We start from the raw sequence: 57,315 nt of genomic DNA, 5'->3' as shown, positions 1-57,315 counted from the left end.
GATTTTAGCTTTTTCTTCGGAACCTAGGGAATCTTTGATCATGATTTCACGAATGGATTTAACTCCTTTTTCTGGAAGCATCGTGTCCAAAGATTCTAAAAATTCGTAAAAGTTTCTTTTTCCAAAAAGGATATCTACTGGATTTTTTTCCATTGAGTGGAACCGTCCTTCACATCAATCAACTGTATTCCTCTTTCTGTAAGAGTTTTTCTGATTTCATCCGCCTTGGCGAAATCTTTATTCGCTTTCGCTTCCTTTCTCTGTCGAATGAAATCTTCGATTTCGGCTTCCTCTGCGGCGCTGAAAGTGGATTCAGGTTTTTCGAATTCTAAAAGACCTAACACTGAGTCAACGATCTGAAAATAATAAACAAGAGAAACACATTCTTTCGCGGACCAATTTCCCGAATCCAAGTTCTGATTGATTTCTCTTAAAAACTCGAAAACGGAACCCAAAGATTTAGGAAGGTTCAAATCGTCACAAAGCCCCGACTCAAATTCAGAAACTGCATTCGATACGGAAGAGTGGCTTATTTTTTCTCGAAGTTTTTGGAAATCGGAACCATCCAATTTTTCCCAATCGTAATTTAAAATCTCCAAAATACGAGTGAGAGTGGTTTGGATTCTATCTAATGCTTGTTTGGATTCTTCCAGTTTGGCAAAAGAAAAATTCAACTTGGATCTGTAATGAGAAGAAATCAAATGATAACGAATTTGTTTGGAATCGTATCCCTTGGAAAAAACGTCCCGCAGGGTATAAAAATTTCCCTTGCTCTTGGACATTTTTTCTCCGTCAACTAACAAGTGCTCACAATGAAGCCAGGTAGTTACGAATTCCTCTTCAGGATAGGCACCTTGAGACTGAGCTTCCTCGTTTTCATGATGAGGGAAAAGTAAATCGATCCCTCCCGTATGGATGTCCACACCGGAACCGTACACTTTGCGGATCATCGCTGAACACTCCAAATGCCATCCAGGTCGTCCGCTACCCAAATCGGTATCCCAAGATTTTTCGTCCTCAGACTTTTTGTTTTTCCAAAGAACAAAATCCCTTACATCGTCTTTTTCATATTCGTCTGCATCGTAACGAGCACCCGATTTCATTCCGCTCACATCGATATGGGAGAGTTTGCCGTAGTTTCCGAATTTTTGAATGGAGAAATAAAGACTTCCTTCCTTTTCATAAACGAGACCTTGGTGCTGCAATTTATGTACAAGATCCACCATATCGGAAATGGATTCCGTAGCCTTTGGATAATGTTCCAATGTCTGTACGTTTAAAGAGTTCAAGTCCTCAAAAAAAGCTGCCGTCCAAGGTTTCGTAAATTCTTCCACAGAAATCCCTTTCGCAATGGATTCACGGATGATTTTATCGTCGATGTCGGTGATATTCATGGATTGATCCGGAACGAAACCGCCTAACTTTAGGGCTCTTCTGAGAATATCGACGAACAAAAAAGAACGGATGTTTCCTATATGTGCGAAATTATAAACAGTGGGTCCGCAAGAATATACTTTTACCCTTCCAGGATCCTTAGGATGAAAAGGTTCTTTTTTATGGGTTTTCGTATTATAAAATTGAAATAACATAAAAACCTAAAACTAAACCTGAAAGATTTCTTTCACAAATTCAAGATTCGCCTGAGCCTGTTTTTCTTTTCCTGCGTCATTTCCTTCGTTAGGATAAATCTGCATTCTTTTGTCGCAGTTCATATGATTGAACAAAGCGAAGATGGATTTAGGATGACTGAGGTTGTCTTCCATACCGCAGGAGAATAATGCAGGAATTTTGATTTTCTTCGCAAAATGAACGGAATCGAAATAGGCTAAGGATTTTTTATAATCCACTTTTTTAGTGGCACGTTTTTCCAAAGAAGGAAGCATTTCCCGAACCCAAGGATTGGCTCTGAGAGAAAGTTGATCCTTATCAATATAACAGAAAGAAGGTGTTTCCAGAATCAAACCTTTGATTCTATCCGTATAAGCGGCGCCGAAAACGGATAGGGCGCTTCCTAAAGATTTTCCATGCAGTATGATTTGGTCTCCGTCGATTCCGTCACTCAAACGAAGGAACTCGATGGTTCTATAAACGTCCAAATAGAGTTTACGCATGTAAAAATCTTCTTTCAGATCCAAACCGTCGGCAAAATAATTCGGCGACCAGTTAGGAAGATTTTTTCCCGTATTTGGATCGATGGGAGCCTGGATCATTTCCTCGCCATGACCTCGTAAGGTGATGTGAAGCTGCGCAATTCCTAAATCGGAATATCCTTTTTGGATCTCTTCTTCGGGAGCCAAGTAGTCATGAAAAAAAACGACTACAGGACGATTTCCTCTTTTCCTAGGAATGGATAATTTTCCATGGATGGTATAATTCCCGATCCCTTGAAAAGAAATTTCATTCAAGGATTCCCAGATAAAACTTCCTTTCAAAATCGTTTTGTAAGTCGCCTTAACGGGAACTTTTTTTAGGGCGGCAATTCCTTCTTTCCAAAACGCATCCAGATCCTCGGGAGGATCCAGTTTAGGAAAGGTCTGAAAACATTCATCGAAACTAATAGGAGCTGGCATCGTCTTTATTTAAGAGGAGGAGAAAACTTCCCCTGGTAAGAGTAAAGTGTTTGAAGCAGTAAGACCGCTATGGTCATAGGTCCGACTCCTCCGGGAACTGGAGTGAAGTAGGAGGATTTATCTTTCGCTTTGGATATTTCGATATCTCCCACATTACCTACGTTATAACCTGCATCCAAAAGAACGGCACCTTCTTTGATCCATTCCGACTTGATGAACTCAGGTTTGCCTACAGCCCCGACGACTATATCCGCTTGTTTGACAAGTTCGGGAAGGTCTTTCGTTTTGGAATGGCAAAGAGTGACTGTTGCGTCCAAGTTGGTGAGCATAATCGCCATCGGTTTTCCCAAAATAGGAGAACGTCCCACAACCACAGCATGTTTACCGGCAACTTCGATTCCGTATTCTTTCAAAAGCAGAATCATTCCGTAAGGTGTGCAGGGGAAGTAAGCTTCCGAACCCATCGAAAGTTTTCCGAAAGAGTGAGTGGTCACTCCGTCCACATCCTTTTCAGGAAGGATCGCATCGAAGCATCGCCTTTCATCGATTTGGTGAGGAACCGGATGTTGGAGTAGAATTCCATGAACGGATTTATCCGCATTCAATTTATTGATTTCAGAAAGAAGTTCTTCCGTAGTGGTTTCTTCCGGAAGACGGACATATTTGGAAAGCATTCCTACGGAAGCGCATGCTTTCACTTTCATATTCACATAAGTTTCCGAAGCAGGATTATTACCTACCAAGATCGTTGCAAGCGTAGGAGGATTGTTTCCATCCGCATTGGTTTTCTTCAATTCAGAAGCGATTCCGTTTCTTATCTTTTCGGAAATCGCTTTACCGTCTAATAGGGTGGGAGATTTCATTCAGTAAGTTCAAAATTTCAAAGAAAAACGAACTGGCAAACAGAAAAACCATCTATGTCTCAGACTTCTTCATCCTCATCGTCTTTTTCCGACACAGTTTCCCACATTCAAGAGCTCTCCGGTTGGGTTCAAGGAATCCGGGGGAACAATCATGTTCAATTTTTACAATTCCGTACAAACGGTAAAATCCTTCAGGTGGTCCTGGAAAAGGAAAAACTGGGAGAAGAGGAGTTTCGATTTCTCAAAAATATCCCCCAGGAAACCTCACTGAAAATCAGAGGGTATTTTTCCGAAAACCCCAAAGCTCCCGAAGGAAAAGAACTGCTTCTGGAATCTTGTGAAATCGTTGGAAAATCGGGAGAGTATCCCATCACTCCCAAAGAGCACGGTCCGGATTTTCTCCACAACAACCGTCATCTTTGGCTTCGTTCCAAAAGACAAATCGCCATCTTAAAGATCCGTTCGGAACTTTCCTTTGCCATCAGGGAGTTTTTCAGAAATCAAAATTACACTCTGATCGATACTCCTATTTTAACCGGTTCCGTAGGAGAATCCTCAGGGACTCTTTTTTCTACAGAATATTTTGATCTGGGAAATGCCTATTTGGCACAAACGGGACAATTGTATTTGGAAACGGCAGTATTTGCCCATTCTAAAGTTTATTGTTTCGGTCCCACTTTTCGGGCGGAAAAAAGCAAAACAAGACGCCACCTAACAGAGTTTTGGATGTTGGAAGCGGAAACCGCATTTTTCGGCAACGAATCCAATATCGAATTTCAGGACGAATTCATACGGTATCTCCTAAAAACGGTCATAGAAAGATGCCCTTCCGAATTGAAAATGTTGGAGAGGAATCCGGAAACCATTCTGACGCAAATTCAAAATAAATTCCCTGTGATCAGTTATTCCGAGGCGATTGAAATCCTACAGTCCAAAGGGGAAAAAATTCCCTGGGGAGAAGACATCAATGCGGAAAGAGAAAACATCCTAACGGAACACTTCGGAACAGCAGTTTTCGTAAAAAACTACCCTCGTTCCATCAAAGCGTTCTATATGAAACAAAATCCGGATGATCCCAGAACCGTTTTATGTGCCGATTTATTGGCACCGGACGGAGTCGGGGAAATCATCGGGGGATCGGAAAGGGAAGAAGACTATCAAAAAATTATTGATCGCCTTATGGAAGAGGGTCTTCCCCCAAAAGATTACGAATGGTATCTGGATCTGAGAAAATACGGCTCGGTTCCCCATTCCGGTTTCGGTATGGGATTGGAAAGAATCCTGGCCTGGATCTGCGGACTTTCCCACGTTCGGGAATGCATTCCGTATCCTAGGATGATTTATCGCCTCCATCCTTAATTTTTTATTCAAGGAAAATTGCCACAGATTGCCGATCTTTTCCTTAAGAGAGGTAATCTATGGCACAGCAAGCAACTCAGGCAATCAATCCATCTTTGGAAACGGAAGCTTGGGATCTCTTTGAAGTGGGAGCGAACGAAGAAGTTCTTCTTTTAGCGAAAAAAAATCCGAATCATTATTATCTACAGCATTTAAGTTATTTAGCCTCTTTTGAATTGAACGGAAGAGGTTATCTACCTAGCCCGAAAGGAATTTCTTCCCTTTCTCCCGTTGTGGAAGCACTTGCCAACTTCGAAATGGGCAAAGACAAAGAAGCAGCGAAACAAATTTCCTTGTATTTCAACCAAACCAACAATCCTATTTGTTATGCGATCATCAATCTGGCGATGAAGGTTTACTTCAGATCCGAAAATTTCGCAGAAGCTAAGACGATTCTTTCTCTTTATAAAAAGAAACACAATGATGTTTCCTTTATCAAAGAGGAAATCACCGCTACATATCATTTAAGAAAACACGAAGAAGTGATCAAACTTTTCCGTGAAAATCTCAAGTCACTCAACGATGTGGAAATTCATAAGATGGTGGGGATGTCCCTTCTCTTTTTGGACCGCCATAAAGAAGCTAGCGTTATTTTCGAAAACATTCCTGGCAAACTAACATTGCCTAGTTTTGAAGATAAAAAAGAATCATATTCTCATCTTTTCTCTAAGATCGCAAACTTGGAACCTAGAGTGGAAGAGTTAAGCAATCGAGAATTGGAAGATATGGGATTTGCTTATTTGTTTCACGGAGAATATGAGAAGGCGGAAAAAACTTTCCTATCTCTTACTTCGAAACTAAAATCATCACTCTGCAACGTGTAAGATTCTTTCTGGACTCGGGGTGGCTGAGAAGTTTAGCCACTTCGTCCGAAGGAAGAATGATATCGGTTCCGTTTTTACCGCTCACTCCCAAACCCATTACGAAAAACGGATTTTTTCCCACTCTCTTTTCAAAGTTCTTTTCTTCATGATCCGTGCGATAGACTACGTATCCGGTTTCGATCACATACGCTTCTTTCACATACACTGGTGAGTAAACATCCAAACCTCTGTCGGATTGAATGCGAGGAAACAAAGCTTGTTTCAAATTCAAATGACGGGCGTCTACCACCAAACCTGAAAATTCGACAGGAATGATTTCTTCCGTAAATGTAGGAATTTGTTCCGTTCCGTATTCCATAGGAAGATAGGCAAGAAACCCTTGTTTCCCAGTCAAACGGATGGTGGCTTTGGATTCCAAACGGTTCTTTTTAGGCTGAAAATCGTAGGTCTCTTTCTCATCCCCTAAAAAGGAATTGATTCTGGAGCGAACAAGTGGTTGTGCTTGAGAATATTCATATACAGTGTAATTCGAATCTAAGAACAAAGATTCCAATCTTTGGCTGAGGCGAATCCTCAGTTTTTCTTTGGCTTTTTTGCGAGCCAAAAGATCGGATCTGCTTTTATTGATGGCAGTTCCCGGCTTTCCGAATTCCGGATCTTCTTCGTCGAAAACGATCTTAGGCAGGGTTTCCGTTACCTGAGCGGTAACTGTCAAATCGTACCAATTGGTGATCGTTTGGAAAAAATCCTTTTCCAAAGAACTGTCCGCATAACTGCCGAAAAATCCGGAAAGAAGGATCAGAAGAAATAGATAGATTCGGAAAGTTTTCATCTTATTTTATCTTCGGTAGATTATTGAATTTTCTTTCCAGATCCTCGAATTCGGTCACGACAGGAACTCCTTTGGGCAGACTGGAAATTACGTTTTTTCCGTAAGATTTAGTATGCACTCTTGGATCCAGAATACTCACCATTCCGGTATCATAGGAAGATCGAATCAATCTACCGAAACCTTGGCGCAAAAGCAAACAGGTTTTAGGAACCTGCATCTCCCAAAAAGGGCTTTTGCCCGCTTTTTCCATATCTTCCATCTTTGCTTGAAGCACAGGTTCCGTGGGAACTTGGAAAGGAAGTTTGGTGATGATCACATTTCTAAGTTTATCTCCCTTGATGTCCACACCTTGCCAAAAACTGGAAACTCCGAAGAGAACACTCTCTTTGTTTTCCATAAATTCTCTTTTGGCTTGGATGGGACCGAGCATAGTTTGTGAAAAAATAGGAAAGTCCACTCGGTCGACTATATCTTCGTACACTTCTTGAAGGAGTTTATTGGAAGTGAATAAAACGAACGCATCTCCTCTGGATAAACGAATCAATCTTTGTATCCAATAAGAGATATCTACTTTGTTTCTTCCCGGATCGGAAACAGGATCTGCCACTTTTTTAGGGACGAACAAAACGGAATGAGTTTGGTAAGAGAAAGGAGAAGCAAGAGTTTTAGTCTGCACATCTTTCGTTCCTATCTCCTTTAGAAAATATTGAAAATTTCCCGGAGCTGGGGAAAGAGTGGCGGATGTCATCACCACGGATTCCAAATTAGGGAAGAGGGACTTGGATAGAATTTCTTCTGTATTTTTCGGTTGAGAATAAAGATGATAATAAATTTCCCTGGAAGTTTGATTGGGGGTTTCGATCCAAAATACGAGGTTTTGGTTTGTTTTATTTCGAAACTCTTCCAGAAAGGAAGCCGCCTTTTTAGAGTTAGTTCCCACCATTTCCAGACCGATAGCGATCTCTTTTTCATCGTTATCTTCCGAATCTTTTTTGTATTTTTCCAAAAGGTGCAGACAAAGTTCGGATACTTCGAATAGAGAATCTTCCAAAGCTCCTCCGTCTACTTTGATCTTTTTCGTATGTCTGGAAGAAAACTGAAAGTTCAAAGGAATTTCAGAAAGAAGAAGCCTGAAAAAATCTCCCGTTTGAGAGATCGCTCTTTCCGTTGCGAGAATGATCTCTTTTTTTTGTTTCTCTTTCAGCTTCTGAACCAAACCCGTTTTTTTCTCAGGGTGATGCAGATAATGGAGTAGGTGCATCAACGAATCGTGTTTCACTTCTGAACCGAAAGCTTTTCCTACAACTTCAGGAAAAGAATGGGCTTCATCGATCACCAAATGTTGAAAAGGTGGTAAAATGCGAAAATCTCCCGCCAAGTGAGCGGCAAGCAAATGGTGATTTACGATCAGAATGTTCGCTTTTTTCCATTTTTCTTTTTCTAAAAAATAATAAGACGTGGAAAAATTAGGGCAGTTTCTCGCCAAACAATTGTCAGAATCACGTCCTACTTGGTTCCAAAAAGAGGAGGATACGAATCCGTTGTATTCGGAACGAATTCCTGATTCCGTTTTTCTTTCCCACTCTACGAAACGCTGGATTTCCGATTCCATCTCTGGACCGAAATCTCCTCGTTCCATCACTTTGCCGTATTTTCTTTTGCAAAGATAATTAGCCGCTCCGAGCGCCACATGAGCGGTCACGTCTCTACCAATGGCTTCACTCACCAGTTTGATGTCTTTTTCTAGGATCTGTTCTTGGAGGGATTTTGTTTCTGTGGATACTACCACTGTGCATTCATTTTCCAAGGAAAACAATGCCGCAGGAATCAGATAGGCAAGAGACTTACCTACACCCGTTCCCGCTTCCACAGCCAAATTGACGCCGGATTGAAATGCTTCTTCGATGGCCACTCCCATCGAAACCTGTTCCTTACGAGCTTCGTAGTCTTTCCAGAGACTAGGAAGTTTGGACTCAAATATGGATTTTGTTTCGGACAAATTATTCCCTGTTTCGCACTAAATGATACACACAATACAGACTGAGGGCGATCACCAAGGCTAAAGAGGAGATCATGATGGTGACTCCCTGCCAATTCATGGATACTTCTCCCGTCATACGCTCTCCTTTTTTTCTCTCAAGAAAAAGGCTCTGGATACTACCGCATACAATAGGAAGAAAATGAGGATGATTCCCGCAACCACATAACGAGCTATATATGCTTTAACTTCGGCATCATGTGCTGACTTTCCTTCCAGAAGAGCCAATTGTCCCATTTTTTCAGGATTCATCTTGTCCAAGTATTCGGGGAGATTCATGTAACAAAAAGAAAGGAACACGAAAAGAAGAAACCAAGGAGTGATGTATTTCAAAATCCACTGGATCACTTTCGGGAAGGGAAGGATAGAACCTTCATTCGCATATTCGACTCCCTTATCGACTCCCACCTTAAAGTAAAAAACGAATATCTGAATCGATGCCAGAATATAGATGAGTATGGTTCCCACATAAAAGTCTGCGATATCAAGTGCGGCGAAATCTTTATTGAAGTAAACGATAGGAAGGCAAAGTGTGAATGTGAAAATGAAAAGTAGGAAAGATGATTTTTTACGGTTCAGCTTAAACCCTTCTTCCAAAAACAAAACTCCAGGCTGAAGCATAGTAACGGAGGAGGTGAGTGCCGCCAAAAACAGAACGAAATACCAGAGTGCTCCGAATATATTTCCCCCAGGCATCATACTGAATACGGCAGGAAGAGCGATAAACCCCATACCGAAAGTTCCGAAAGCAGTCACAGTAGCTCCTAAAAAAAGAAAGGCGACAGGTATTGTGATCATACCACCAAACACCACTTCTGCGAATTCATTGAGAGATGCGGAAGATAAACTGGAAAGAACCACATCGTCTTTTTTCTTGAGAAAACTGGAGAATACGAGTGCAATCCCGAAACCTGTTGAGAGGGAAAAGAAAATTTGCCCTGCGGCGTTGATCCAAACCTTAGGCTCCGCAAGAAGACTCCAATCTGGATTCCACATCACTGCCAGACCGGATTCGATTCCGGGAATGGTTAAAACTCGAATGAGAACGATCATGGAACAGATGCCCATCAGAGGTATGGCCAATTTCGCGAAGGCTTCCAAACCTTTTTGAAGTCCTCGATACACCAAAAAGAAGTTAAAGAAAAAACAGAGTAAAAAGAAAATGAAGATGGAGCTTTCGAAAGAGGAACCGTTTTCTTTAGCACCGGTTAAGTTCATAAAAAAGTCGGAGGAGTGCGCAATCACCTCTGCGGTTCCGGATGCTTCGGAAGAACCCAAACTCAAACCGCCAGTTAAAAAATAATACACATAAGCAAGACACCAAGACTCGATGAATACATAATATACGTAGATCATCACAGGAATCATCACACCGATGGTTCCGGAAATACGAAGAGGGTAACCCTTTAAGAATTCTTTGAAGATAAAAGGAAAACTACGGCCGTGACTTCCTCCCATTCTTCCCATGGTCCATTCCACCAAACAAACAGGGATTCCTAAGATTAAGAAACTGATGATATAAGGAACCATAAAGGCTCCTCCGCCGTTCTGAACCGCTTGTCCAGGAAAGCGTAAAAAATTACCTAGGCCGATGGCACCGCTGGCAACGGCTAAGATTAGCCCGATCCGACTTGCCCAACCTTCATTGGAAGAATTCATCAGGACTATCTGAAGTGAGTTGAATTATGTGACAAAATCTTTTTAGAAAAAAGGAAGAAAAAGCAAGGCAGACAAACTGCCTTGCTTCTGTACATTCTCTATTTTGAGCTGAGAAATAGCTCGTTTTTTTCCATTTTCAGAACTTTAGAAACGAGAGTTTTAAAATCTTCAGGCGGTTCCAAAAGGCCTAATTCCACTTTAGAGAGAAAAGGAGTAGAAACTTTCAATTTTTTAGCAAAATCGTATTGTTTGATTCCCATTTCCCTACGGACAGCCCAAAGTTTATTTTTCAATCCGTTGGCAAACTCAGGGTAGATATCTTCTACAGCGCTTTCGTTGAAAAGTCGATCCACAGTCGTTTTTAAATACTTCGCGCATGAAGATTTAAATTTTTCCGTGGGTTCTTGGGCGCCAGTTTCGATTTTGGAAAGATAACTCGGAGATACACCCAAAGCTCTTGCCATATCGTATTGTTTCACACCCCTTTTTTTACGTAACATGTAAATATGGTTGTTCATTTTTTCCCCCTAACAGTCAAAATATGTCACAGAAAAAGAGAACTCAAGAAAAAATTTCCGAGTTCTGTCATTTTCTTTCTTTAGACTAGATTGAAACCTCTTTCAATCGATCCTCAGCAATCTTTAGATTATAAGAAGATTTTAAACCGCTAATCTTTTGTTGAATGAAGGAATTCTTCTGAGAATTAGCCATATCTTTCTTAATTTCCTCTCTCACTTGTCCATAAGGCAGAGGGATTCTGTTTTGAGGGTTCTTAGGATCCGGGCTGGAGTAGGCATATAGTTTCCCAGCTTCGTATGCATCCCTAATTTGAGTCTCTGTAACCTCTACCGGAAGCGCTTCAATCTCATCTTGTAGCACTTTTAACCCGATAGACATTCTCATTTTATCAATTTGGATTTTGTAGCTGGATTCTTTCTCCGCTTTTTGCACTCTGTCGGAAGTTTGCGCGATTTTACCTTGTAAAATCGTTCCTTGGTAAAGATTCAATATATCCCAAATACGAGCTGCTTCGTCTTTGTAATTGGACTTCAATCGATTTGGCAACTTGTCAAAATCTTCCCTTAGGTTTCCCCAAGTGTATGTTTTACCGTCTTTTGTGGAGAAAAGAACTACATCGTTTGTATATGCATTCACATCTACCATATCCGGGCTATTAGGTGGGAACTTTACATAGAACTTTTCTAATAAAGCGGCGTTGCTTAGAGATCTGTCTCTGTCCGGGCTTTGTAAATAATTTGCAACTTGGTTTCTTGCAGCTTCATCTAGGAATTTTTTCTGTGCAGGAGGAAGTTCTCCAATGGTAAAACCGCTTTCTTCTTTGATTTTGTTCATTTCGGAAACATACAATCCTTGTTCGAATTGTTTCATTGTATGTTGAGCGAATTGAGCGGCTCTTTCTTCATTTCCTTCCGTAAAATATGCGACTGCATTTTTACTTTCTTCATCCGTATGAGTTTCTCCGTATTGGATCGCCTCTTTCGAAAATTTTTCAAATGTAGATGCGAAGTATTTTTCCAATCTTTCCGGGTGAACCCTTTCCGTTCCCAAAGAACGAAGCACATAAACGATAGGATCCTCTGCACCTTTGCTGTATTTTACGAAGGTTCCCTTAGGAGCTTTTTTTGCTTCGGAGATGATATCTTCCAAAGGATTGATGCTGCAGTTCGTGCAAAAAGGCTCCAACTTTCCGTAAACAGGCTTTCTGGAAGAATCCGCAGTTACTTCTGCAATCAATGCGTTTTTCTCGGACTCGGAAGCGGCATTCAATTTTGCCACCAATTCATCCGCATTCTTTTGATTCTCTTCTCCGTTCGGTCCACGAACAAGTGCTATTTGTAAATCGATGAATTCAAGAGGTTTGTTTTGAACGGCATATTTCACATACTCACGAATGTACACATTCAATTTGATGAAATCGGAAAGAAGTGTTTCCAGTTGATCCGCTTCGGAAGGATCGAATTTTTTCAATTTGACTCCATCGAGGAAAACCAATTTTTCCAAAGCTACTTGTTCGATCAGTTTGAGTTGTTTTTCAGAATCCAAAACCAGAGGTTTGTTCGAACCTCTTTTGAAAGTTTCCGCAAGGAAATTCATTTCTCCTCGGGTCACGGTTCCTCCGTCAAACGTTGCTAAGATTTCGGAATCTTTAGAGCAGTTGACGAATGAAAGAGAGCAGATGCCGAAAATCAGCATTGCCATGGATAATTTTTTTAAAGTCATTGGGTTTCCTTTGAATAAAATAAAAGATTAGTATTTGCGAATGTTTTTTTCCGTTTTCTTCTTCTCTGGAAGAGAGGAATCGGAAGGAGCATTTGTTTCCGTAGGAACTTCTTTTTTTCCCTTTTCCAAAAATCGTTCGGATCCGGCGGTGGAAACGGAAACTTTCAGGATTTCCTTTTTCTGCTCATCGAGATTTTGCATTTCAGAAAGAAAAGATTCCTTCAAAAAAGGGGAATATTCTCTATCGTCTGCAATGCGATCTGTCAATTTTTTAAGTTCAACGGAATCGCGTTCGATTTCTTCGAGTTTTTTAAAGAGATGGGCAACTTTAGCCTTCAAACAAGGTCTCCTACCAAAAGTTTTTATTTACTTGCCAAAGAGCGCAAGAATGAAAAATGAAAAGAGCAAAAATTTATGAGTCTCGACGATCTGGTCGTTGCCACCGAAAAAATCGATACTGTTTATGTAACCAAATTGCAGGGAAATTTGAATAATTTTACCGCAAGAAAATGCATCCAGTCAGTCACATCTTCCCTTAAACACGGTTCTGTCATTTTAGACTTGGAAGAACTGAATATGGTCACCACCCAGGGAATTGCAGCCTTTAAGACTTTGAGCGAAGAAGCATTTTTACAAAAACACAAGATCATTTTAATCAATATTCCGGTATCGATCCGCCAGGCATTTCAGATGGCAGGGATTCGTAATCTTTTTCCCATTGCAACAAACGAAGAGGGGGCCTTTAAGATGGCCACTCGAGGAACCAGGTGAAGCAGTTGTCAGATAAAAACGGTTTTAATTTTTTCAGAAAGATTTGGCATATATTGGGACTGATCATTCCCATCAGTCTCTACTTGGATCCGTTTCAGGATCACTACAATCTAGTCTATGCAAGCAGGGCAGTCATCGTTACCGGACTTGGCATTTTTTTATTTCTTCTACTTCTAGTGGAAATCGTCCGCCTGAACTCGGTTAGTTTCGAAGCGTTTTTCTTTCGTTACTTCGGGTTTTTGATGAAAGAATCGGAAAGAAGTCGTTTCAACGGAACCGTTCCTTATTTTTTAGCCAACTTCATAGTGGTTCTGCTTTTTCCTCCCGAAATCGCAGTGCTTTCCATTTTATTTTTAGTGATCGGAGATCCTACTGCCGCATACATCGGTTCTCGTTACGGCAAACACAGGTTTTACAACGGCAAGTCCAAAGAAGGTGTGATCGGGTTTTCTTCCGCAGCCTTTCTAGTGGGAGTATTGGTGTTGGGAATTCTAAGTTTTACAAACCCGGACAGTTTTTTAAGTCTTTTTCATAGAGATCGTTTTCAATGGGAACCTCTTTTGGTTTTATTCTTGGGAGTGGTTTCTTCCTGTTTGACGGAATTCTATTCTTCTACTACCGCCAAAGGACTGATTGATGACAATCTTCTGATTCCCATCGTTGGTGCTGTCGTTCTTTCCGTTTCTTCTTTGTTATTCTTGTATGACGTTCCCAGAGAATTGATTTTCAATCCGGTTCATCTGTATCTACAAAAGTAAATTCTACGGATTGTTAAAACCAACCGGCTTTCTATTTAAAGTTCTTTCCACCTAAGTTGAATTTCACGGTGGAGAGAACCTTTTGTTCCCTCCGGCAGAATGAAGTCGAATTCTAAAAACAGGGGAGGTTCCGATTCCAAATTCACTTTTTTTCGGATCTCTCCCGATTCTCTTTTCACTTCTTTTAAAAGAGAACCTAAATAATGAAAGGATGCAATCGTTTGGTTTCCTAATTCAAAACCTTCCATCTTCTCTCGAACTCCGTGTAGACGAATGTATGCGGAATAATTTCTGGAAATCGATATTCTTTCTTCAGGAGTAAAAGGGCGATTGAATTCCAAAAGAAAACCGGGAGTTTCTCTCGCTTTAAAATAAAGATAATTTCCGAAATTCTCCCAAGACTCTTCCGTCTGAGGCCCTGTTGTGCGCTCCAAAAGTACGAACCCTTTTTCAGGTTTAGGTTCGATACATTCCACTTTTCCGTCAAAATTGTCACATAGTCTTTGTTTTATGATCTTTAACTCAGCAGGAGCGACCTGGCAGGATGAAATCAAACACAGATGGAAAGAAAGAAGAATGAATGGTATGTAAAAAGAAACTCTCATAAGATACGTTTGTATTAGGATTTCAATTTATTGTATTCGTAGGATTCATGGAGGCTGTTGAAAAAGTAGGCTGCTTCCTTTGTTTTAAAAAAACCGGGAGCAGATTCCAATACGGAAAACTTACCGCCTCTAAAAACGTAGATAATCTCCGCATAAACTCCTTGAAACAGATACACCCTATGAAAATCGTCCTTGGATTGGGATATGACTACGTTATGTGATGTCAAATAACCAGGCATCAGGCGAAGAGTGGGATCTTTCTTTCTCAGAGCAGATTGGATCTCCACACATTCCTTTTTGATCACTACCAATTCTTCTCTGTGAATTCTTTGCAGAAAAGAGAGAATCTTGGTATTTTTTCCTGGAATTTGAATCAGCCGATCCACCTCATCCAATTCCCATTTGGGCAAATTACCTGACTCATAAACGGATTTGGAAAATTTTTTCTCGGAAAGGCTTTTGACTTCGAAATAGGACTCATCGTTTTGATAAGAAACGAGTAGGAAAAAGGAAGCGCCTAACGGACGCTCCAATGTCTCCGATAGATTCGGACTAATTCCCATCACCCATTCCCGTGATTGTGAATCCTTCCAAGAGGAAGTAGGGAGCCCAGTAAGATTCGCCTAACAACTCTCCTTGTTTGGAAATACCAACGATTCGATTCAAGGTTTCGTAGACATTTCCCACGATTTGCACTTCTTTGACGGGAATCTTTTCTCCCTGATCCAAAAGGTAACTTCCTTTTACGACTCCTGAAAAATCTCCGGAAGGACCGTCGCTGGTTCCTGAAATCCGATTCACAAATAATGTTTTTTCGGGAAGTTTGAAAAAGTCGTCTTTATCTGCCGTTCCAGGTGCGATTTGCAATTGTCTAGGCCCGCATCCGGGCAAAGCTTGCGCTCCTCCAGTGGCAAAACCATTGGAACGAGAAAGCCCCGCTTTTTTGGCTTCGTAGGTATTGTAAAAATAGGTTTCTAAAACACCTTCTTTCAGGATGGACTGTTTGCGAGTAGGCTGACCTTCCCTGTCGAATGCGGTGGTTCCCGCATAACGATCTATAGTGGGATCTTCCCAAATGGAGAGTTTGGAATCGGCAACTTTTGTCCCCAATTTTCCTGCCATTTTACTCTTTCCTTTGCGGATCCCTGTGCCGTTCAAGGCACCGATAAAAGAACCTAGAAAAAAGGAATACACCGCATCGGGAGGAAGCAGAATGTATCCTTTGAAACCGGGAATGGATTTTGCTCCCAACGCTCCCATACATTTTTCACCAAATGTTTGAAAGGCGGTTTTCCATTTTTCAGCGAAATAAGGATAATCGTTTCCGCTGGCGGAATCATAATCAAAGCTTCCCACATCCGAGCCGTCTACAGCCATTCCCATTACGGATGCGGAAATTCCCGCACCTAACTGACTGGCATTGACTCCCTTAGAAGAGACGATCAACTTAAAACCTTTAGAGAGGGACATATCTCCTGAATCGATATTCACTTTGGGAAAGTTTTCTTTTCTCCACTGCAAACTTGATTTGGCAATCTCCACAAGATCGCTCAGTCCCAGTTTGTCTAAGGATTCGTCATATTGGCTCGGTCTTTCTTCAAGAGGCTGCGCTTCAGGTAAAACCAGATCGGGATCGGGAGTGGTTTGGCTTTTTGCCAAGTCCCTAGCTTCTAAAATGGATTCATATAGACTAGGAAGATGGTTTGTTGTGATGAAACCCTGGTTTCCCTTTTCAATCACACGAATCCCGAACATATTTTCTTCCGTGGCGGTACAATTGTTCAGATCGTTTTTTTCCAAACTGACTTCTTCTGCATAACCGTAACTGGAAAAAATTTCCACTTGGTCGATCCCGTTCGCTTTGGCTTTTTGAACCAAGGACTCCAGATGATTTTTTTGTTCGTCCAGTTTTTTTTGAATCGAGGTTTTGTTCATTTACTTTCCACCTAACAAAACCTTTGTTCTCACATAAGGGCCGCCCGCATCCACTTTGGCAGGTTGTCCTTTCCCGCAATGGCCCGACCCTAAATCCCATTTGAATTCTTTGGAAACCATATCAACGGATTGGAGAACATCGAAAGCTAACCCGGAAACGGTGACACCTTTCAATAGTTTGGTGATTTTTCCGTTTTCGATGCGGTAGGCTTTTTGTACGGCAAACATAAATTCGCCGGTTGCATCCGCCTGTCCGTTTTTAGGACCATCAAGATAATAACCGTCTTTGGTATTTGCGATCATCTCTTCCAAAGAAGAATTTCCAGGAAGAAGAAACGTATTTCTCATTCGGATGAGAGGAACATCGGAATATTCCCAAGCTCTGGCGGAACCAGTAGGGGCCGTTTCAAAACGATGTGCCGTCTCTCTATTGTGCAGATAAGATTTCAAGATCCCGTCTTGGATGATCATCGTTTTTTCGGGGATCACACCTTCATCGTCCACAGGAATCGTTCCTCCTGCTCCTTCGTAATATTCGGATGCACCGGAATCGCATAACGAAACTAAATCGGAGCCGACTCTGGTTCCGATTTTACCTTGAGCGACGGAACCCGCCAAAACAAAGTCAGCTTCCACAGTGTGACCGATTGCTTCGTGTACAAGCAGACCGACGATAGAAGGAGAAAGAATGACTGTAGACAAACCACCTTCCGGCAGAGAGGAAGAAAGTAGGTCGATTGCTGTTTTACAAGCTTCTTCAGAAATTTGTTCCGGCTTTTGGCTTCCAAAGAGACAATCCCATCCGCCTGTCACTCCGATAGAGTGGGAACCAGATTCTAATTTTCCATCCTGATTGGCCACTGCGTTCACTCTGAACTCTGGACGCACCATGGAAAAAAAACTATCCGCACCGTCGCTTGTGACGATCGCCTTTTCTTCGTAAATTTCGGAATATCCGCAACCTACGGATTGTAAGCGAGAGGAAGATTGAAGCGCTTTATTTTGCACATCCAATACGAGCCCCAATTTTTCCTCAACCGTTCTGTTTCTGAAGTCTTCGATTCCTTTCCCGATAAAATCACCTTTCGCGAAATTAGCTTTCGGCAAGGATTGGATTTTATCTCCTCGTAATGAGGAAGAAACGTCTGCCGCTTGTTTGGCGATTCTGATTGCGTTTAAAATGGATTCTTTGGAAACTTCTCCTGTAGATGCGAATCCCCAAGTCCCGTTATGGAGTACTCTGACCCCCACACCGCTTCTTTTGCGAAGAGCTGTGGATTCGATCCTGCCTTTTTCCGCAAAAAAAGAACGGTTTTCCTTATGGTGATAACGAAGCTCAACAAGCCCGTTCTCTTCTCCTAAACATTCCTTTAAAAGATCTCTCATCCGAGACTCCCAAATATATAAAGATTACAATGATAAAGACTTACGTTTGCGGTCGAAAAAATCCATCAGGATTTTTGGAAGCCATCTTCCTTCCGGGAAATCGGGGCTAGGATCGGAAATAAATCCTACATGACCTCCTTTGGAAGTAAGAACGGTTTCAATATTCGGAAATGCGGACCAATTCACTTCTCTCCAAACATGGGAAGGAACCACAGGATCATCATCCGCATGTACCACAAGGCCGGGGATTTTGATTCCGGAAAGATAACGAATGCTTGAGCAGGTATGATAATATTCTAATACGTTTTGATACCCCGCCAAAGGGGCGGTGAAAAAATCGTCGAAATCAAAGAAGGATTTACTTTTTAAAACTCTTTGAGTTGTTTTTTCATCGATTGCATACACACCCGATGCCACTTTTTCCTTCATCGTAGAAAGGAAATGGTGTTTGTAAAAGGCACCCGCTTTCGAATCGATAAAGTCGCAGCTTCTTTTTAGATCGAGAGGAGGGGATGTGGCAGAAAAGGCGGCGACTTTTTGAGGTCTTCTTTCTCCGAAAAATTTAAGCACCATATTGGCGGAAAGAGAAAATCCGCTTACAAATACTTTGGAAGAAAACTTGGTTCTGATAAAATTCAAAACATCGTCCAGATCTTCCGATTGACCAGCGTTATATGGTTTTCCTGCGAGGCCGAATCCTTTGCCGCAATTTCTCAGATTCATCCGCACCACTCCGTATCCTCGCAGCAATGCTTCCTTACCCACACTCACCATATAGTGAGACTCTGAACTTCCTTCCATTCCGTGAATGAGAAGAATATAGATCCCGTTCCAAGGAATTGAGTTTTTTTTCACTTGAGAAAGGGGGGGATTGTGCTGAAGCCAAAGATGGTCTCCTGTAGCATCGCTGGTAGGGAGGAGAATGCTTTCGCAGAAGAACTCATCCTCCAGAGTGTTGTCCGGAGGAAAAAGAACATTATAAACGGTTTGTAGATGTTTGCCTTCTAAAAACCGTCTAGGAGTGAATTCTGGTTTAGACAACGTCTATTTTATTTACGATTTTATCTACGATTCCATAAGCTAATGCTTGTTCCGCATCCATATAGTAATCGCGATCCGTATCTTCAACCATCTGGTCGTAAGTTTTTCCGCAAGCGTCGGCTAACATACGATTCAGCTTTTCCTTCGTTTTGATGATATCGTTTGCATGGATCAAAAGGTCGGTTGCTGGGGCTTGGATTTGCCCTCCGATAGAAGGTTGATGGATCATCACTCTTCCGTTCGGCCAAATGGAACGATTTCCTTTCGCTCCTCCGATCAGAAGGATCGATCCCATAGAAGCGGCCATACCCATACAAACGGTATGAACAGGAGAGGAGATCATCTGCATCGTATCGTAAACGACTAGTCCGGAAGTAACGACTCCACCAGGGCTATTGATATAAAAAGTGATGGGTTTTCCCGGATCCATTAACTCCAAATACATGAGTTTGTTGGTAAGGTCTTTCGAAGATTCGTCCGTCACAGGTCCCCAGAGAAAGATCTTACGTTTCTCTAGGAATTTTTTCCCGATGTTTTTGTCGCTGATGAGATCCTGAAGTGTTTCGGTAATTTCTTTTTCTGGTTGTTCTTCTTCTGCCATATTAATTCAGTCTTTTAGGGTTAGACGTGGGAGGCAAGCTTTTCAGCTTCCAATAAATTCCCAGGCACAAGAAAACACTGAAGGTAAGGTAAAAGAAACGCAAAAGGAAAAGAGGAGGTTCTTTTAGGGATAAATTCACTTCTAATCCTGCCGCCTTTGGCATAGGCAGTTTTTTCTCTTCTTCTTGGAGAGACTTAGATTCTTCGAATTTTAGGACATGGGCATTTTCGGAAAGTAGGTAGTATTTTCTTGCTTCCTGTTCCAATGCATATTCGTCGTTTTGGAGGCGTTTTTCCTTTTCCTCCAAAACCTGGTTCTCAATGGAAAGCCGCTCCACTTCCTCTGAAATTCTCAGATATTCTTTTTCCAAAATTTGGCGTTCCGCAATGCCGGATGTAGACAATACTAGACAGTAGAACAAAACGCAAAGATAGGAAATGGAAAGAGCGGCTTTTAAGGGTGTCATATCATCTCAAGTTGTAGAAAGTATTTTTCCCGGAATAAGTCGCCGTTTTTCCCAACTCTTCTTCGATGCGAAGGAGTTCGTTGTATTTAGCGATTCTATCCGTTCTGCTGAGGGAACCCGTTTTGATCTGACCTGAGTTTGTAGCCACTGCGATGTGGGAGATTGTGGAATCTTCCGTTTCCCCGGATCTATGGGAAATCACTGCAGTGTATTTCGCTTTTTTCGCCATTTCTATCGCGCTCAAAGTTTCGGTCAAAGATCCGATTTGGTTTACCTTAATGAGGATGGAGTTTCCGATCCCTTTTTCGATCCCCTTGGAGAGTTTTTCGATGTTGGTTACGAACAAATCATCACCCACGAGCTGAATTTTGCTGCCCAATTTTTCGGATAATTTTTTCCAACCGGTCCAATCGTTCTCATCCAATCCGTCTTCCATGGTAATGATCGGATACTTTGAAACTAAATTTGAGTAGTATTCGATTAACTCTTCCGCAGTTTTCTCAGGTTTTTTCTCCGCTTTCAGGATGTACTTTTTCTTCTTCTCATCGTAGAATTCGGAAGCGGCACAATCCAGACCGATTTTGATGTCTGTATCCGGTTTATAACCTGCTTTCTCAATTGCCTGAAGGATCACCTCGATCGCCTCTCCATTGCTTGTTAGGTTAGGAGCGAATCCACCTTCGTCGCCGACTGCAGTGTTTAAACCTTTGCCTTTCAAAACAGCCTTCAAATTGTGGAACACTTCCGCTCCCATACGAAGCGCTTCTTTGAAGTTAGGAGCGGAAACAGGCAGGATCATAAATTCTTGGAAGTCGATGTTATTGTCTGCGTGAGCTCCACCGTTGATGATGTTCATCATTGGAACAGGAAGTTCATGTGCGAAAGAACCTCCGATGTAGCGGTAAAGAGGGAGTTTCGCATAAGATGCGCTTGCTTTTGCCACAGCCAAGGAAACTCCTAAAATGGCATTTGCGCCTAATTTCGATTTATTGGCAGTTCCATCCAAAGAGATCATTGTTTGATCGATTGCGATTTGATCGAGTGCGTTGCTACCGATCAATGCTTTTGCAATTTTGGAATTTACGTTTTCGACCGCCTTGGTCACGCCCTTTCCCAGGTATCTTTTTTTATCTCCGTCTCGCAGTTCTACTGCTTCGTGTTCTCCTGTAGATGCTCCAGAAGGAACTGCTGCACGGCCGAAGGAACCGTCTTCCAAAGTCACATCGACTTCAACGGTTGGGTTTCCTCTGGAATCCATAATTTCACGGGCTCGTACAGATCGAATGCTTGCATTTTGGGACATAGGGGGTTAGATTTCTCCTGGTATTTCTTTGTTCCCAGATTAGGGATTTTTAATGGCCTGACAATAAACTTTTTAGACAATCTCCCCACTCACAAGAAAATGACTTAAAAAGCTGAGGATCCCTTGAACGAACGTCAAAAATTCACTCGAAATTTTTCCATCATTGCCCATGTGGACCATGGAAAATCCACTTTGGCGGATCGACTGCTTGAGATTGGACTTGTGACCGACCAAAGAACCAAAAAAGACCAAATTTTGGATTCTATGGATATAGAAAGAGAAAGGGGAATCACAATCAAAGCCAATAACGCTTCCTTTGATTACCATGCGGAAGACGGAAACATCTACCACCTCAACCTCATCGATACTCCCGGCCACGTGGATTTTACGTACGAAGTGTCCCGATCATTGGCCGCCTGCGAAGGGGTTCTATTGATTGTGGACGCAAGCCAAGGAGTGGAAGCACAGACTTTGGCCAATCTATATCTGGCAATGGAGCTGGATCTTAGGATCATTCCTGTTATCAATAAAATCGATCTTCCTTCCGCAGACATAGACAAATGTAAAATCATGATTGAAGAGTCTTTGGGACTCGACCCGGATGAAGCCATCCCGATTTCTGCGAAAACCGGACTCAATGTAAAAGGCGTTTTGGAAGCGATTTCCAAACTCATTCCTCCTCCGAAAGGAGACATCAATAAACCTCTCAAAGCACTTATCTACGATTCTTTCTTCGATACCTATATGGGAGTGGTGGCTAAAGTTCGACTTTACGACGGGAAGTTAAAAAAAGGCGATACCATCCATATGATGAACGTAGGCCGCCAATTTGCAGTGACTGAAGTGGGAGTCAATCGCCTTACTATGGTTAGTGCAGAAGAACTGCAAGCAGGGGATGTAGGTTACGTAGTCGCAGGGATGAAAAAGATGGGGGATGCCAAAACGGGAGATACAATCACTTTGGCAAACAATCAAACAGATTCTGTGGTTCACGGGTTTAAAGACGCCAAACCTATGGTTTTCGCAGGTCTTTTCCCCATCAACGGAGAGGATTTCGATGCTTTCGTGGATGCAATCGAAAAACTTAAGTTAAACGATTCTGCCCTTACATTCGAAAGGGAGAATTCAGTAGCACTAGGGTTCGGTTTTCGTGTAGGTTATTTAGGACTTCTTCATATGGAGATCGTCCAAGAAAGATTAGAGAGAGAATTCAATCTAGCCCTCATCACAACGGCTCCTTCCGTTAAATTTAGAATTACAAATACTAAGGATGAAGTCTACGAAATCGACAATCCTTCCAAATGGCCCGATACCATTCTCATCGGTAAGTCGGAAGAACCTTATGTAAAGGCGACCATCATCGCTCCCGATCATTACGTCGGGAACATCATGTCTCTTGTGATTGAAAAACGGGGAATCCACATGGATACTGTGTATCTTTCCAAAGATAAAGTGCAGCTTACTTACGAACTTCCTTTGGCTGAGCTTATCTTCGAGTTTTATGATAAGTTAAAATCTCATACGAAAGGTTATGCTTCCCTGGATTATGAAGAGATCGGCTACAGAGAATCCAAATTGGTGAAGATGGACATTCTTGTGAACTCGGAGCCTGTGGATGCACTTTCTTCCATCGTTCATAAATCCAAAGCGGAGGAAAGGGGAAGGGTGATCATCGAAAAACTGAAAGATTTAATCCCTAGACACCAATTTATGATTCCTTTGCAAGCAGCCATCGGTTCCAAAGTAGTGGCTAGAGAGAGTATCTCTGCGCTTCGTAAAAACGTAACCGCCAAGTGCTACGGGGGGGATATTTCCCGTAAGAAAAAACTTTTGGAAAAGCAGAAAGAAGGAAAGAAAAGAATGAAACAAATCGGTTCCGTGGAAATTCCTCAGGAAGCGTTTTTGTCGATTCTCAAAACAGGGGACTAAGTCCTCTGTTTTTCCAATGAACTTTGGCTCTCTCGGAAATTCTAAAAAAGCCAATCCCTTTCCACATACAAGAACATTCTCTTTCCAGGGAAAAAACGGTCTTCGTCTTGAGAGACGATCTATCCCCTTTCGGTTTCGGAACCAAATTGAGAAAATTGGAAGGGATTATATCCTACCTGAAAGAAAACAAAATTCAAACAGTGAAATTATTCGGTTCCGTTCATGGAAATTTTCTTTCCTGTTTTTCTTTCGCATTACGATCTTTAGGTTTTCAGATTCATACGACTGCTTATACGAGAGACAGAAAACTCAAAACAGCGAATCGAATCCTTACAGAAAGAAGTTCTCATAAGATCAGAATCTTTTCGAATCGAAAAGAAGCGCTCTTCGATTGGGAAACATCTTCCCAAACCAAAGAAGGAGAGTTTTTTCTGCCCGAATTCGGATTTCATTTCAGTGCTGTATCCGGTTTGGATCGTCTCTGGCAATATCTTTGGGAGAAGGAAAAGGCTCCTTTCGTTTTATGGCTGGATGTGGGTTCCGGTCTTAGTTTTTTATCCGCAGCAAATTACTTTTCCGATAAGCCTGTGAAACTGATGGGGGTGATGATAGGAGAAACGGAAAAAACTTGGATGGCTTCTTTAGAGGAAAAATGGAAACTTCTTAGAATGGAAGCGCCTCCGATAAAGTTTCAATTGTTCTCTCCTCCCAAAGGAAAATCTTTTGCTACAACTTCCTCTTTTTGGAACAAGAAGATACAATCCATATTCGAAGAACAAAAACTTTTGTTAGAACCGGTCTACAGCGCAAAGACTTGGAAGACGATGGAAGATTTTTGGGAAAATCGAAAAATAAAAAATTCCGATCCGCAGCTGTTCGAGCAAAAATGGATCTATCTCCACCAGGGTGGTTTACTGAGTCACTTGGATTTGATCTTATGAGTGCAACTCCTCCTCTCGTTTCCATTATACTTCCTACTTACAACAGAGAGGAAGTCACTTTAAGAGCTGTGGACTCAGTGTTAATACAAAACTATCCTCACTGGGAATTGATTTTAGTGGACGATGGTTCGGAAGATAACACTTGGCAGATTTTAACCGCATCTTATTTAAGATGGAAATCCGGACTAGTAGGATTCGGAAAGAATTCGAAAACAGTTCAAATTCACCAAACAATGCATAGGGGAGTAAGCGCTGCCCGTAATTTCGGAGTCTCTCAGTCAAACGGGGAATGGATCTGTTTTTTGGATTCGGACGATGTATGGAACGAAAATAAAGTTTCCGAACAGATTCGTTTTCATCAGGCAAACCCTGCATATAGAATCTCTCAAACGAACGAAATCTGGAACAAAAAAGGGAATCTTTTGGAGCCCTTGGGGAAACACAAGAAACAAACAGGAAATTTCTTTCAAGACGCATTGGAACTTTGTCTCATCACTTCCTCGAGTGTGATGATGGAAAAATCTTTATTTCAGGAATTAGGAGGTTTCAAAGAGGAACTTCCTTCTTGTGAAGACTACGATCTCTGGAATCGAATTTTGGCGAGAGGAGAAAAAGTAGGTCTCTTGGAAGAAAATCTTCTGATGAGATACGGAGGACATTCGGACCAATTGTCTCTGAAATACAATGCGATCGAAAGATTCAGACTCTATTCTTTGTTTTTATTATATAAAGAAGTTCAAAACTCTCCCGAACTCTTCTTGGAAAATGCCTCTTTGTTGATTGAAGAAAGCATCGATAGAAGAATGAATACGATGATCCAAGGAAGGAAAAAAAGAGGGAAGTCCCTGGAAGAATGGGAAAAGTTAACTGAGAATTGGAGAGAAAAACAAACGATCGAATTGTCTGAAATCCGTTTTCTTTTGGAAGATGCCAGGTTCGATTGAAAAAAAATTTATCTATGCCTTCTCAGCCTTCTGTTTCTCTTATGTTCATAATTCTCTAAATCGTCCGCCTTCTCATAAAAATAACCAGCTTTGTAATTCGTATAAAAAATCATAACAATCCCGATTGCAAATAATATCACATTCAACAAAGAGTCGTTTGTTTCTATGGCTTTATAATTCATTTGATCTTCTGGATCAAAATAAATCGGAAATTCATTTTCATATGCTTTATAAGATTCCAAAAAGAAAAAAGAACCGTTGGGTAATTTGATTTTATGGATATATTTCGTGACTATGATTGATGACACATCTCTTCTGATAGGACGCCCGCCTGTGCCAGGATTTCTTTGAGAGAATGACTGAGATTTTTCTATTGTACAGTAAATTTTATTCCAATTCCTTACCTGAAAGAATTCGAATCCTTTATACAGAATCGGTATCATCAAACAGAGCCCGACTAAGTTCAAAAAGATCGCAGCCGAAAGGATTTCTTTCTTTTTCAGATTCATTTCAATTACATTGATCCTGTTAATTACGATAATTTGCCGGTCATTCAATGATCTTATATATCAATGGAGAGTCAAAAAATCGGTACTCAACCATATCCGAAATAAGAGAATAGAAAACAACCGTTCTGTTGAAGTATAAAATATACACGAATCTTCTGTACCAGAGGAAGTATTTGGATCGAAAATCAAACAAAGAAATAACTAAAAATAATATATAGGAAAAATGAAGTAAATAAAACTGATAATTCAGTAAATACGGAGTGTGATAATTCTTATCTGGAAAGGTTTTTCGAGTTACTGCAATTGTAGTAGGATGGTTGTAAAGAGAAGTCATGTATAAATAAAAGTTAGATGTCCTGTCGTCAGAAGTAAGCTCGTCACAAATTGCAGGATTTTCTCCCCAAACAACAAATTGTTTTTCTTTCTTAGGATTGATGCGGATATCTAAAAAATGGTTCGTTTTTTCATTCTCATGTTTTAAAATATTTGTTAGGTTTATTGAGCAACGAATATCCGAATTTTTATTGATAAATTTATACTGTATTTTTGCTTCTTCATGAATCTCGTCCAGGTAGGTATGGTCCAATATAAAGAGAAGCTCAAGTACAATCAAAACAATAGAAAACAACCTAACCAAAACTATTGCCATATCTGATTAAAACTTATCTCATTTCCTTTCAGGTCTATGATAAAAAAAGCCCCGATCCGAATCGAACCGAGGCTTTTCCTTTTTCAGAAGACAAATAGGAAATTCGCTTAACTTGCGATAAATTCCCTGTTGAGTCTGGTGATGAAGTTCACAGAAATTTCTTTAGGACAAGCTGCTTCACATTCATATTGGTTCGTGCAATTTCCGAAACCTTCTTTGTCCATTGCGGCAACCATCTTGCGAACTCTTTCCTTTTTCTCTACTTGTCCTTGAGGAAGTAGAGCCAAGTGGGAAACTTTCGCAGATACGAACAACATCGCAGAAGCGTTTTTACAAGCGGCTACGCAAGCACCGCAACCGATACAAGTGGCAGCATCCATCGCTAAGTCAGCATCTACTTTAGGGATCGGAAGAGCGTTTCCATCGGGAGCCCCTCCCGTATTCACGGAAACGAAACCTCCTGCTTGGATCACTCGGTCGAAAGCGGAACGGTCTACAACTAGATCTTTCACAACTGGAAAGGCTTTCGCTTTCCAAGGCTCGATATAAACAGTGTCTCCGTCCTTAAACTTTCTCATATGAAGCTGGCAAGTGGTGGTTCCTCTTTCTGGACCATGAGGAACTCCATTGATGACCATAGAACACATTCCGCAGATACCTTCTCTGCAGTCGTGGTCGAAAGCGATCGGCTCGTCTCCTTTGGCAACAAGACCTTCGTTGACAACATCTAACATTTCCAAAAAGGACATGTGTTCGTTCACATTGTCCGCTTCGTAGCTAACGATCTTTCCTTTATCGTTCGCGTTTTTTTGTCTCCAAACTTTAAGGTGTAATTTCATTGTTTCGCTCATACTATTTGTAGCTCCTTACGGCAAGGTGGATGTTTTCGTATGCGAGAGGTTCTCTGTGTTCTTCAGGAGTTTTTCCTTCGCCTTTGTATTCCCAAGCAGTGACATGACAGAATTTATCGTCGTTTCTTTGAGCTTCTCCGTCTTCCGTTTGGTATTCTTCACGGAAGTGACCGCCGCAAGATTCTTCTCTTTTCAAAGCATCTAAGCACATCAATTCGCCAAACTCAAGGAAGTCGGCCACTCTACCTGCTTTTTCAAGCTCTTGGTTGAGTTCCGCTCCACCTCCAGCAACTTTCAGGTTTTTCCAGAATTCTTCTTTGATCTCAGGGATTTTTTTCAAAGCTTCCTTAAGACCTGCATCTGTTCTAGCCATACCGCATTTGTCCCACATCACTTTTCCTAGTTCTCTGTGGAAATCATCAGGAGTTCTTTTTCCGTTGATAGACAAGAACTTAGAAGTCATTTCTTTTACACGAGCTTCCGCTTCTTTGAATTCCGGTCTGTCTGTGGAAATATTTTTATGACCTTCTTTTGCGAAGTAGTCTCCGATTGTGTAAGGGATCACGAAGTAACCGTCCGCCAAACCTTGCATCAATGCGGAAGCGCCCAAACGGTTCGCTCCGTGGTCGGAGAAGTTCGCTTCGCCCAATACGTGTAATCCTGGAATGTTCGACATCAAGTTATAATCTACCCAAAGACCACCCATCGTATAGTGAACCGCAGGATAAATACGCATCGGAACCTTATAAGGGTTCTCTCCGGTGATTCTTTCATACATTTGGAAAAGGTTGTCGTAACGATCCGCAACGACAGGCTCACCCAGACGTTTGATGGCGTCGGAGAAATCCAAATACACTCCCAATCGTTTGTCGCCGACCAAAGGACCGACTCCTAAACCATTGTCACAAGCTTCCTTAGCAGAACGAGAAGAGATATCTCTAGGAGCTAAGTTTCCATAGGAAGGGTATTTTCTTTCCAGATAGTAGTCTCTTTCTCCTTCAGGAATCTCATGAGGAGGGCGAAGATCACCTTTTTTCTTAGGTACCCAAACTCTACCGTCGTTACGAAGGGACTCAGACATAAGTGTCAGTTTGGATTGGTAGTCTCCCGATTGAGGGATACAAGTAGGATGGATTTGCGTATAACAAGGATTTGCAAACGCAGCACCTTTTTTATAAGCTCTGAAAGTGGAGGTTACATTGGAACCTTTTGCGTTTGTGGAAAGATAGAATACGTTTCCGTATCCTCCCGTAGCCAAAATAACCGCATCTCCCGCATGAGAGGAAATTTCACCGGTCACTAAGTCTCTGACTACGATCCCTTTCGCATGACCGTCCACTAGAACCAATTCTAACATTTCGGTTCTGGCATACATTTTCACAGCGCCTCTACCGATTTGTTTTTCAAGAGCGGAGTAGGCTCCTAAAAGAAGCTGTTGTCCTGTTTGCCCTTTTGCATAAAAAGTTCTGGAAACTTGAGCTCCACCGAAGGAACGGTTGGAAAGAGTTCCGCCGTATTCTCTGGCGAAAGGAACCCCTTGCGCCACACACTGGTCGATGATGTTCGTAGATACTTGTGCAAGTCTGTAAACGTTTCCTTCACGAGCACGGAAATCCCCGCCTTTTACTGTATCATAGAACAAACGATAAACGGAGTCACCGTCGTTTTGATAGTTTTTTGCGGCGTTGATTCCCCCTTGAGCTGCGATCGAGTGAGCACGGCGAGGAGAGTCTTGAAAGCAGAATACGGAAACTTGATAGCCTAGTTCGGAAAGTGTAGCGGCTGCGGAAGCACCTGCAAGTCCGGAACCTACTACGATGACCTTATACTTACGTTTGTTTGCCGGGTTTACCAGCTTGATGTCTTGTTTGTGTTTGTCCCATTTTTGTTCGATAGGGCCTGAAGGGATCTTTGCATCTAATTTCATAATTATCTCCTATGTCCTACTTGACCCATCCGAGAAGGATAGAGATCGGCATGGAACTATTTCCGACGAATACGATCACAGCCAAACCGGTTGCGATTTTTTGAATGATAGGATTGTGTTTCGGAGCAAGGATTCCCAAAGATTGGAACATGGAACCCAGTGCGTGGGAAAAATGAAGTGCCAGAAAAAACATGAACACTACGTAGGCGATGGAAATAGGGAGCTGTTGGAATCCCAAAATTACCATGGCATATACATCGTGAACCACATCTCCGTTTTTGAGAATGTATTCATAAGAGTAATGATCCGGATTGGTTACGCCTAACGTAAAGTGGAGTAGGTGATATACAAGAAAGGTAAGAAGGAGCAAACCGCTGTAAATCATTGTGAGGGAAGCTTTCGATGCCTGAATGGTGGATTGTTTTGCATAAGCCACAGGGCGAGCGGCTGAGTTTTCCTTTTTCAAAAGAATGGCGACGATCACGTGCCCGAAGAAGGCAACCAAGAGACCGATGCGAGCGACCCATAACAAAGGGCCTAGGTCTTTTAAAAATTTAGCATAAGCGTTTAGTTTTTCAGGTCCTTGGAAAACCTGAAGATTCCCTAACATATGCGCGATCACGAACCCAAACCAGATAAAACCGGTAATGGCCATAATGATCTTCTTTCCGATGGAGGAACGAAAGAAGTCTAGACTCAAGGTCATTGAATTGCTCCTGAAGAGAGATTAGGTGTGGTAATTTTTTGCATTACAGAATGAGGTTCTTCTTCCTTTTTATGTGTAAGAAGCGGATAGATCATTTGTATACGTCCATTTCTAGACTTGGTACAGGTTTCGTAAATTCATAAATCTTTTTGAATTTCATTTGACCCCCTTTTTCCGAGAACCAATACTTCCCGAAACAGAGGTATCGGGAGATACTTCTTTAGAGGAAGAATGAATCCCAGAATCAAGTTGCTTTTATTTTTTACACTGACTCTCTCGGTTTTATTTTACGGCTTCTTATATGCCTATCAACTTCCCATACTCATCTCAAGCTCGGAAGACAGTAAGGTAATCTTGGGTCTTGCGGCACTTGTAGGTTCTTGGATTCCTCCCATTTTGGGTTGGATCTTTAAGGATCAGATCTTAAAACTCGGAAAGGAAACTCATGAAAAATAAAAAACGCATTCTATTTGTACTTTTGATTTCGATTCTCATTTTCTTCTTTATGACAGGATGTGAAAAGGTTCCGGCAGGTTATGTAGGAGTTAAGGTATATCTATTAGGTTCCAGCAAAGGGGTCGATTCCGAAGAATTAGGAGTAGGACGTTATTGGGTTGGAATCAACGAGGAACTTTATTTGTATCCTACATTCACAAAAACTTATGTGTGGACTGCTGACTTCCAGGAAGATTCAGAGACCAACGAATCCATAGACATCCAAACCAAAGAAGGTCTTACTGTCAATGCGGACGTAGGGATTCAGTTCCGAGTGGAACCGGATAAAGCAAATGTTTTGTTTCAAACCTATAGAAGAGGAATCGACGAAATTACGGACAGTGTTTTAAGAACAGCAGTACGAGACGTACTCAACAGACTGGCTTCTAGCATGACTTCCGATATGATCTACGGACAAGGAAGGGTCGAACTGATCGAAAAAGCTACGGAAGCTGTCAAAATTGAATTTTCAGGAAAAGGTATCATAGTGGAAAGACTGTATTGGATCGGAACCATGAGACTTCCAGACAAAGTAAAACAAGCGCTAGATGCAAAAATCGAACAGATCCAAAAAGCGGAACAGAGAGAAAACGAATTGAGAGAAGCAGTCGCACAGGCAAAAATCGAAAAAGCGAAAGCGGAAGGAACTGCCAACCAAATCCGGTTGGAATCTCAACAACTCACACCTCTTATGATTCAAAAAATGTGGATTGAAAAATGGGACGGGCGTCTTCCTCAAAATGTAATGGGAGATAAAGCCAATCTGATGATTCCTTTTCCTGCCAGATAAATGAAACACTCCTTCCTGCTGGCAATTTTTTTCTTAATTTTGGCCAGCCGCTGTGCGAGCACAGACCCTCAACTTTTTTCCTTAAAAGAAAAAGCGAAAAACTCAGGTTATCCGATCTTCCTGGAACTAAAGAACGAACCGGGAAAAACAACTAAAAACCTACAACTCTCTCTGAAGGCTCAAAACCTTTCCATTCATTCCATACAAGATCTTTCCGTGCTTCTGTTTGCCTTCGACAAACAAGGACTCATCCTAATCCCTGAAACCTATAAAACCCCGGAACTCATCTGTAAATTTCATACACCGATTCGAGTCGGAGCCACGGAAAGCTGCAAACTGGAAACCTATCTTTATGCTGTGGAATACGATAAGATCAAACTGCAATCCATATCCTTTACCTGGGAAGATGGAACCAGACACTTCATCAACAGAGAAGACCTAGAAGAAATCTCTGAATGGAAATAAAGAAAGACCCGTTCCTATCACTTACCGTAAAAACTACTGTCCAATGAAAAGATTGATGAATAAAAGTGTTACCCATGAGAGTGATCTAATGTGTACCTATGTGACTTGTCATACAAACGATAAATTCGCAATGCGACATAATATACATTATGGGAAGCTACATATTGCCTCATAATAGATGGTATTTGAAATTAAAATAAGGCTTCAAAAGTAAAAGTATTCGAAGTAATATTCTACCTCTGCTGAGTGAAAGCAAGCAATCACTCAAAGGGAGGTTCAAATTCGAATTGCTTTAGAGTTAATTCTTATAAAAGAAAAACCAAATACCCATCGCAAAAAAAGATGCAGAAACAAAGTAGCTAAAGGATCGACTGTAGACCAATTGATGGAATTTTTTCGGAAGATGAAAACGAAGGATACTTAACATTACGATAACGAAACCGATGGCAGGTCCGAAAGGATGATAGGAAAAAGAAGAAGATAAGTCCCATCGAAATAAACAAAGGATGGATCTTCCTAAACCGCAGGCGATACAATCCAAACCGGTAATCGCTTTGTACCAACAAATGGAAAACCAATATTCCGATTCGGTATCTAAGGGAATCAGTCGAGCAAGAACGACAGCTAAAACTAAAAAAAAGACCGTATAAAAAAAACGAACAAAATGTATCTTCGAAATTCCGGACAGGAATGTATCCTGCCCGAAATATCTTACAGATACGCTTTTAAGCTGCTTCTTTTGTAGGTGCAGCAGGTCCTTTGTATTCATCTTTACCAAAGCCGAGAATAAAGTATCCGGCACCTAGGATAAAGAATAGAAATGCGAACCACCATTCTTTGCCGAAAGATTTTGCCAAGTCGATCATGACCATGAACATAATCACGAAGTTCACGCAAGGAACGAAAAATAAAATCACCCACCAAGTAGGTCTTCCCACGATTTCCATGAGTATGATCAAATTGTAAACGGGAATGATCGCAGCCCAACCAGGTTTTCCTGCTTTTTCATACGTTTTCCACATTGCCACGATGATACCGACGGTAAGAGCTAAATAAAACAAAAGTCCTACCACTGAAAATTCCCCATCTGTACTGTCCAAATTGATTCCTCCTAAATTCGGACGAATTATAGTGGTTTCGAATTAAAATGCAAATGATAAAAAGATTTTAGAAAAAAATTTTTGAGTATATGGAAAAAGAATGAATGAGGTGGAAAATAGAGGAATCCCTTAATTTTTTTGCCTGTTCTCAAACGAACTTTCTTTTGCAGTCTCAAAGTGAGTCTATCCTGCTCTGATTTCAAATAATCGAATCGGTTTTTCTTTCAGAGCTTACTTCACTTCTGAATAACTTTCGATCCACAACGATGGGTTTTTATCTTTCTTCAGCCAGAGTAAAATCTCTTTTAATTTTTCCTCACTAATCCCCAAACAGCCCGAAGTCGGTTTGGATGCATCCGCCCAAGGATGAATGAAGATCATACTCCCTTTTCCTTCCTCCGCAGGATCCGTATTATATTCAATTACAATCATATACTTATACAAATTGTCTTTCCTAAGAAGAGAATGGTATGACTTCGCTTTCGGCTTTCCCTTGACTCTTCGGTTGTACAATTCAGAGGAAGAATCATCTACCCAATAATGATTGGAGGTATTGACCTCATAAGGAAAATGAATTCGAGAAAGAGAACGGTATCCGTAAGCGCGTAACAAAGGATATTCTCCTTTCGGTGTGGCCCCATCCCCTTCCTTTTTTTCGGAAGCGGAGAAAAGCCCGTTCCTTCCTACCGCCGCCAAAATGGGAGATCCCTTCTCTCTCCACTGCCCTTCTACGATTTCATAAAGCTGCAGAGTAGTTTTTTTCTTTTCTACATCCTGCAAAACCAAAATCATTTGTTCCGATTTCTGAAACAAATCCTCGGACGCAAACAAGACAAGAAAAGGAAATAAAATATTAACAAAAATCAATAGTCCCATCATAAGATTTAAATTCGATCTCTCCTTTGTTACGATTCCTGCAAATATTTCGTCCTATTTATCAAAATATAAAGAATATAGATAGGAAATAGAAAACATGTCACTCGATGATCGCATCATTTCAAACAAAATCAAAGTATCAGAATCGTCCCAAGGGTGTGTCATTGAATTCATGGAAGCCTGTTTGGACGGAAATTCGGTAGAATTCGAACACGCCCTTGAGTCCGCATTGAACCGAGGCGGAAATTTGGTTCAAATCCATATGCACCAGACAGAAATGATCAGCTCTCTCGCCCTCAGCAGGCTCCTTTCTTTCCAATCCAAATGTGCCAAACACGAGATCAAAGTGAGTTATTTGGGAATTCAGCCTAGTTTGGCAAAAATCCTAACTTCTTTGAAACTGGCAGATTATTTCGGACTGAAAGAAACGTAAAATCACTTGCATTTCTATTGGTTCTTCAAATGGAAAAAGTAGATTTTTAGCTGAAAAAAGAAGGGAATTTTAGGAAAACATCTGCCCAAGGCAGACAAATAAATAGGAAGGAAAAAAAATTGGCTCCCCCTGCTGGGCTCGAACCAGCGACCCAATGATTAACAGTCATTTGCTCTACCGACTGAGCTAAAGGGGAATGTCCAATCTCATGGCCATGGTATGGAAAAGCCCTCTCTGGTCAAATAAAAAAATGCGACGTAATTCTATTTTTTGAGGGAAAATTTTCGAAAATTCACAGCACCCTTCCGTAAAAAAGGAATGTTTCATTCTTCCCTTTCCTGCATTGTGACATAATCCTTATCGCTTCTGGTAAGGGGAAAAATAGAAATACTGTATGTTGTTGTTGATGGGGTCTACATGAAGATAGAGAGGCATTTCACTAAAGGAAACACTGGTCTTTACCCAAATATTATATGGGTAAAAAGAGATTCAAAAATTACGAACACGGATGGTTCCAGCGTATTCGAAGCAAACGATGTGGAAGTTCCTGAATTCTGGTCTCAGGTTGCCACAGACATCCTTGCGCAGAAATACTTCCGCAGAAAGGGAGTGCCCAAGTATCTTAAAAAAGTCAAAGAAAACGGAATTCCGGATTGGCTCCAAAGATCCGTTCCTGACGAAGAAAAACTTTCCGCTTTAAAGCCGGAAGACCGTTTCGTAGGAGAAAACGATTCGAAGCAAGTGTTCCACCGTCTGGCAGGCTGCTGGACTTATTGGGGATACAAACACGGTTACTTTTCCGATGAAGAAAGTGCCAAAGCCTTCTATGAAGAAACTATTTTTATGCTCGCGAGCCAAATGGCGGCACCGAACTCTCCACAATGGTTCAATACAGGTCTCCATTGGGCCTATGGAATCGATGGAAAATCCCAAGGTCATTATTATGTAGATCCTAAGTCGGGAAAATTGGTTCGTTCTTCCTCATCCTATGAACACCCTCAGCCACATGCTTGTTTCATTCAATCCGTAGACGATGATTTAGTCAATGAAGGCGGAATCATGGATCTTTGGGTCAGAGAAGCTCGTCTTTTTAAATACGGTTCCGGAACTGGAACCAATTTCTCCAACTTACGTGCTGCCAACGAATCCTTGTCAGGCGGAGGAAAAAGCTCAGGACTAATGTCTTTCCTTAAAATCGGAGACAGAGCTGCAGGAGCCATCAAATCGGGAGGAACCACTCGTCGTGCGGCGAAGATGGTTTGCCTTGATATGGATCACCCCGATATCGAAGAATTCATCGATTGGAAAGTGCAAGAAGAGAAAAAAGTGGCATCTCTTGTCACTGGATCCGTTCTCAACAACAAACTTTTGAACGAAATTATGGCGGCTTGCAATCAGGCGAAATCTTCCTTAGGAGAAGAAAAAGCTTATGATCCTGCAGCCAACCCTGCCCTAAAAACTGCCATCCAAAAGGCACGTAAGTCCTTTATCGCAGACAATTACATCAAAAGAGTCATCGACCTTTCCAAACAAGGTTACAAAGACATACTATTCGAAGAACTCACTACGGATTGGCAATCGGAAGCATACAATACGGTTTCCGGCCAAAACTCCAATAATTCTGTAAGAATCACAAACGAGTTTATGGAAGCGGTAGAAAAAGATCTTCCTTTCCACCTCTACAATCGTACAGAGAAAGAAAAAGCGAATAAGGAAAAAAGAGAACCTAAGGCATCTAAGACGGTAAGAGCACGCGACCTTTGGGAAAAAATTTCCAATGCCGCATGGAGTTCCGCAGATCCGGGAACTCAATATCACACTACCATCAACGAATGGCATACTTGTCCGGAAGACGGAGCGATCAACGCTTCGAATCCATGTTCCGAATACATGTTCCTAGACAATACTGCATGTAACTTGGCTTCTGCGAACTTAGTGAAGTTCCTGAAAGAAGACGGCAGTTTCGATGTAGAAGGTTATCGTTATCTGAACAAAATCTGGACCATCATTTTGGAGATCTCCGTTTTGATGGCTCAATTCCCTTCCAGAGAAATCGCAGAACTTTCTTATAAATTCAGAACTCTTGGTTTGGGTTATGCCAATCTAGGTTCCCTTCTTATGGTAATGGGAATCCCTTACGATTCTCAAGAAGCGATGGCAGTGACTGGAGCGATCTCCTCCATCATGCACATGACCTCTTATGCAACTTCTGCGGAAATGGCAAAAGAATTAGGACCTTTCGACGGTTATGCGAAAAACAAAGAGCATATGCTCAGAGTGATCCGCAACCACAGAAGAGCCGCTTACAATGCTCCGAAAGAAGAATACGAGGGTTTGACCATCACTCCGATCGGAATCAATCCTTCTTATCTGCCTACTTACCTTCTCCAAGCAGCAAAGGAAGATTCCGACAGAGCTTTGGATTTAGGAAATCAATTCGGATATAGAAACGCTCAAGTGACTGTGATCGCTCCTACCGGAACGATCGGGCTTGTGATGGATTGCGATACAACGGGAATCGAACCGGATTTCGCACTCGTGAAATACAAAAAACTCGCGGGTGGCGGTTATTTTAAAATCATCAACCAATCCGTACCGATTGCCTTAAAAAAACTAGGTTACTCTCAAGCAGAACAAGATGCGATCGTGAACTATTGTAAAGGCCATGCAACCTTCAATGGAGCTCCTGGACTCAACACTGCCAGACTCAAAGAAAAAGGTTTCACGGAAGATATCTTAGAAAAAATCGAAAAACAACTTCCTTTCGTTTTCGATGTTCAATTCGCATTCAACAAATACACTTTAGGCGAAGATTTCCTTGCAAAAACATTGGGAATCGATCCTACCGTTTACAATTCTCCTAGCTTCAGCTTATTGGAATACTTAGGATTCACTTCCGAAGAAATCAACCTGGCAAATGATTATGTATGCGGGACTATGACGATTGAAAACGCTCCTTTCATTAAAGAGAAAGACCTAGCTGTTTTCGATTGCGCAAACAAATGCGGTAAGTTCGGAAAACGTTTCCTTTCTTATCAATCCCATATCCGAATTATGGCGGCAGCTCAGCCGTTCATTTCGGGAGCGATTTCCAAAACAATCAATCTTCCAGAAGAGGCAACCATCGACGATGTGAAAAACGCATACTTGATGTCCTGGAAGGTAATGATCAAAGCGAACGCTTTGTATCGTGACGGATCCAAACTTTCTCAACCACTCAACTCAGTATTCCAACTACTCAGTGCGGTGGGAGAAGAAGAGGAAGAAATTGCGGCAACTGTCCCTAAAACGGTATCGGAAGTCGCAGAAAAACTGGTTTATAAATACATAGCAGAGAGAAGAAAACTCCCTCACCGCCGTGCAGGTTATACTCAAAAAGCGATGGTAGGAGGACACAAAGTCTACCTTCGCACAGGAGAATACGAAGACGGTCAATTGGGAGAGATCTTTATCGATATGCACAAAGAAGGAGCAGCTTTCCGATCTTTGATGAATGCATTCGCCATTGCGGTATCTCTAGGCTTGCAGCACGGAGTTCCTTTGGAAGAATTTGTAGAAGCATTTACTTTCTTCAAATTTGAGCCAAACGGAATGGTTTCCGGAAATGCACACTTAAAGATGTCCACCTCTGTGATCGACTATATCTTCCGCGAACTGGCTGTGACTTACCTTGGCAGATACGATTTGGCACAGGTGTCTCCGGAAGACCTAAGAACGGACGAAGTGGGTCGCAAATCCGATTCTTCCACTCGTGATTCCGTGGGAAAGTCTGAGAGCAACGGATTGAATCCGAAACCGCCGTTGCAAATCTCTCCTATTTCCATGAAATCCGTTTTGGAAGATAAGGAGCCTAGTTTGGTAGGTGCGACCGCTGCTTCCTCTGGACCAGGAGCAAGCGCTGCAGAAACTTTGAGAAATATTGCCGAAGCAAGAATCAAAGGTTATACGGGAGATTCCTGCACGGAATGCGGTTCCTTCCAAATGGTTCGTAACGGTGCTTGTTTGAAATGTATTTCTTGCGGAGCGACCACAGGCTGCTCTTAAGAAACAAACATTAAACAAACTTACAAACCTCTTCTTTCCGAAAGGTTCTAGGATCTCATTCAAAGATCGCTAGAACGGAAAGAAGAGTTTCTACCCTCCTCCTCCTCTCGTTTTACTTTTCCTTCATGAACAAGTATGTTTTTATATTCTTATTTTTCTCAGTAGGTCATTCTCATACGGACAATTATGGGAAATATCTTGCATCAAAATCCTTCTATACCTACAGGAAATGGAGCCAAGCGGAAGAGTTTTATGATGAATATGAAATCCTCACAGGATTCGATCAATATATGGAAGAGGAAAAATCGAAAAAGGGGCTTTTGCAAATGATTTGGAAACGAGCGACAAACTTTTAAGTTCGGATCAACTCGACTTAATGAAAAAAAGAGGAACTGTCATTCCTGCGGCTGATAGATTTATGGATTTGCCGGAGCGGGCTCAGTTGCCGAAGGATTTCCCGATTCTTCCGTTTGAATGGGGGCGACACCTAACTGATTAAAGTTGGGAACATCCACTTTAGGAGAAGATACGGAACCTCTGATGGGAACACAAGCTCTTCCGTTTTCCTGAGGAATCAAGGTAAAAAGGCCAGCGATATCCTGGCGTTCTTTTGCGAATTGTTCGTTTAAGCTGAAACAAACTCTCAGATCTAACTGAGAAAGGGTGATCACATCGGAAAGGCGAATCACTCCGTTGATTTGAATTTTAGCGACGGAAGAATCGATCGTTCCTTTTTCTACGGATAATTTACCGGAACGAATCTTAAATTGAAAACTTCCTCTTTTGATTTCCTGTCCTTTCAAACTTCCCAAAAGAGGGATTTCCATAGACTCGAAAAACTTTCCTCCGGAAAACTGAATTTCTCCTTCTCCGTTCCATTTTGTAATTCTGTCTTCCAAACCGGAAAGTTTAATCGGAATTTGAAGGGACTTGATTTGAACGGACCATTCCCCTCCTTCATATTTAAAGAAGCTGATGTCAGCATCCCCTTCCAGTTTATAATTGATCAGACCCAGAAGGGAAAGAGAAAGACTGGTTTCTTCCGCTTTTAAAACGGTTCCGGAAGGAAAACGAACTGCAAAACTGTCGAAGAACTTTCTGCCGAAGATAGGGAATTTAATTTCTTTTGCTTCCAAAAGAATCCCTGTATCTTTAAAGGAACTGGTAAGAAAAGCGCGAACGATCTCGTTCAAAGGGAAAGTGATGAAAACAAAGAGTAAAAAAGAAAGAACTCCGATTCCTATCAGATAAAAGATCTTTTGAGAATTTAATTTTTTATCCTCTTCTTCCGTTTCGTCATTGGATAAAAGATCGTCCTCGTCCGGTTCCAGCAAAGATTCTTGAACCAATACATCTTCCAAAACTTCTTCTTCCAAAGCAGGTTCTTTGATTTTATCTTTCGCCATAATTATTTCCCTTTTTTAGCGGAACGATAGTAGGAAGAAACACGCAGATCCACATCGTAAATTTCTTTTTCCGCAAACGGTTTTCTAAAAGTAAACCGATCCACTTTCCCTAACAATTGTTTGTTCTTTTCTATGTCATAAATCAGTTTGATCACGTCCTGCAACAGAACGGATCGAAAAGATACGTCGATTTGGATACGATTGTAGTCTTTTTTCCCTTCGACTGAATTCGTGGAATCTTTCATGGTTTGCACTTTGTCTTTTAAATTGTAGCGCACCAATATTTGTTCCAATTTGGAATACATAACACTTACATCTTCCTCACCGCCGGTAGTCTGTAGGCTGCGAAGATAATTGTATTCTCTGATGATTCGATCCAACTGCACCGCTTGGGAACCGGTTTCGTAAATCTCTGTAGTGAGTTTGTTCCTAAAATCGGCAAGAAGAGCAAACACTGTATACACGAGAAGTCCTACTACAATGAAAACTCCTCCGAAAACGAATAATCTTTCTCTATCATTCAGACGATCGAACATTTATATATCATCCTTAGGAATCACTATATCCATTTTGATCTTAAAACTGACCTTATACTTGGTCACACCTGTGATCAGACGTTTGTTCTGTGCTTGGATATTTGTGAACTTTTCCGATTTCGCTAACGCGGACTGAATGGTTCCGATGTCCGCAAAATCATTCACTCTTCCGTAGATCTGAATCTCATAATTGTCTTCAAAGGTAAAATTGTCCAAAACGAACGGCAAAGATTCGCTGCTGGGGAACTGTTCCGTAGCTTCATTCAAAAGATCTAAAATACTTTCTTTAGAAAGAAACAAACGATAGATCTCCGTTTTTTTTCTTTCTTCTTTTAATTTTATACTGGCAGCTTCAAGAACATCCTCGTCCTCGGAAATCTCTGCTCCCATTCCTGCTTTGTATTTTTCGATCAGAATCTTCTTATTTGCCGCAATCTTTCGATTGTCCAGAATCATCCCGATGATAAAAACTCCGAATAAAAGTAAGAGTGAAATCGTAACCAGAATTAAATGAGGTTTGAATGCGGACAGTTTGAAACGATTTGTGTTGATTCGTTTCGCAAAACCTGTTCCCAAAAAATTGACTTGGGACTTCGATTCGAAATGGATTCCAGTCGCAATGGCGGTCACCAAACTAGGATCGTCGATTCCCAACGCTTCGTATCTATTTACAGGAAGATTGAGTCTGGTTTGGATCGATTCGGCAAGTCCTCTGAACTGGCTTCCCCCCCCGGAAAGATAAAGCATCTCAGGTCTTTCCGATTCGGGTAGAGAGAAGATACTGTTCTCCATCTCATGAATCAAATCATCGAACTTGGACAGAATGAACTTCTTTATGTTTCGAAATTGAATTTGGCTGATGGAATATTTTGCTAAAAATTTATTTTCGGATTCATCTAGAAGGTTTTCCGCAAAAAGGGAAAAATCGATGTTCTGTTTGATTTCATCCGCACGAACCAAATCCGTTTTCAAAACCTTGCTGATTTCTTCGGTAAGTTCTTCTCCGCCCAAATAAATCTGACGGGTGTGTCTTAATTTCCCTTCGTGCAGAATGTTCAGAATGGAATATTTGCCGCCTATATCCAACTGAATGATCGTTTTTTCATGTATAAGAGAATTATAATATTTAGTGATGAGGGAAGAAAGAACGAAAGAATCAAGAGAAAGACAACTTAGATGAAGATCCCCTTTGGCAAAAGGTTTCAGGGCACGATTCAATTCGGAATGATGAACATTGAAGGAAATCACTTCGGAATTTTCACTTCCGACCCTCCAAGTTTTTCCTATCACTTCCAACTCTTCCATAGGATAAGGAACCAAGTTTTCCACCTCGAAAGGCAAAACTTCCCAAATGGCTTTTTCAGAAGTAAGAGGAACAGTCAGATCTCTAACAAAAAGATTATGAATCCCCAAGTTCAAAAGGAACCTGGTTTCTTCCGGAAAAAAGGACTGAATGAAACGAACGATATTGTATTCGAAAGGATCTCCCTCGTTTTCGTCCAACTCCACTACGGGAAGACTTTCTGTACGAAGGATCGTCACCTTTCCCAGCACCTTTTTAAAAAGAACCCCTTTTAAAAAGGTGCTTCCGTAGTCTATGGCTAAGTATTGATCAAATGAAAACATGGTTAATCTTCTGTATAATATAACATTTGGTTATTGGTGAGGTCAAAAATTCCAGTTACTTTACGAATCACTTTTTCTTTTATGATTCCTACTCCAGTAATTTTATAAACTTCTCCCTTGGTCTTAATCCGACCGCCGGAAACTTCCGTTCCTTCTCCGGCGAGTTCCTTATATAAAGTCAGTTCCCCCGAAGTTTTCACCTGAAATTCAGGCTCAGTCTCCAAGTCTTTCAACTCTTTAATGTACCCTCCTTTCTGCAACTTGAGTTTCAAAATTTTCATGGCCGCTTGTTTGGTCATAAAATCGGAAAGGGACATGAGTACAAAATAAGGGGCAGTATTGATATTGATCCGATCGTCATAGGAATCTCCGTGAGGGAGATACGCAGTGATATTATTGGACAATACATAGTCTTTATCGGACCGCAAGGCTCTTTCCTCATCCGTTAAAAAGTCTGCGGAATTGTTTTTGTCATAGTCCTTGGGTTTCAAGGATTCATAAACAATGGCCCGATCGAACCCTTTTACATTCAACAGCTCGGAAAGGGAATAAAAAGGTGCATTTTTGATCTTTCTAGGAGGTTTCAGACGGGAATAGTAGTACTGCTCGGCTCCTCCCCCGGTTTCCTGATGATTTTCATCGATCCAATCGATGATGGGAAAAATCATCTCTCTTTTCAAAGTGAATTGATAGAACAATCGGGACATCATTTCGATGGCTCTTTGGTTCGGTTGGTCGTCATAGATTTTGACCAAAGAGTTGATGTTGATTTTGCCGTCCTCGGGACTCATCGTATAGTAGATGACTCCTCCTCCGAGAGGAATAGGAGGAGGATCCAAAGCCAAACCGGATTGGTAAAGCACCTCTTCCGGGATTTTTTTCAACGCTCCTACAGCTCCCATAAAACCGGCTTTGGCCAACATATGCGCTTTGAATCCGTCCGCTTGCGTACGTGCGATTTGATATTCCGTAGCCGCATCCTGAAAGAATTTGCTGGCGGTAAATAAAGAAGCTGTCCCTAGGGCCATGATCAAAATGAGGATCATGAAGCCGCCTCGATTTCTTCTACTTAAATAATATGGCCGGATGCGCGAGTGATTCATATTTTAAAAACGAGTTTCCTACAAGGGATACGATTTCGATTCGAACAAGCCTAGGAATTTTTTTGGAGGTTCTGGAATTCCATTCATCCACCCATTTGTCTCCCCTTTCCGAATACTTTAATTGAAAACTTTTTACATTCTCCAAAAAGATATGTTCCACCCCTCCTTGTGTGGGAAAACTATCCACCATTTCGTCCTCTCTGCGGATGAGATAGTTCATATCTTCCATTTTGGAATCCTCCATCTTACGGAGATAAAACGAAACCTCTCTTACAGAGGCACTGTCCTCTTCTTCCGCATTCGGATTGGAGGATGAAAAAACCAAACGATCCGCTTTTCCTACGAACAAAACCCTTCTTTGGTTATCGATATAATAAGTTCTGGTGATCGACGAACGAATGTTCTCGATCGCATATAAAATGTCTCTCCGGTTGGCGCCTTTTTTGGAAGAGTTCTTTCTGGAAATTTCATGAGAAGTATAAAAAACGAGAAAGAGCATGATAAAAATGGTGCTGAGCATCATAATTACGATCGAAAGTTCGATCAGAGTGAATCCTTTTCTTCGTTTCATCAGTATTTGGTGGATCGGAACGTTTCTACTACGTAACTTGAATTTTTATTTTTATCTTCCGGAAAAGTCACTTCCACCCGGACTCGGAAAACTTTTAAAATCCCCCCGGTTTCGAATGTTTTACTTTTTCCTCTTTTTTTCATCAGGTCGTTGAGGCCGACGTCTTTATCGCCTAACATATCCTTGGGAGCCTTTTTTTTCAGTTCCTCGGCATTCGGTCCTCCTGCCAATTTCAAAAGATCCATCTCTTCCTCTTTGATTTCCGTCAAAAAACGATAACCAGGATAACCGGGAATTTCTCCTTTGGAACTGTCCGCCTGCATCATCGTAGAAGAGTCTACCTGAGCCATTTTAATCTTTGCTAAATGGACTGCATTTGCCAACTGAACCGCTTTCTTTTGGTATTTCATTCCATCGATGATCATATTATAAGTATATACCATTGCCACGGCCGCCATAGCAAGCCCGATCGCCATTTCGATTAAGGTGAAACCTTTCCTATCTAGGCGGATTCGATTGCGGCCTGGAAGAGTTTTGGTCTGTCTGCTCATCTCTATCATCTAATCCGTAGGATATTTTTTCTTGTTTCGCACTATTGTCTTCATAAATGTACTCTCCCGGATGGATTTTCACCTTACCTCCGTACCGATAGAGCTGCATTGTTTTTTTTACTTCGGACTCGCTTCCTATATAAAGAAACATATCCGTAGCCGTCCCTTGAGGAGAAAATAAGATCTTCAGATCTCCTTGGTAATAGACCTTTCCTGAAATATCCCTGGATTTTAAAATTTTAGAATAAAAGGGAAGTTTCACCTTCTTTAGGATGGGTTCTTCTACCAATCCTCCTTCTTCTCTTTTCAAAAGGAAAAATTGATATTCGGCGCTTTCATAATTGTAGCGAAACATGGCGGTTTGGTTGGTCAACTGCGCCTTGTCGGAACAAAACCGAAAGGCTTCCGCAAGTTTTGCAGAAATATCGGTAGTGGAAGGAACAAATAGGTTTCTAATGCTCCCTCCGATAAATACCATAAGGAAGGCGATCACTGAAATGACTACGATCAGCTCGATGATCGTTAAACCGGATCGAGCCGATTTTAGGGCGCGTCGCCTACCCAGGGAATTCATTTATTTGAATGCTGTAGGATAATCTTCAGAATCTAAAATATTGAAATCCTTATTTCTTCCTTCACCGCCGTCTTTTTTATCAGCACCTAACGTAATGATTTGGTAGTTGTTGTTATCGTCGTATCTCAATTGATACAAAGTTCCCCAAGGGTCTTTCAAAACCGATTTATCACGAACCAAAGGCTCGTAATCTGCGGCAACTTCATCGTCATCCGGTCTTTCTACAAGCGCTTTCAAACCTTGTTCTTCCGAAGGATATTTAGAGAACTTGTCGAAATATTCTCTCAGTTTGATTTCCAAAATCTTACTGTCGTTTTGTACTTTCAGTTTTGCTTGGCTGTCATTACCACCGCTACCGAAGTTCTTTAGACCCGCATAGAGAATTCCCATCAAAGACCCGATGATGAGAATTACAACCGTTAACTCAACAAGAGTGAGTCCTTCTCTTCTTTTTCTATTTTTTCCGATTCTTTTCATATCTTCCTCCTATAAAACTACATACTCTGAATTTGTTCTGTCAACTTGTACATCGGCAACATGATGGATGCCATAATGACGAAGATGATACCACCCATTACAAGAATCATGATCGGTTCCAGGGACTGGGTCAAAGACTTTATTGCGGTATCTACTTCGCTTTCATAAATTTCGGAAAGTTTTGTCATCATTTCAGGAACCTTGTCGGAAGATTCCCCTGCTTTGAGCATACCCAAAGTCATCTGAGATAGAATGATGGAACCTTGCAGGGAGTCGGAAAGTTTGCCCCCTTCCTTGATCTTCACGATCGCAGTTCCTATTTCTTCCTGAAACACAGTGTGTTGTACCACATCGGAAACGATCTGCAAAGACCGGATCAATGGCACTCGGTTCATCAAAAGAATGGAAAGGTTTCTAGCAAAGTTAGAAACCATGATTTTACGAAGCAGTCCGCCGATGACAGGAAGTTTCAGTAAAAAACGATCCCATGATTTTTTGCCGTTCTCGGAACGTTTCCACATAACAAAGAAAGTAAATCCGGCACCTGCGAAAAGAAGGATAAACAACCAATAGTTGGTGATCACAAAAGAAACACCGATCACGAAACGAGTGATAAAAGGAAGAGTCGCATTGAAGGAAGTGAACAATTCCTGAATCTGAGGAATCACAACTACCAATAAAAATACGGAAACCGCCAAAGATAAAAGCCCCATGATGACCGGATAAATCATGGCGACTTGCACTTTGGATTTTAGTTCCGCAGATTTTTCTTCCAGTTCCGCCAAACGATGTAAGGTGCCTTCGTAGTTACCAGTAGATTCTCCGACGGAAATCAAAGAAGGATATTGATCCGGGAAAACGGCAGGATGTTTTCTCATCGACTCGGAAAGGGAAAGACCTTCCGTAATGTCTGCCCTGATTTCGATTAAAACTTTTTTAAAGGGGATATTTTCTACCTGAGTCGTGATCGATTCCAAACATTTGTCCAGAGCGATCCCCGCACCGAGTAAGGTTCCTAATTGTTTTGCGAAGATTCCCACTTCCTTTCTGGGAATTCGATAGAGAAGCTGGGATAAAAAAGGAAACAGTTCCCTTTCTTCTTTTTCTCTGTCTTCCACGATGGAACGAACATACAATCCTTTGGCTTTGAGTTTGTTTCTAGCCGCCTGGATGTTGTTCGCATCTACTATGTTTTTTTCTTCTTTGCCCTTTCGGTTGAAGGCAACATAACTATATAAAGGCATGGTCTTACGCTACCCGAAGGACTTCTTCCGGAGTGGTCACTCCTTCGATCACTTTGATTTTACCGTAATCTCTCAAAGTGGAAAGCCCGTTTTTCAAAGCGATTTCCTTAATGCGGTTTGCATCGGCTCCCTGCAGAACCGCTTTTTTCACATCGTCATCCATAATCAAAAGTTCGTAAATTCCGGTTCTGCCCTTGTAGCCAGAGTTCATACAAGTTGGACACCCGTTGCCCTTATAAAGAAGGCCATTTTTTAGCTCTTTTCTGGAAATTCCCAGACTGGCCAATTCCTTATCCGTAGGCTTGTAGGATGTTTTACAATCCGAGCAGATTTTACGCACAAGTCTTTGTGCCATAAAACCTAAAACTGTGGATGTGATTAGGTAAGGTTCGATCCCCATATCCGCCAAACGAGTCACAGCCGAAGCAGCATCATTCGTGTGAAGAGTGGAAAAAACCAAGTGACCCGTAAGAGAGGCTTGGATGGCGATTCGGGCAGTTTCCTCATCACGGATCTCCCCTACCATCACCACATCCGGATCCTGACGAAGGATGGATCTCAAGCCGGCAGCGAAAGTAAGTCCGATCTTTTCACTCATCTGCATCTGGGAAATTCCTTCCATTTGGTATTCCACAGGATCTTCGCAAGTGATGATGTTTCTCTCTTCCGTATTGATCTCGGTTAACGCAGAATAAAGCGTAGTCGATTTTCCGGAACCAGTAGGACCGGTCACGAGTATAATTCCGTAAGGTTTATAAATCAGTTCTTTAAAAGTTTCCAGGATATGATTCGTAAATCCCATCGTATAGATGGAATATTTCTGATCCGTTTTGTTCAGTAACCTCATTACGATTCTTTCCCCGAACTGGCAAGGAATGATGGAAACGCGGATATCCACGTCTTTTCCGGCTAACCTAAGTTTGATACGACCGTCCTGAGGAAGACGGTTTTCCGCAATGTTCAAACTGGACATGATTTTGATACGAGTGGAAATTCCCGCCAAATAAGATTTAGGCGGACTAAGGACTTTCTGTAAAACACCATCCACACGATAACGCACTACAACGGATTTTTCAAAAGGTTCTATGTGGATATCGGAAGCTCTTTCGGAAACGGCCTGAGAAAGGATCACGTTCACCATCTTGATGATGGGAGCTTCGTTCGAAAGATCTAAGGCATCGGATTCGAACGCATCGGACAATTCCCCGAAGGAACCGTCCATTTCGTCCATCATTTCTTTGGCTTCCGCAGTCGTTTTATCGAACTGGGAATGGACGATCCTCATGATCTCTTGTTCCGGAGCTAATACGAATTCTATATCGTAACCTTTTAAAAAGGCGCGGATATCATCCATAGGATGCAGATCCGTAGGATCACTTGTGGCGACTTTAACCTTGTTTTTTTCCACAAGGAAAGGAACGATTTTGGAACGTTGGACTAGTTTAAGAGGAATTTTAGAATAAACTTCCTCGTTTTGATGAAACTCCAACTTCTCCATAAAACTGAGTCGATGGAGTTTAGAAAGTGCTTTGAGTATGTCTACTTCGGAAGCTAATCCTTTTTTTTGGATGATATGAGTGAGTGGTAAATTTGTCTTCTCTTGCTGTTTGGCGATATCATCCAGATCTTTTAGAGAAAGAATTCCATCCTCTAAAAGAATTTGTGCTAAACTCTTTCTCATCTCAGTCTTTTTTCTCGTTCTTCGACCATTCTTTCCTGCTCATTTTTCTTTTGAACGGTCATACGGTCGGATTTATCTCTGTCGTCCAAAATATGAGGAGTTAAAAATACCATAAGATTTGTTTTGCGAAGTTGGTTCGTAGTTCTTCTGAATAAATTTCCAACTAAAGGAATTTCCCCCAAAATAGGGATCTTCTGAACTTTCTTTTGTTTGTCATTGGAAAGCAATCCCCCGATCACTATGGTTTGTATATTGTCCACAACGATCGTAGTTTTGATGTCCCTCTTATTGAAAGTGGGGTTTCCTCCCGTTGCTTCGGAAGAAATCCCTGCAACGTTTTTGATCTCTTGGAACAAATCCAAAGTGATTCTATTGTTTTTATTGATATGAGGAGTGAACTTAAGTTTAATCCCTGTTGGGCGGTATTCGAAGTTGGATACGGTTACAGCGTTATCTCCGCCCGTTCCTGCGTTTCTGTTCTGAGTTCTAACTGGAACGTCCTGACCCACATTGATTTCAGCTTCTTGGTTGTCCAAAGTCAAAATCTGAGGAGCGGACAAAACGTTGAAGTTTTCATTCGTAGAGTTGGCGTTTAAAATACCGATGATCTGAGTTCCCCCTCTTTGCAAAAACCCAAGGGAGAAACCGGAAAGAGTGTTTACGTTGGTTGCTCTACCGTTTTTATCGATCACACCGCCCGTTGCCGCAAGACCGGTGTTAAACTGACCATAAGCCAATTGTTGGTAGCGCCAATCGATACCGAAGTCGTTTAAATCCGTGGAGCTCAACTCAACGATCAAAACCTCAAGTAACACCTGTTTTCTCGCGGAATCCAGAACTTTAATGATCTTTTTGATTTCTTCCCATTCCAAAGGAGTAGCAGTCACGATGAGTGAGTTGGATTCCTTATGAGCCACCGCTTTGATTTTTTCCTGTTTACCAGGACCGGAAGGTCTTTGCTGTGCCTGTTGCTGCACTGGAGGAGGATTCGTTTTCGGAGCTTCCCCCCCTTCCGACGGAGGGCCTTGTTGAGGAGGAGTCGGAAGATCCGGCATATCCAACTTAACCAAAACGCCTGCCAACTTTTCAGCTTCGTTATATTCTAATGTATAAATATGAATGTCGCCTGCGGAAGAAATCGATCCCGGACCTTCCACTTTCACATCCAAATTATCCACAAGTTTGAGAAGTTTATTGATGTCCGAAGTGGAACCTGAAAAAATCAAAGTGTTTTGATTTTTAGGAATGATGATGTCCGTATCTGCGGAAGTGACCCTTTTTAAAATCGGTTCTAATTCCATCGCATTGGAAAATTCCAATGGAACGATTTGAGTGATGGTTTTGCTCAAACTGATTTCGGATTCAGGGATAGGATCTTTTCCGATTCTTACGATTTGGGATTTCGCAAGTGCGTCTTTAATTTTTACTACTTTGATCAGATCGTGTTCTTCGATTAAACCGAAACCTTGGGATTCCAAAACGGATTTCATAAATCCGTAAGCATCCTCCACCTTAACTCTTTTTTGAGAGATGATGGTCACCTTTCTGCCTTTTACCGCATCATCGATGAGTATGTTCTTTTTGATGATTCCGCTCATTCCCATCAAAAAGTCTTTTAATTCAGTATCTCTCCAGTCGGCAGTGAAACTAGCTGCCTCCGAACCGGCGTTTGTCGTTTTGGATTTGAGCTTTTTCTCCTGCGAAAAAGAAGGAGTTACAAGCAAATAGAAAGCAGCAAACATTGCGAGCGCAACAATTCTTCGTTTCATTCTAGTTCCGTATAATAAATTCATATGTGATAATTTTGCCTTGTCTTTCCAAATCTACAGTAATTTTAGGTGCCTGTTTGACAGATCCCCAAATTTCCAACATTTTCTCCGTATCATTCAACGGCATGCCGTTCACTCTTCGGATCACATCCCCGCCTCTAGCTCCCAAAGCATAGAATACGTGGTCTTTTCCCACCTGATAGAGTTTGTATCCTTCGATTTTTCCATCCACCAAATGAGGACCGAACTTGGCGCCTTTGTAAATCGTATTCGGATCTTTCAATTTTCGGTTTACGTCTTCCCGGGAAAGGACTTTTTGCACCGTTTGGGAGGATGCTAGAGGTGCAGGAGCTCCCTCTTCCGTTTTCGGACGGATCCTTTCTTTTGCCTGGGCGGGTGTTTCCCCGATATTGACCCTTAGGTTGAGTCCGCCTTTTTTCAAAACGATATAATGTTGTTCAATGGAGTGGATTTTATATCCGCCTACGACTTCCCCTGTAGAGTATTCTTCCGAATCGTTCGCAGATTTTTCGCGGATGGTCACTCTGGCAAAAGTCCAATGGCCGGATAAAGTCCCAGTAATCAGCATTTGGTCGGCATCCCCATTGTCCGCAGCAATCTCCGGGTCGATTTCGATTCCATCGGCACCCTTTTTACCTGCTTGGGTGGGATCATAGACCACCCCTCTGATTAGGTTTCCGGATACTAATTCTTCATAGGTCGAAACGGCAAGAACAACTTCTTGTTTGGCTAATTTAGGTTTGGGAAGGGAAGAAAGTGCGGCTCCTGCTTCTGTGCTAAACAGAAGCAAAAGAATAAGACGGAATAGATAGGCAAGGGAAAAGGAAAATAAAATCACCGCAGGAGCAAGAGTGATAAATTTGCTATTTTGTATTCGGTTTAAAACAGAGTTCATCCGTATTGCTCCCTGAGGAACAAACCTCTGGGTAGCTTAGATTCCAGCAAATTCCGATTTAGGAAGTTTGGTCACGAACTTTTCGGTAATTCCGAGAGCTGTTTCCGGATTCATGATCTTTCCATTGCGAAAAACTTCAAAATGTAAATGAGCGCCTGTAGCAGTTCCGGTTCTACCGACTGCAGCAATCACTCTTCCCATTTTTACCACTTCACCCACTTCGATTAAAATCTGAGAACAATGAGCATAAACGGTTTTGTATCCGTTTTTATGCTGAATGATGACAGAATTCCCATAACCGCCGTTTCGCCCCGTAAAGATAACTTCTCCGTCGGAAGCAGCCAAAACAGGGGTCCCTACTTTCGCAGCTAAATCCAGACCAGAATGATAGACTCTATTGTATTTGTTAAAAGGATCTACACGGCGACCGAAGCGGGAAGTGACTCTACTTTGAGGAACAGGAAGAATAAATACTTTCTTTTTGATCACTCTGGAAGCGGATGCATTTTTAATTTGGACAGGGATGTCCAACACCTGACCCAATTTCAATTGGTTGGATGTGAGAGAGTTTTGTTTTTTGATTCGATTGACATCCAAACCGAAGGATCTAGCGATTTTGGAAAGATTGTCTTTTTTAATTACAGTATATTTTTTGATTACGATTCCGGATTCATGTACCACAGTATTACTTACCACAGGCGATACATCGATGTGTTTGGGGAGATCCAAAGAAGCAACTTCCACATCTTCGTCTTCCGCAGAATTAATTCCCGTTCCGAAAAGTTTTTGCACTTCCGTGTCCTGATTTCCAAACACACGAAACATAGTAGAAGAAGGAGTTGTCAGAGATTTATCGATTTCATCGTTGAATCTTTGGAATGGATTGGCCTGTAAGCCGGCACAAAACACCACGATAGAAACAACTAATATGTTCGAAACGTTTCTCACAGAAAAAATATCGGAAACCAAGAGAGTAAATCTTGAATTTTGCAGAAAGAAAGCGACTGCAACCCGCCACTTAAAGAATCGAAACATCCCAAACCTAACTTACTTTTTTGTTTTTTTGTCTTTCGGTTCATAGACTTGGAATTTGGATTCGACCCAAGCTTCCACATCTTCGAACTCGTACTTCTTTTTTTTCACATCTTCATTGATAATAAAGTAAGCAAGTTTGCCCATAGAACTTTCTCTGGACTCCGTTACCGGATAAAACTTTAGTTTCAAGAGAGATGGAGTGGATTCCACATACAATCTAACTTGAGTTCCTTTCTTCCACACTTCACTTGAAGAAAGACGCAAATCTTCCTTTAGAATGAATATCTTTTCATCATAATAATCATTGATCTCAATCAATTTATCTTTGTCGATCAATCGATGAGCACATTGGACTAAAATCAGTAAAAAGACTAGGGAAAATAAGCGGAACAACCTACAAATCAAAATAGACCCTGGGGAAAAGAGAACATAATTTGCTTAAAAAGAAAAGCTTATTTTTATTTTTTTGAACCAAAGCCTATTTCTTCTCACCTACATCTGCAAAGGCAGATTATGTTTCCTGAACTGGCAGAAGTGACAAGCCTTCTCTTAGAAAGAAAAGGCACCATAGACATCCAAGTAGAGGTGGGAATCCAAAAGGGACTCCCTCTCTTTCAAATTCTAGGAGGAGCCTCTCCTCAAATGAAAGAGTCCAGAGAAAGGATCAAACTCGCTTTGGAAGCTTGCGGTTTTGTTTTCCCTATGGAAACCATTGTGATCAATTTGAGGCCGGCTCATCTCCTTAAAAAGAACGCATTTTTAGACCTTCCCATCGCTCTAGGCATCCTCCAAGCCACAGGGCAATGGATATCCCCATTGCCGAAACAAACCATCATTCTAGGCTCTCTCCATCTCTCAGGAAGGCTTTCCGGAAAAAGAGAACTGCTTCCCCTTCTCTGGCTGAGAAAAACAAACCCGGACGACTTTTTCCTCCTCCCTAAAGAGCTGGAAAAAGAATCTTTGCCTCAAGCCAACTATCTCTTTTTGGATTCGCTAAGAGAAATCTTAGAACAGAATCCTGTCCTCCCCAGACAACCCACTCTACTTTCGAATCCTCCTTCCTTCTTTCCGAATGAAAAGGAAGAGAACTGGAAAGAAGCCTCCCTTACATCCGCACAGATGAAGGTCTTCCAAGGGATGTGTTATTCCATCTTAGGAAGACACCACTGCCTCACTCTGGGGAATCCGGGACAGGGAAAGACTATGCTTGCCAAATTGGCCTCTCATCTCCAACCACCTTGGACCGAAAAAGAAAGTTCTTCCTTATATTCGGAACAGCCTTGGCTTTCTTGGGAACAGTTGGGAAAAACACTTCCTCCTCGTCCCTTTCGTTCCCCTCACCATACGACTACGGATCTGGCATTGGTTGGAGGAGGTTCTCCTGTCAGGTGGGGAGAAGTGAGTTTGGCACATAAAGGAATTCTATTTTTGGACGAACTCACTGAATTCAAGGAGAAGGCATTGGAAGCCCTTAGAGAACCCATGGAAGAGAAAAAAGTAGTGATCTCCCGTGTATTGGATCGGGAAATCCTACCTGCAGATTTCGTTCTTCTGGGAGCCTGTAACCCCTGCCCTTGCGGACATTTTAAGGGAAACAAACGCTGCCGCTGCTCCCTGGAAAAAATAAGAAATTATCTAAGAAAGCTGACCGGACCTTTTTTAGACCGCATTACAATCGTTTCTTTTTTATTCGAAAACTCAGAAAAAAGAAATACGTTCGTACAAGAAAAGGAATATAGAAAAAAAATGAATCGTGCCAAGGAGTTCAGGGAAATTAGAATCGAAAAGGAAATCGAAGACTCCCGCTCCACCGACCCTGAACTTTTTCTTTCCTCTCAATATTTAAAGGATATAGGAAAAAAGTTTTCATTTCGGAAGAGGAAACAACTGGTGGAGCTTGCCCGTACAATTGCGGATTGGGAGAACTCCGAGATAACCAAGGAAGAGCATTATCTCGAAGCCTTCGATTACTTACAAAACAGTCTGTGGTTTGAGGACTTCGAATCTATTATTTAGAGATAAAGTGTGAGATTTCCATTGCGATTTTATTGATCGCATAATCCATATATGCCGGATCATCCACTTTCTTCTTATAACTTTCGAACTTTTTTTGAATCGTGGAGGCCATTCCTCTTTTCCTAAGTAAAACCGGATCCGGTCCGAATTCATCCGTTTCCGCAAGATTGCCTAATATACTGAATTGTCTCATTTAAGTTACTTCCTTGTAACAGCACACTCTCATCCTTGAGAGCGATCCCTCCTTAAGGGATATACAAACAATCGGTTCTCTCGAAAAATCCCTTGATGAAGTATTTTAGAAGAGATGAGAATAAAAACTCACTTCCCTTTTTTCGTTGATATGGGCCAACGAAAAAGAAACTGTTAGGTGAGACAATGCAGGGTATTTACAAACCAAATAACGATACACCTTCCTCATCCTGTTTCGTTTTGTCTCATTAAAACAATACAAAGGATGGAAGTGTTTTTGAGAGGACCAGGTTTTCACCTCGGTACAATACAACACTTCCTCATTAAGGCTGATTATGTCCAATTCCCCGAACCGATTTCTAAAATTGGAAAAAAGGACGGAATGCCCCAACTCTTCCAGATACTGGCAGGCGAATTTTTCTCCTGCTTTCCCCAGATCCGTTTTTTTCAAAATTCAGTAAACCTGCGAGAATGGAATCGCTTTTTGGATGTAGGTGTTCAGGTCTTTCATTAAATCTACGAATTCGAGTAGTTTCATCCTTCTTCCTTCCTCATCTTTTGTGATTCGTATGATAGGGCGTAAAGGTTTGTCTTTATTGGATTCGATCACGATTCCGATTCTGTTGTCGGAAAGGAGAACTCCGGAACCGACAGGAAACATGGAAAGTTTATTCAGAAACAATCTTACCATTTTCAAATCAAAGCGGTTCACATTTTCACTGATCATCACCTTCATTGCGTCATACGGAAGATATGCTTGCCTGTAAGGTCTCGCATTGGTCATTGCGGAAAATTGGTCCGCGATCATAAACACCTTTGTCAATTCCTCGATTTGGTTTGCCAAAATCTTTTGAGGATAACCTGTTCCGTCCATGGCTTCGTGGTGCTGCAAAGAAACGATAGCAAGTGAGTTCTTTAATTTCAATCTTTGCGTCAAAATTTGATACCCGGTGACAGGATGGCGTTTGATGGTTTTATGATCCAGTTCGGTAAGAGTTCCTTTTTTTTCGGAAACTTCTTCCGGAACCGTGATCATACCGATATCAGCGAATAAAGAAGCAAGAGCCAAATCAATCAGTTTAGGTCTGGAAAACTCCAAATAGGTTCCAAGTAGAACGGAAAAAAATGTCGCATAACAAATATGAGTATAGAGGTAATATCCCGAATGAGAATGGGAAAGAAGTAAAATGGGAAGTTGAGGGTTTCCTTTCGTATGATCTGCGATCCGTTCTGCGATTTCCCGAAACTCCCTGATCTCGGTGTATTTTCCTTCAGAGGCGGATCTATATGTTTTCTGAATGAGTTCGAAACAATCCTTAAAGATGGCAGCAAATTCTACCTTGCTTCCGTTTGCTTTTTCCAGGATGAGTTTGTAGCGAGTGGAAAATTCATCATCTTGAAAGAAAGGTAAGTTGGTATCGAAGTAACCGGACCCGGAACCGTTCCCTGTTTTGGAATCTTCGGATGAAAGAACCTTTTCCCCTTCCGTTAGGACAAAAGAAATCCCGAACTGCTTCAATCGATCCAGATCCTGCTGAGTGATCGGCTGGTCGGAACCTACGAAAACGGTGTCTTTATCCAAATAAACAGAACGAGTGAATTTGATCCCTGGCTCGAGATCTTGAACTGGAATTTTCCGCATAGATTAGCTAATTTTACTACAGACGGGGACACGATTCAATTGTTTTTCTCGGCATTCAAAGAAAGAAGATAACGAAAGATAACTGCCACCGATTCATAAAGTTCCTTAGGAATTTCAGAACCTACCGGTAGTCGTTCCAAAGAATCCACAAGCGGAGAATCCTCCACAAGAAGGATCTGATTTTCTTCTGCGATCCGGCATATCTTTGCTGCCATTCCGTCTTTTCCGGAAGCGAGGACGGCAGGAGAATTATTTTTAGAGGGATCGAATCCCAAGGCCACCGCTTTTTTTCTCATGCATAAACCCCGAGCAAAGAACTTTCTTCGCTTAACAGAGAATTTGCTAGATCCGCCAGATGAAATTCCACTTCTTTAACATTTGTAAGAAGAGGCGAGATATGAAAAAAGTTATTTTGAAGAAGTTCGTATGAGGATTCTTTTTCCGTCTGGATGTCCAAACGAAAGAATGTTTCATCCTCATAAGGAAAAGAAAAGAAAAACCAAATTTTACCTGTCCGCAAAGATTCGAAAACAATGCAGAAATACTTGGGAGTATTTTCTTCCAATCGGTAAAAACATTCCCAGCCTCTTTTTTTTCTCTCATCCTTCCAATAGGACCTGTTTTTAGTCCAAGCAACCCCTGGAAATAAAAAATTCCAAACCGGTTTCCATTCCTTCACGGTAGGATCTTCCTTTTCAGTGATGTTTCTCCATTCCGTCATTTTGGAGCTTTGGAAAATCGATTCTCGAATCAGAAGGAGGGATTCTTGTTTTGTAAGTTCCCCGGAAACAGGAACGGACAGTTTCGGAGAGGAAACAGAAGGCAAAATGGAGACTGGAGTTTTTGACTCAGCAGAAAAGGAATTTCCTTTTCCCTCAGCTAACGAAAAAAGTTTAGAGAAGTTTCCGTTTTTGAAAAGAGGAAGAAGTAAAGGAAGAGGCATCATGGGAAAATAAATCTCCTTTCTTCTCTTCTGGTCGGAGAAATTTCAAAAAACTCAACCTATGTATGCGAGAAATTCCCAATTTTTGAATCTGTTCCCTGTGGAATTCGGTTCCGTATCCTTTATGTTTAGAAAAACCGTAACCAGGATATTTATTCTCCAAAAGATCCATCCAACGATCTCTGTAAGTTTTGGCTAAAACGGAAGCGGCGGATATCGTAGGCATCAAATCATCTCCCTTGGGGAGAGAAAAATAACCTTCTATTTTTTTCTTTGTTTTGATTTTATAATTTCCGTCTACGAATAGATAAGAGGATGTATCACCTAACTGCGGTATCGCTCGATTGATTGCATAAAAGATGGCTTGGTTGATATTATTTTGATCGATAAACTTGGGAGAAACGAAAACAACTCGCCAAACACTAGCTATTTTTTTTACTTCTTCTGCGAAACTTTCCCTTTTTTCGGGGCTTAGTATCTTAGAATCCCGAATTCCAGAAAGCAATTTACCGGATACAATTTCATCCAAAGTCTCTCTGGAAAAAGAAACCATGGCGACGGATACGGGACCTGCAAGGGCACCTCTGCCTGCTTCATCGAAGGAGAATGGAGAAAAATGAGGAGGGAGAATTAGCTCCGGAAAGTATGGTCTTTTCGGAGCCTTGTCGAAAGAAAGTTCTATGCTGGAGTTGCTTCTGCAGCTTTGGCAGAAGCCGCTTTTTTAGAAGCTTCGTCCTGTCTTTTTTTATCTTTCGCAACGATCGCTTGACCGCCTTTTCTCTCTTTGATACGTCCGGACTTACCTTTTTTATCACGTAGATAATAAAGTTTAGCTCGACGAACGCTACCTTTACGAACTAGTTCGATTTTAGCGATTCTTGGGCTATGAAGTGGGAAAATTCTTTCCACTCCGATATCATAAGAGATTCTGCGAACGGTAAAAGTTTTGCTGTGCGCTTTGTTAGCGATAGAGATAACAACGCCTTCGTAAACCTGAACTCTTTCTTTACCGGACTCGATGATTTTGTAGTGAACTTTTACAGTATCACCAATTTCAAAATTGAGTTCGTTCTTCGGCTCAGT

General features: G+C 41.5%; 61 protein-coding genes and 1 tRNA gene (2 of these 62 only partly in view). 14 read left to right on the top strand and 48 right to left on the bottom strand.

Annotated elements, in window-relative coordinates; genetic code table 11:
• The 4 genes in view from rlmB to folD are tightly spaced (at most 12 nt apart) and all read right to left on the bottom strand, a layout consistent with a single transcriptional unit that may run on beyond the window.
• Window positions 1-153: the 5' portion of a 23S rRNA (guanosine(2251)-2'-O)-methyltransferase RlmB gene (gene rlmB, locus EHS15_RS14480; protein ID WP_135761268.1), read on the bottom strand. The gene continues 621 nt to the left of window position 1, outside the view; the window shows 153 of its 774 coding nt (coding positions 1-153); its start codon is at window positions 151-153; its stop codon lies off the left edge, out of view.
• Entirely contained in the window at window positions 135-1,589 is a 1,455-nt protein-coding gene (gene cysS / locus EHS15_RS14475; protein WP_135761267.1) for a cysteine--tRNA ligase, read from the bottom strand. Before cysS ends, rlmB begins: the two co-directional genes overlap by 19 nt.
• Before the next feature lie 12 nt (window positions 1,590-1,601).
• Window positions 1,602-2,570, bottom strand: coding sequence for an acetylxylan esterase (locus EHS15_RS14470; protein ID WP_135761266.1), 969 nt, complete (start codon window positions 2,568-2,570; stop codon window positions 1,602-1,604).
• A 5-nt stretch (window positions 2,571-2,575) separates the two neighbouring features.
• Complete coding sequence (folD, locus tag EHS15_RS14465; RefSeq protein ID WP_135761265.1) at window positions 2,576-3,433, bottom strand: bifunctional methylenetetrahydrofolate dehydrogenase/methenyltetrahydrofolate cyclohydrolase FolD; 858 nt, start codon at window positions 3,431-3,433, stop codon at window positions 2,576-2,578.
• A gap of 54 nt (window positions 3,434-3,487) precedes the next feature.
• On the opposite strand from folD, the gene asnS reads away from it, so the two are divergent.
• Together asnS and EHS15_RS14455 are read left to right on the top strand one after the other, a co-directional pair.
• Window positions 3,488-4,792: an asparagine--tRNA ligase gene (asnS, locus tag EHS15_RS14460; protein WP_135761264.1), complete on the top strand. Its 1,305-nt coding sequence runs from the start codon at window positions 3,488-3,490 to the stop codon at window positions 4,790-4,792.
• 59 nt (window positions 4,793-4,851) lie between these two features.
• Complete coding sequence (locus EHS15_RS14455) at window positions 4,852-5,655, top strand: hypothetical protein (RefSeq protein WP_135761263.1); 804 nt, start codon at window positions 4,852-4,854, stop codon at window positions 5,653-5,655.
• On the opposite strand, the gene EHS15_RS14450 is transcribed toward EHS15_RS14455, so the two are convergent.
• From EHS15_RS14450 to EHS15_RS14425, 6 genes are all read right to left on the bottom strand, one after another.
• Window positions 5,618-6,487: a hypothetical protein gene (locus EHS15_RS14450; RefSeq protein ID WP_135761262.1), complete on the bottom strand. Its 870-nt coding sequence runs from the start codon at window positions 6,485-6,487 to the stop codon at window positions 5,618-5,620. The two genes, EHS15_RS14455 and EHS15_RS14450, sit on opposite strands and share 38 nt — an antisense overlap.
• 1 nt (window position 6,488) lies before the next feature.
• Entirely contained in the window at window positions 6,489-8,486 is a 1,998-nt protein-coding gene (locus tag EHS15_RS14445; RefSeq protein WP_246052169.1) for an ATP-dependent DNA helicase, read from the bottom strand.
• A gap of 114 nt (window positions 8,487-8,600) precedes the next feature.
• Window positions 8,601-10,184: a sodium-dependent transporter gene (locus tag EHS15_RS14440; RefSeq protein ID WP_135761261.1), complete on the bottom strand. Its 1,584-nt coding sequence runs from the start codon at window positions 10,182-10,184 to the stop codon at window positions 8,601-8,603.
• Between the two features lie 98 nt (window positions 10,185-10,282).
• Complete coding sequence (locus EHS15_RS14435) at window positions 10,283-10,684, bottom strand: helix-turn-helix domain-containing protein (protein WP_135761493.1); 402 nt, start codon at window positions 10,682-10,684, stop codon at window positions 10,283-10,285.
• Window positions 10,685-10,787: 103 nt separating this feature from the next.
• Window positions 10,788-12,425 (bottom strand): LIC12015 family putative lipoprotein, encoded by a 1,638-nt coding sequence (locus EHS15_RS14430; RefSeq protein ID WP_135761260.1) that lies wholly within the window; start codon window positions 12,423-12,425, stop codon window positions 10,788-10,790.
• A 27-nt stretch (window positions 12,426-12,452) separates the two neighbouring features.
• Complete coding sequence (locus EHS15_RS14425; protein WP_135761259.1) at window positions 12,453-12,764, bottom strand: hypothetical protein; 312 nt, start codon at window positions 12,762-12,764, stop codon at window positions 12,453-12,455.
• A 75-nt stretch (window positions 12,765-12,839) separates the two neighbouring features.
• On the opposite strand from EHS15_RS14425, the gene EHS15_RS14420 reads away from it, so the two are divergent.
• Both EHS15_RS14420 and EHS15_RS14415 read left to right on the top strand, forming a co-directional pair.
• Window positions 12,840-13,196, top strand: coding sequence for an STAS domain-containing protein (locus tag EHS15_RS14420; protein ID WP_135761258.1), 357 nt, complete (start codon window positions 12,840-12,842; stop codon window positions 13,194-13,196).
• Window positions 13,193-13,954, top strand: coding sequence for a diacylglycerol/polyprenol kinase family protein (locus tag EHS15_RS14415; protein WP_246052167.1), 762 nt, complete (start codon window positions 13,193-13,195; stop codon window positions 13,952-13,954). Before EHS15_RS14420 ends, EHS15_RS14415 begins: the two co-directional genes overlap by 4 nt.
• Before the next feature lie 35 nt (window positions 13,955-13,989).
• Here EHS15_RS14415 and EHS15_RS14410 read toward each other — a convergent pair whose 3' ends face one another.
• The 8 genes from EHS15_RS14410 to eno are packed head-to-tail and all read right to left on the bottom strand — an operon-like array spanning window position 13,990 to window position 21,291.
• Window positions 13,990-14,559 (bottom strand): hypothetical protein, encoded by a 570-nt coding sequence (locus EHS15_RS14410; protein ID WP_135761257.1) that lies wholly within the window; start codon window positions 14,557-14,559, stop codon window positions 13,990-13,992.
• Between the two features lie 14 nt (window positions 14,560-14,573).
• Complete coding sequence (locus tag EHS15_RS14405; RefSeq protein ID WP_135761256.1) at window positions 14,574-15,122, bottom strand: DUF4416 family protein; 549 nt, start codon at window positions 15,120-15,122, stop codon at window positions 14,574-14,576.
• Complete coding sequence (locus tag EHS15_RS14400) at window positions 15,112-16,494, bottom strand: TldD/PmbA family protein (protein ID WP_135761255.1); 1,383 nt, start codon at window positions 16,492-16,494, stop codon at window positions 15,112-15,114. The genes EHS15_RS14405 and EHS15_RS14400 overlap by 11 nt, the downstream gene beginning before the upstream one ends.
• Window positions 16,495-17,880: a TldD/PmbA family protein gene (locus EHS15_RS14395; protein WP_135761254.1), complete on the bottom strand. Its 1,386-nt coding sequence runs from the start codon at window positions 17,878-17,880 to the stop codon at window positions 16,495-16,497.
• Window positions 17,881-17,904: 24 nt separating this feature from the next.
• Entirely contained in the window at window positions 17,905-18,921 is a 1,017-nt protein-coding gene (locus EHS15_RS14390) for a YheT family hydrolase (RefSeq protein WP_246052166.1), read from the bottom strand.
• Window positions 18,914-19,522, bottom strand: a complete 609-nt coding sequence (locus EHS15_RS14385) for a ClpP family protease (protein WP_135761253.1) — start codon at window positions 19,520-19,522, stop codon at window positions 18,914-18,916. Before EHS15_RS14385 ends, EHS15_RS14390 begins: the two co-directional genes overlap by 8 nt.
• 1 nt (window position 19,523) lies before the next feature.
• Window positions 19,524-19,988, bottom strand: a complete 465-nt coding sequence (locus EHS15_RS14380) for an FtsB family cell division protein (protein WP_135761252.1) — start codon at window positions 19,986-19,988, stop codon at window positions 19,524-19,526.
• A 1-nt stretch (window position 19,989) separates the two neighbouring features.
• Window positions 19,990-21,291 carry a phosphopyruvate hydratase gene (gene eno / locus EHS15_RS14375; protein ID WP_135761251.1) on the bottom strand — a complete coding sequence of 434 codons (1,302 nt, stop codon included), beginning with the start codon at window positions 21,289-21,291 and terminating at the stop codon, window positions 19,990-19,992.
• 123 nt (window positions 21,292-21,414) lie between these two features.
• Between eno and lepA the strand changes: the two genes are divergently transcribed.
• The 3 genes from lepA to EHS15_RS14360 all read left to right on the top strand — a co-directional run bounded on the left by lepA (window position 21,415) and on the right by EHS15_RS14360 (window position 25,105).
• Complete coding sequence (gene lepA, locus EHS15_RS14370; RefSeq protein WP_135761250.1) at window positions 21,415-23,220, top strand: translation elongation factor 4; 1,806 nt, start codon at window positions 21,415-21,417, stop codon at window positions 23,218-23,220.
• Window positions 23,221-23,327: 107 nt separating this feature from the next.
• Window positions 23,328-24,161 carry a hypothetical protein gene (locus EHS15_RS14365; RefSeq protein WP_135761249.1) on the top strand — a complete coding sequence of 278 codons (834 nt, stop codon included), beginning with the start codon at window positions 23,328-23,330 and terminating at the stop codon, window positions 24,159-24,161.
• On the top strand, window positions 24,158-25,105 hold the full coding sequence (locus EHS15_RS14360; RefSeq protein WP_135761248.1) for a glycosyltransferase family 2 protein: 948 nt from the start codon (window positions 24,158-24,160) through the stop codon (window positions 25,103-25,105). Before EHS15_RS14365 ends, EHS15_RS14360 begins: the two co-directional genes overlap by 4 nt.
• Before the next feature lie 8 nt (window positions 25,106-25,113).
• Here EHS15_RS14360 and EHS15_RS14355 read toward each other — a convergent pair whose 3' ends face one another.
• From EHS15_RS14355 to EHS15_RS14335, 5 genes are all read right to left on the bottom strand, one after another.
• Window positions 25,114-25,413 (bottom strand): hypothetical protein, encoded by a 300-nt coding sequence (locus tag EHS15_RS14355; RefSeq protein ID WP_135761247.1) that lies wholly within the window; start codon window positions 25,411-25,413, stop codon window positions 25,114-25,116.
• Between the two features lie 241 nt (window positions 25,414-25,654).
• Complete coding sequence (locus tag EHS15_RS14350; protein WP_135761246.1) at window positions 25,655-26,263, bottom strand: hypothetical protein; 609 nt, start codon at window positions 26,261-26,263, stop codon at window positions 25,655-25,657.
• Window positions 26,264-26,370: 107 nt separating this feature from the next.
• Window positions 26,371-27,102, bottom strand: a complete 732-nt coding sequence (locus EHS15_RS14345; protein ID WP_135761245.1) for a succinate dehydrogenase/fumarate reductase iron-sulfur subunit — start codon at window positions 27,100-27,102, stop codon at window positions 26,371-26,373.
• A gap of 13 nt (window positions 27,103-27,115) precedes the next feature.
• Complete coding sequence (locus EHS15_RS14340) at window positions 27,116-29,041, bottom strand: fumarate reductase/succinate dehydrogenase flavoprotein subunit (protein ID WP_135761244.1); 1,926 nt, start codon at window positions 29,039-29,041, stop codon at window positions 27,116-27,118.
• Between the two features lie 16 nt (window positions 29,042-29,057).
• On the bottom strand, window positions 29,058-29,747 hold the full coding sequence (locus EHS15_RS14335; RefSeq protein WP_135761243.1) for a succinate dehydrogenase cytochrome b subunit: 690 nt from the start codon (window positions 29,745-29,747) through the stop codon (window positions 29,058-29,060).
• A 231-nt stretch (window positions 29,748-29,978) separates the two neighbouring features.
• On the opposite strand from EHS15_RS14335, the gene EHS15_RS14330 reads away from it, so the two are divergent.
• The 3 genes from EHS15_RS14330 to EHS15_RS14320 are packed head-to-tail and all read left to right on the top strand — an operon-like array spanning window position 29,979 to window position 31,497.
• Window positions 29,979-30,203: a hypothetical protein gene (locus EHS15_RS14330; RefSeq protein ID WP_135761242.1), complete on the top strand. Its 225-nt coding sequence runs from the start codon at window positions 29,979-29,981 to the stop codon at window positions 30,201-30,203.
• On the top strand, window positions 30,193-31,032 hold the full coding sequence (locus EHS15_RS14325; RefSeq protein ID WP_135761241.1) for an SPFH domain-containing protein: 840 nt from the start codon (window positions 30,193-30,195) through the stop codon (window positions 31,030-31,032). Before EHS15_RS14330 ends, EHS15_RS14325 begins: the two co-directional genes overlap by 11 nt.
• Window positions 31,033-31,497, top strand: coding sequence for a hypothetical protein (locus EHS15_RS14320; RefSeq protein WP_135761240.1), 465 nt, complete (start codon window positions 31,033-31,035; stop codon window positions 31,495-31,497). It begins immediately after the preceding gene.
• 298 nt (window positions 31,498-31,795) lie between these two features.
• Here EHS15_RS14320 and EHS15_RS14315 read toward each other — a convergent pair whose 3' ends face one another.
• The 3 genes from EHS15_RS14315 to EHS15_RS14305 all read right to left on the bottom strand — a co-directional run bounded on the left by EHS15_RS14315 (window position 31,796) and on the right by EHS15_RS14305 (window position 33,476).
• Window positions 31,796-32,266, bottom strand: a complete 471-nt coding sequence (locus EHS15_RS14315; protein WP_135761239.1) for a DUF2752 domain-containing protein — start codon at window positions 32,264-32,266, stop codon at window positions 31,796-31,798.
• The gene (locus EHS15_RS14310; protein ID WP_135761238.1) at window positions 32,223-32,597 is read right to left on the bottom strand and encodes a DUF5684 domain-containing protein; all 375 of its coding nucleotides are present in this window, start codon (window positions 32,595-32,597) and stop codon (window positions 32,223-32,225) included. The genes EHS15_RS14315 and EHS15_RS14310 overlap by 44 nt, the downstream gene beginning before the upstream one ends.
• A gap of 231 nt (window positions 32,598-32,828) precedes the next feature.
• Complete coding sequence (locus tag EHS15_RS14305) at window positions 32,829-33,476, bottom strand: L,D-transpeptidase family protein (protein WP_135761237.1); 648 nt, start codon at window positions 33,474-33,476, stop codon at window positions 32,829-32,831.
• 94 nt (window positions 33,477-33,570) lie between these two features.
• On the opposite strand from EHS15_RS14305, the gene EHS15_RS14300 reads away from it, so the two are divergent.
• Window positions 33,571-33,906, top strand: a complete 336-nt coding sequence (locus EHS15_RS14300; protein WP_135761236.1) for an STAS domain-containing protein — start codon at window positions 33,571-33,573, stop codon at window positions 33,904-33,906.
• Between the two features lie 120 nt (window positions 33,907-34,026).
• On the opposite strand, the gene EHS15_RS14295 is transcribed toward EHS15_RS14300, so the two are convergent.
• Window positions 34,027-34,102 (bottom strand) — tRNA-Asn (locus tag EHS15_RS14295).
• A 221-nt stretch (window positions 34,103-34,323) separates the two neighbouring features.
• Here EHS15_RS14295 and EHS15_RS14290 point away from each other — a divergent pair.
• Both EHS15_RS14290 and EHS15_RS14285 read left to right on the top strand, forming a co-directional pair.
• Complete coding sequence (locus EHS15_RS14290; protein WP_135761235.1) at window positions 34,324-37,950, top strand: vitamin B12-dependent ribonucleotide reductase; 3,627 nt, start codon at window positions 34,324-34,326, stop codon at window positions 37,948-37,950.
• A 125-nt stretch (window positions 37,951-38,075) separates the two neighbouring features.
• Window positions 38,076-38,306 (top strand): hypothetical protein, encoded by a 231-nt coding sequence (locus EHS15_RS14285; RefSeq protein ID WP_135761234.1) that lies wholly within the window; start codon window positions 38,076-38,078, stop codon window positions 38,304-38,306.
• Window positions 38,307-38,366: 60 nt separating this feature from the next.
• Here EHS15_RS14285 and gspN read toward each other — a convergent pair whose 3' ends face one another.
• From gspN to EHS15_RS14215, 14 genes are all read right to left on the bottom strand, one after another.
• Window positions 38,367-39,356 (bottom strand): type II secretion system protein GspN, encoded by a 990-nt coding sequence (gene gspN / locus EHS15_RS14280; RefSeq protein ID WP_135761233.1) that lies wholly within the window; start codon window positions 39,354-39,356, stop codon window positions 38,367-38,369.
• 2 nt (window positions 39,357-39,358) lie between these two features.
• Entirely contained in the window at window positions 39,359-39,892 is a 534-nt protein-coding gene (locus EHS15_RS14275; RefSeq protein WP_135761232.1) for a hypothetical protein, read from the bottom strand.
• Window positions 39,893-41,518 carry a cell division FtsA domain-containing protein gene (locus tag EHS15_RS14270; RefSeq protein ID WP_135761231.1) on the bottom strand — a complete coding sequence of 542 codons (1,626 nt, stop codon included), beginning with the start codon at window positions 41,516-41,518 and terminating at the stop codon, window positions 39,893-39,895. It lies immediately after the preceding gene.
• A gap of 2 nt (window positions 41,519-41,520) precedes the next feature.
• Window positions 41,521-42,621, bottom strand: a complete 1,101-nt coding sequence (locus tag EHS15_RS14265; RefSeq protein ID WP_246052162.1) for a type II secretion system minor pseudopilin — start codon at window positions 42,619-42,621, stop codon at window positions 41,521-41,523.
• Window positions 42,584-43,192: a type II secretion system protein GspJ gene (locus EHS15_RS14260; protein WP_135761229.1), complete on the bottom strand. Its 609-nt coding sequence runs from the start codon at window positions 43,190-43,192 to the stop codon at window positions 42,584-42,586. Before EHS15_RS14260 ends, EHS15_RS14265 begins: the two co-directional genes overlap by 38 nt.
• Window positions 43,192-43,743: a type IV pilus modification PilV family protein gene (locus EHS15_RS14255; protein WP_135761228.1), complete on the bottom strand. Its 552-nt coding sequence runs from the start codon at window positions 43,741-43,743 to the stop codon at window positions 43,192-43,194. Before EHS15_RS14255 ends, EHS15_RS14260 begins: the two co-directional genes overlap by 1 nt.
• Window positions 43,691-44,317, bottom strand: a complete 627-nt coding sequence (locus tag EHS15_RS14250) for a prepilin-type N-terminal cleavage/methylation domain-containing protein (protein WP_342775526.1) — start codon at window positions 44,315-44,317, stop codon at window positions 43,691-43,693. The genes EHS15_RS14255 and EHS15_RS14250 overlap by 53 nt, the downstream gene beginning before the upstream one ends.
• Window positions 44,318-44,794 (bottom strand): type II secretion system protein GspG, encoded by a 477-nt coding sequence (locus tag EHS15_RS14245; RefSeq protein WP_135761227.1) that lies wholly within the window; start codon window positions 44,792-44,794, stop codon window positions 44,318-44,320.
• A gap of 17 nt (window positions 44,795-44,811) precedes the next feature.
• Window positions 44,812-46,038: a type II secretion system F family protein gene (locus EHS15_RS14240; RefSeq protein WP_135761226.1), complete on the bottom strand. Its 1,227-nt coding sequence runs from the start codon at window positions 46,036-46,038 to the stop codon at window positions 44,812-44,814.
• A gap of 4 nt (window positions 46,039-46,042) precedes the next feature.
• Window positions 46,043-47,719, bottom strand: coding sequence for a type II secretion system ATPase GspE (gene gspE, locus EHS15_RS14235; RefSeq protein ID WP_135761225.1), 1,677 nt, complete (start codon window positions 47,717-47,719; stop codon window positions 46,043-46,045).
• Complete coding sequence (gene gspD / locus EHS15_RS14230) at window positions 47,716-49,488, bottom strand: type II secretion system secretin GspD (RefSeq protein ID WP_135761224.1); 1,773 nt, start codon at window positions 49,486-49,488, stop codon at window positions 47,716-47,718. Before gspD ends, gspE begins: the two co-directional genes overlap by 4 nt.
• A gap of 1 nt (window position 49,489) precedes the next feature.
• Window positions 49,490-50,404, bottom strand: a complete 915-nt coding sequence (locus EHS15_RS14225; protein WP_135761223.1) for a general secretion pathway protein GspC — start codon at window positions 50,402-50,404, stop codon at window positions 49,490-49,492.
• Between the two features lie 36 nt (window positions 50,405-50,440).
• Window positions 50,441-51,352 (bottom strand): peptidoglycan DD-metalloendopeptidase family protein, encoded by a 912-nt coding sequence (locus EHS15_RS14220; RefSeq protein WP_246052160.1) that lies wholly within the window; start codon window positions 51,350-51,352, stop codon window positions 50,441-50,443.
• A gap of 99 nt (window positions 51,353-51,451) precedes the next feature.
• Entirely contained in the window at window positions 51,452-51,832 is a 381-nt protein-coding gene (locus EHS15_RS14215) for a type II secretion system-associated lipoprotein (protein WP_281277638.1), read from the bottom strand.
• Between the two features lie 120 nt (window positions 51,833-51,952).
• Here EHS15_RS14215 and EHS15_RS14210 point away from each other — a divergent pair, with 120 nt between their 5' ends.
• On the top strand, window positions 51,953-53,455 hold the full coding sequence (locus EHS15_RS14210) for an ATP-binding protein (RefSeq protein ID WP_135761220.1): 1,503 nt from the start codon (window positions 51,953-51,955) through the stop codon (window positions 53,453-53,455).
• Here the strand turns inward: EHS15_RS14210 and EHS15_RS14205 are convergent.
• The 7 genes from EHS15_RS14205 to rplS form a co-directional block, all read right to left on the bottom strand.
• Window positions 53,448-53,648, bottom strand: coding sequence for a hypothetical protein (locus EHS15_RS14205; protein ID WP_135761219.1), 201 nt, complete (start codon window positions 53,646-53,648; stop codon window positions 53,448-53,450). The two genes, EHS15_RS14210 and EHS15_RS14205, sit on opposite strands and share 8 nt — an antisense overlap.
• Before the next feature lie 105 nt (window positions 53,649-53,753).
• Complete coding sequence (locus tag EHS15_RS14200) at window positions 53,754-54,098, bottom strand: YraN family protein (RefSeq protein ID WP_246052155.1); 345 nt, start codon at window positions 54,096-54,098, stop codon at window positions 53,754-53,756.
• 3 nt (window positions 54,099-54,101) lie between these two features.
• Window positions 54,102-55,289, bottom strand: a complete 1,188-nt coding sequence (locus EHS15_RS14195; protein ID WP_135761217.1) for a cyclic di-GMP phosphodiesterase — start codon at window positions 55,287-55,289, stop codon at window positions 54,102-54,104.
• Window positions 55,290-55,324: 35 nt separating this feature from the next.
• Window positions 55,325-55,585, bottom strand: coding sequence for an EscU/YscU/HrcU family type III secretion system export apparatus switch protein (locus tag EHS15_RS14190; RefSeq protein ID WP_135761216.1), 261 nt, complete (start codon window positions 55,583-55,585; stop codon window positions 55,325-55,327).
• On the bottom strand, window positions 55,582-56,235 hold the full coding sequence (locus EHS15_RS14185; protein ID WP_135761215.1) for a hypothetical protein: 654 nt from the start codon (window positions 56,233-56,235) through the stop codon (window positions 55,582-55,584). The genes EHS15_RS14190 and EHS15_RS14185 overlap by 4 nt, the downstream gene beginning before the upstream one ends.
• Complete coding sequence (locus tag EHS15_RS14180; RefSeq protein WP_135761214.1) at window positions 56,183-56,863, bottom strand: ribonuclease HII; 681 nt, start codon at window positions 56,861-56,863, stop codon at window positions 56,183-56,185. Before EHS15_RS14180 ends, EHS15_RS14185 begins: the two co-directional genes overlap by 53 nt.
• Window positions 56,864-56,910: 47 nt before the next feature.
• Window positions 56,911-57,315 carry the 3' portion of a 50S ribosomal protein L19 gene (rplS, locus tag EHS15_RS14175; protein WP_167884246.1) on the bottom strand. It continues 30 nt past the right edge of the window, so 405 of the gene's 435 nt are visible here — the last part of the coding sequence; its start codon lies off the right edge, out of view; the stop codon is at window positions 56,911-56,913.

This window comes from Leptospira idonii (assembly GCF_004770995.1).
In the GTDB taxonomy this organism is placed as follows: domain Bacteria; phylum Spirochaetota; class Leptospiria; order Leptospirales; family Leptospiraceae; genus Leptospira_A; species Leptospira_A idonii.
Note: the sequence above shows the minus strand (reverse complement) of the source record. Positions and strands in the feature narration are given on the sequence as shown.

Coding starts and splice junctions, on each gene's coding strand:
- EHS15_RS14470 (WP_135761266.1), bottom strand. CDS start 2,570: ATGCCAGCTCCTATTAGTTTCGATGAATGTTTTCAGACCTTTCCTAAA.
- EHS15_RS14245 (WP_135761227.1), bottom strand. CDS start 44,794: ATGAAAAGAATCGGAAAAAATAGAAAAAGAAGAGAAGGACTCACTCTT.
- EHS15_RS14275 (WP_135761232.1), bottom strand. CDS start 39,892: ATGTTCGATCGTCTGAATGATAGAGAAAGATTATTCGTTTTCGGAGGA.
- eno (WP_135761251.1), bottom strand. CDS start 21,291: ATGTCCCAAAATGCAAGCATTCGATCTGTACGAGCCCGTGAAATTATG.
- EHS15_RS14320 (WP_135761240.1), top strand. CDS start 31,033: ATGAAACACTCCTTCCTGCTGGCAATTTTTTTCTTAATTTTGGCCAGC.
- EHS15_RS14455 (WP_135761263.1), top strand. CDS start 4,852: ATGGCACAGCAAGCAACTCAGGCAATCAATCCATCTTTGGAAACGGAA.
- folD (WP_135761265.1), bottom strand. CDS start 3,433: ATGAAATCTCCCACCCTATTAGACGGTAAAGCGATTTCCGAAAAGATA.
- EHS15_RS14405 (WP_135761256.1), bottom strand. CDS start 15,122: ATGGGAATTAGTCCGAATCTATCGGAGACATTGGAGCGTCCGTTAGGC.
- asnS (WP_135761264.1), top strand. CDS start 3,488: ATGTCTCAGACTTCTTCATCCTCATCGTCTTTTTCCGACACAGTTTCC.
- EHS15_RS14290 (WP_135761235.1), top strand. CDS start 34,324: ATGAAGATAGAGAGGCATTTCACTAAAGGAAACACTGGTCTTTACCCA.
- EHS15_RS14185 (WP_135761215.1), bottom strand. CDS start 56,235: ATGATGCCTCTTCCTTTACTTCTTCCTCTTTTCAAAAACGGAAACTTC.
- EHS15_RS14345 (WP_135761245.1), bottom strand. CDS start 27,102: ATGAAATTACACCTTAAAGTTTGGAGACAAAAAAACGCGAACGATAAA.
- EHS15_RS14300 (WP_135761236.1), top strand. CDS start 33,571: ATGTCACTCGATGATCGCATCATTTCAAACAAAATCAAAGTATCAGAA.
- EHS15_RS14340 (WP_135761244.1), bottom strand. CDS start 29,041: ATGAAATTAGATGCAAAGATCCCTTCAGGCCCTATCGAACAAAAATGG.
- EHS15_RS14305 (WP_135761237.1), bottom strand. CDS start 33,476: ATGATGGGACTATTGATTTTTGTTAATATTTTATTTCCTTTTCTTGTC.
- EHS15_RS14410 (WP_135761257.1), bottom strand. CDS start 14,559: ATGAGAGTTTCTTTTTACATACCATTCATTCTTCTTTCTTTCCATCTG.
- EHS15_RS14265 (WP_246052162.1), bottom strand. CDS start 42,621: ATGAATCACTCGCGCATCCGGCCATATTATTTAAGTAGAAGAAATCGA.
- gspD (WP_135761224.1), bottom strand. CDS start 49,488: ATGAAACGAAGAATTGTTGCGCTCGCAATGTTTGCTGCTTTCTATTTG.
- EHS15_RS14440 (WP_135761261.1), bottom strand. CDS start 10,184: ATGAATTCTTCCAATGAAGGTTGGGCAAGTCGGATCGGGCTAATCTTA.
- EHS15_RS14260 (WP_135761229.1), bottom strand. CDS start 43,192: ATGAAACGAAGAAAAGGATTCACTCTGATCGAACTTTCGATCGTAATT.
- EHS15_RS14430 (WP_135761260.1), bottom strand. CDS start 12,425: ATGACTTTAAAAAAATTATCCATGGCAATGCTGATTTTCGGCATCTGC.
- cysS (WP_135761267.1), bottom strand. CDS start 1,589: ATGTTATTTCAATTTTATAATACGAAAACCCATAAAAAAGAACCTTTT.
- EHS15_RS14385 (WP_135761253.1), bottom strand. CDS start 19,522: ATGGCAGAAGAAGAACAACCAGAAAAAGAAATTACCGAAACACTTCAG.
- EHS15_RS14380 (WP_135761252.1), bottom strand. CDS start 19,988: ATGACACCCTTAAAAGCCGCTCTTTCCATTTCCTATCTTTGCGTTTTG.
- EHS15_RS14330 (WP_135761242.1), top strand. CDS start 29,979: ATGAATCCCAGAATCAAGTTGCTTTTATTTTTTACACTGACTCTCTCG.
- EHS15_RS14450 (WP_135761262.1), bottom strand. CDS start 6,487: ATGAAAACTTTCCGAATCTATCTATTTCTTCTGATCCTTCTTTCCGGA.
- EHS15_RS14240 (WP_135761226.1), bottom strand. CDS start 46,038: ATGCCTTTATATAGTTATGTTGCCTTCAACCGAAAGGGCAAAGAAGAA.
- EHS15_RS14335 (WP_135761243.1), bottom strand. CDS start 29,747: ATGACCTTGAGTCTAGACTTCTTTCGTTCCTCCATCGGAAAGAAGATC.
- EHS15_RS14205 (WP_135761219.1), bottom strand. CDS start 53,648: ATGAGACAATTCAGTATATTAGGCAATCTTGCGGAAACGGATGAATTC.
- EHS15_RS14395 (WP_135761254.1), bottom strand. CDS start 17,880: ATGAGAGATCTTTTAAAGGAATGTTTAGGAGAAGAGAACGGGCTTGTT.
- EHS15_RS14225 (WP_135761223.1), bottom strand. CDS start 50,404: ATGAACTCTGTTTTAAACCGAATACAAAATAGCAAATTTATCACTCTT.
- EHS15_RS14255 (WP_135761228.1), bottom strand. CDS start 43,743: ATGAGCAGACAGACCAAAACTCTTCCAGGCCGCAATCGAATCCGCCTA.
- EHS15_RS14420 (WP_135761258.1), top strand. CDS start 12,840: ATGAGTCTCGACGATCTGGTCGTTGCCACCGAAAAAATCGATACTGTT.
- EHS15_RS14250 (WP_342775526.1), bottom strand. CDS start 44,317: ATGAATTCCCTGGGTAGGCGACGCGCCCTAAAATCGGCTCGATCCGGT.
- EHS15_RS14270 (WP_135761231.1), bottom strand. CDS start 41,518: ATGTTTTCATTTGATCAATACTTAGCCATAGACTACGGAAGCACCTTT.
- EHS15_RS14325 (WP_135761241.1), top strand. CDS start 30,193: ATGAAAAATAAAAAACGCATTCTATTTGTACTTTTGATTTCGATTCTC.
- EHS15_RS14210 (WP_135761220.1), top strand. CDS start 51,953: ATGTTTCCTGAACTGGCAGAAGTGACAAGCCTTCTCTTAGAAAGAAAA.
- gspN (WP_135761233.1), bottom strand. CDS start 39,356: ATGGCGAAAGATAAAATCAAAGAACCTGCTTTGGAAGAAGAAGTTTTG.
- EHS15_RS14400 (WP_135761255.1), bottom strand. CDS start 16,494: ATGAACAAAACCTCGATTCAAAAAAAACTGGACGAACAAAAAAATCAT.
- EHS15_RS14190 (WP_135761216.1), bottom strand. CDS start 55,585: ATGAGAAAAAAAGCGGTGGCCTTGGGATTCGATCCCTCTAAAAATAAT.
- gspE (WP_135761225.1), bottom strand. CDS start 47,719: ATGAGAAAGAGTTTAGCACAAATTCTTTTAGAGGATGGAATTCTTTCT.
- EHS15_RS14195 (WP_135761217.1), bottom strand. CDS start 55,289: ATGCGGAAAATTCCAGTTCAAGATCTCGAGCCAGGGATCAAATTCACT.
- EHS15_RS14360 (WP_135761248.1), top strand. CDS start 24,158: ATGAGTGCAACTCCTCCTCTCGTTTCCATTATACTTCCTACTTACAAC.
- EHS15_RS14285 (WP_135761234.1), top strand. CDS start 38,076: ATGAACAAGTATGTTTTTATATTCTTATTTTTCTCAGTAGGTCATTCT.
- EHS15_RS14315 (WP_135761239.1), bottom strand. CDS start 32,266: ATGAATACAAAGGACCTGCTGCACCTACAAAAGAAGCAGCTTAAAAGC.
- EHS15_RS14435 (WP_135761493.1), bottom strand. CDS start 10,684: ATGTTACGTAAAAAAAGGGGTGTGAAACAATACGATATGGCAAGAGCT.
- EHS15_RS14350 (WP_135761246.1), bottom strand. CDS start 26,263: ATGGCAATAGTTTTGGTTAGGTTGTTTTCTATTGTTTTGATTGTACTT.